This window comes from Polynucleobacter sp. Adler-ghost, assembly GCF_018688495.1.
In the GTDB taxonomy this organism is placed as follows: Bacteria; Pseudomonadota; Gammaproteobacteria; order Burkholderiales; family Burkholderiaceae; genus Polynucleobacter.
On sequence record NZ_CP061320.1, the window covers coordinates 1,975,207 to 2,031,629 of the forward strand.

General features: G+C 46.1%; 58 protein-coding genes, 1 pseudogene and 1 riboswitch (1 of these 60 running past the window's edge). Of the genes and pseudogenes, 20 read left to right on the forward strand and 39 right to left on the reverse strand.

Translation table 11 applies throughout. From position 1 onward, the window contains the following. Positions 1-51 precede the first annotated feature (51 nt). From ICV89_RS10235 to ICV89_RS10245, 3 genes are read right to left on the reverse strand one after another with little or no spacing between them, the layout of a single operon-like run. Positions 52-1,515: an ammonium transporter gene (locus tag ICV89_RS10235; RefSeq protein ID WP_215308541.1), complete on the reverse strand. Its 1,464-nt coding sequence runs from the start codon at positions 1,513-1,515 to the stop codon at positions 52-54. A 13-nt stretch (positions 1,516-1,528) separates the two neighbouring features. Then, positions 1,529-1,867, reverse strand: a complete 339-nt coding sequence (locus tag ICV89_RS10240; RefSeq protein WP_011903792.1) for a P-II family nitrogen regulator — start codon at positions 1,865-1,867, stop codon at positions 1,529-1,531. 25 nt (positions 1,868-1,892) lie between these two features. Further along, complete coding sequence (locus ICV89_RS10245) at positions 1,893-2,795, reverse strand: TorF family putative porin (RefSeq protein WP_215308542.1); 903 nt, start codon at positions 2,793-2,795, stop codon at positions 1,893-1,895. A 260-nt stretch (positions 2,796-3,055) separates the two neighbouring features. Between ICV89_RS10245 and ICV89_RS10250 the strand changes: the two genes are divergently transcribed. Continuing rightward, positions 3,056-3,310 (forward strand): accessory factor UbiK family protein, encoded by a 255-nt coding sequence (locus ICV89_RS10250; protein ID WP_215308543.1) that lies wholly within the window; start codon positions 3,056-3,058, stop codon positions 3,308-3,310. Positions 3,311-3,332: 22 nt separating this feature from the next. On the opposite strand, the gene ICV89_RS10255 is transcribed toward ICV89_RS10250, so the two are convergent. The 7 genes and pseudogenes from ICV89_RS10255 to ICV89_RS10285 form a co-directional block, all read right to left on the reverse strand. Beyond that, entirely contained in the window at positions 3,333-3,908 is a 576-nt protein-coding gene (locus ICV89_RS10255; protein ID WP_215308544.1) for a hypothetical protein, read from the reverse strand. A 4-nt stretch (positions 3,909-3,912) separates the two neighbouring features. Continuing rightward, positions 3,913-4,866 (reverse strand): annotated as a pseudogene (gene lipA, locus ICV89_RS10260) (lipoyl synthase); the annotation flags it as partial. Between the two features lie 62 nt (positions 4,867-4,928). Then, the gene (gene lipB, locus ICV89_RS10265) at positions 4,929-5,573 is read right to left on the reverse strand and encodes a lipoyl(octanoyl) transferase LipB (protein ID WP_215308546.1); all 645 of its coding nucleotides are present in this window, start codon (positions 5,571-5,573) and stop codon (positions 4,929-4,931) included. A 9-nt stretch (positions 5,574-5,582) separates the two neighbouring features. After that, a complete protein-coding gene (locus ICV89_RS10270; protein WP_215305480.1) occupies positions 5,583-5,852 on the reverse strand; it encodes a YbeD family protein in 270 nt (89 codons plus the stop codon). Between the two features lie 24 nt (positions 5,853-5,876). Continuing rightward, complete coding sequence (locus tag ICV89_RS10275; RefSeq protein WP_215308547.1) at positions 5,877-6,593, reverse strand: alpha/beta hydrolase; 717 nt, start codon at positions 6,591-6,593, stop codon at positions 5,877-5,879. 22 nt (positions 6,594-6,615) lie between these two features. Beyond that, entirely contained in the window at positions 6,616-6,924 is a 309-nt protein-coding gene (locus ICV89_RS10280) for a ferredoxin (RefSeq protein WP_215308548.1), read from the reverse strand. A gap of 12 nt (positions 6,925-6,936) precedes the next feature. After that, positions 6,937-8,031 (reverse strand): VanZ family protein, encoded by a 1,095-nt coding sequence (locus ICV89_RS10285; RefSeq protein WP_215308549.1) that lies wholly within the window; start codon positions 8,029-8,031, stop codon positions 6,937-6,939. Between the two features lie 46 nt (positions 8,032-8,077). Between ICV89_RS10285 and ICV89_RS10290 the strand changes: the two genes are divergently transcribed. Then, positions 8,078-8,878: a biotin--[acetyl-CoA-carboxylase] ligase gene (locus tag ICV89_RS10290; protein WP_215308550.1), complete on the forward strand. Its 801-nt coding sequence runs from the start codon at positions 8,078-8,080 to the stop codon at positions 8,876-8,878. Continuing rightward, a complete protein-coding gene (locus ICV89_RS10295) occupies positions 8,875-9,696 on the forward strand; it encodes a type III pantothenate kinase (protein ID WP_215308551.1) in 822 nt (273 codons plus the stop codon). The genes ICV89_RS10290 and ICV89_RS10295 overlap by 4 nt, the downstream gene beginning before the upstream one ends. Before the next feature lie 13 nt (positions 9,697-9,709). Here the strand turns inward: ICV89_RS10295 and rfaE2 are convergent, their stop codons facing one another. Then, positions 9,710-10,201: a D-glycero-beta-D-manno-heptose 1-phosphate adenylyltransferase gene (gene rfaE2, locus ICV89_RS10300; protein WP_215308552.1), complete on the reverse strand. Its 492-nt coding sequence runs from the start codon at positions 10,199-10,201 to the stop codon at positions 9,710-9,712. 103 nt (positions 10,202-10,304) lie between these two features. Between rfaE2 and ICV89_RS10305 the strand changes: the two genes are divergently transcribed. Genes ICV89_RS10305 through ICV89_RS10325 form a run of 5 tightly spaced genes read left to right on the forward strand, consistent with a single transcriptional unit; the run spans position 10,305 to position 15,107 of the window. Further along, a complete protein-coding gene (locus ICV89_RS10305; RefSeq protein WP_251370839.1) occupies positions 10,305-10,868 on the forward strand; it encodes a glutathione peroxidase in 564 nt (187 codons plus the stop codon). Further along, positions 10,868-12,256: an NAD(P)/FAD-dependent oxidoreductase gene (locus ICV89_RS10310; RefSeq protein ID WP_215308553.1), complete on the forward strand. Its 1,389-nt coding sequence runs from the start codon at positions 10,868-10,870 to the stop codon at positions 12,254-12,256. The genes ICV89_RS10305 and ICV89_RS10310 overlap by 1 nt, the downstream gene beginning before the upstream one ends. After that, positions 12,257-13,042 carry a DUF1365 domain-containing protein gene (locus ICV89_RS10315; RefSeq protein ID WP_215308554.1) on the forward strand — a complete coding sequence of 262 codons (786 nt, stop codon included), beginning with the start codon at positions 12,257-12,259 and terminating at the stop codon, positions 13,040-13,042. After that, positions 13,039-14,334 carry a cyclopropane-fatty-acyl-phospholipid synthase family protein gene (locus tag ICV89_RS10320; RefSeq protein WP_215308555.1) on the forward strand — a complete coding sequence of 432 codons (1,296 nt, stop codon included), beginning with the start codon at positions 13,039-13,041 and terminating at the stop codon, positions 14,332-14,334. The genes ICV89_RS10315 and ICV89_RS10320 overlap by 4 nt, the downstream gene beginning before the upstream one ends. Continuing rightward, positions 14,331-15,107 carry an SDR family oxidoreductase gene (locus ICV89_RS10325; RefSeq protein ID WP_215308556.1) on the forward strand — a complete coding sequence of 259 codons (777 nt, stop codon included), beginning with the start codon at positions 14,331-14,333 and terminating at the stop codon, positions 15,105-15,107. The genes ICV89_RS10320 and ICV89_RS10325 overlap by 4 nt, the downstream gene beginning before the upstream one ends. A gap of 9 nt (positions 15,108-15,116) precedes the next feature. On the opposite strand, the gene ICV89_RS10330 is transcribed toward ICV89_RS10325, so the two are convergent. From ICV89_RS10330 to argS, 3 genes are read right to left on the reverse strand one after another with little or no spacing between them, the layout of a single operon-like run. Further along, positions 15,117-15,779: a thiol:disulfide interchange protein DsbA/DsbL gene (locus ICV89_RS10330; RefSeq protein ID WP_215308557.1), complete on the reverse strand. Its 663-nt coding sequence runs from the start codon at positions 15,777-15,779 to the stop codon at positions 15,117-15,119. Beyond that, positions 15,776-16,384 carry an SPOR domain-containing protein gene (locus tag ICV89_RS10335; RefSeq protein ID WP_215308558.1) on the reverse strand — a complete coding sequence of 203 codons (609 nt, stop codon included), beginning with the start codon at positions 16,382-16,384 and terminating at the stop codon, positions 15,776-15,778. The genes ICV89_RS10330 and ICV89_RS10335 overlap by 4 nt, the downstream gene beginning before the upstream one ends. Before the next feature lie 50 nt (positions 16,385-16,434). Next, positions 16,435-18,162: an arginine--tRNA ligase gene (argS, locus tag ICV89_RS10340; protein ID WP_215308559.1), complete on the reverse strand. Its 1,728-nt coding sequence runs from the start codon at positions 18,160-18,162 to the stop codon at positions 16,435-16,437. Between the two features lie 35 nt (positions 18,163-18,197). Here argS and ICV89_RS10345 point away from each other — a divergent pair, with 35 nt between their 5' ends. Continuing rightward, positions 18,198-18,515, forward strand: a complete 318-nt coding sequence (locus tag ICV89_RS10345; RefSeq protein WP_215308560.1) for a DUF1840 domain-containing protein — start codon at positions 18,198-18,200, stop codon at positions 18,513-18,515. 30 nt (positions 18,516-18,545) lie between these two features. On the opposite strand, the gene metH is transcribed toward ICV89_RS10345, so the two are convergent. Further along, on the reverse strand, positions 18,546-21,293 hold the full coding sequence (gene metH / locus ICV89_RS10350; RefSeq protein ID WP_215308561.1) for a methionine synthase: 2,748 nt from the start codon (positions 21,291-21,293) through the stop codon (positions 18,546-18,548). Then, positions 21,290-22,354 (reverse strand): homocysteine S-methyltransferase family protein, encoded by a 1,065-nt coding sequence (locus tag ICV89_RS10355; protein ID WP_215308562.1) that lies wholly within the window; start codon positions 22,352-22,354, stop codon positions 21,290-21,292. Before ICV89_RS10355 ends, metH begins: the two co-directional genes overlap by 4 nt. A gap of 78 nt (positions 22,355-22,432) precedes the next feature. On the opposite strand from ICV89_RS10355, the gene ICV89_RS10360 reads away from it, so the two are divergent. Further along, the gene (locus ICV89_RS10360) at positions 22,433-22,882 is read left to right on the forward strand and encodes a PhaM family polyhydroxyalkanoate granule multifunctional regulatory protein (RefSeq protein ID WP_215308563.1); all 450 of its coding nucleotides are present in this window, start codon (positions 22,433-22,435) and stop codon (positions 22,880-22,882) included. On the opposite strand, the gene ICV89_RS10365 is transcribed toward ICV89_RS10360, so the two are convergent. Continuing rightward, positions 22,794-23,879, reverse strand: a complete 1,086-nt coding sequence (locus ICV89_RS10365; protein WP_215308564.1) for an MBL fold metallo-hydrolase — start codon at positions 23,877-23,879, stop codon at positions 22,794-22,796. The two genes, ICV89_RS10360 and ICV89_RS10365, sit on opposite strands and share 89 nt — an antisense overlap. A gap of 22 nt (positions 23,880-23,901) precedes the next feature. Here ICV89_RS10365 and ICV89_RS10370 point away from each other — a divergent pair, with 22 nt between their 5' ends. After that, positions 23,902-24,078: a DUF1289 domain-containing protein gene (locus ICV89_RS10370; RefSeq protein ID WP_215308565.1), complete on the forward strand. Its 177-nt coding sequence runs from the start codon at positions 23,902-23,904 to the stop codon at positions 24,076-24,078. 21 nt (positions 24,079-24,099) lie between these two features. Here ICV89_RS10370 and ICV89_RS10375 read toward each other — a convergent pair whose 3' ends face one another. Then, the gene (locus tag ICV89_RS10375) at positions 24,100-25,083 is read right to left on the reverse strand and encodes an MDR family oxidoreductase (protein ID WP_215308566.1); all 984 of its coding nucleotides are present in this window, start codon (positions 25,081-25,083) and stop codon (positions 24,100-24,102) included. Positions 25,084-25,170: 87 nt separating this feature from the next. Between ICV89_RS10375 and ICV89_RS10380 the strand changes: the two genes are divergently transcribed. The 3 genes from ICV89_RS10380 to ICV89_RS10390 are packed head-to-tail and all read left to right on the forward strand — an operon-like array spanning position 25,171 to position 26,650. Beyond that, the gene (locus ICV89_RS10380; protein WP_215308567.1) at positions 25,171-25,455 is read left to right on the forward strand and encodes a hypothetical protein; all 285 of its coding nucleotides are present in this window, start codon (positions 25,171-25,173) and stop codon (positions 25,453-25,455) included. Between the two features lie 21 nt (positions 25,456-25,476). Further along, a complete protein-coding gene (locus ICV89_RS10385) occupies positions 25,477-25,965 on the forward strand; it encodes a flavin reductase family protein (RefSeq protein ID WP_215308568.1) in 489 nt (162 codons plus the stop codon). 22 nt (positions 25,966-25,987) lie between these two features. Continuing rightward, positions 25,988-26,650, forward strand: a complete 663-nt coding sequence (locus ICV89_RS10390; protein WP_215308569.1) for a glutathione S-transferase family protein — start codon at positions 25,988-25,990, stop codon at positions 26,648-26,650. A gap of 90 nt (positions 26,651-26,740) precedes the next feature. Here ICV89_RS10390 and ICV89_RS10395 read toward each other — a convergent pair whose 3' ends face one another. From ICV89_RS10395 to ICV89_RS10445, 11 genes are all read right to left on the reverse strand, one after another. Further along, positions 26,741-29,776: an efflux RND transporter permease subunit gene (locus ICV89_RS10395; protein WP_215308570.1), complete on the reverse strand. Its 3,036-nt coding sequence runs from the start codon at positions 29,774-29,776 to the stop codon at positions 26,741-26,743. 7 nt (positions 29,777-29,783) lie between these two features. Further along, a complete protein-coding gene (locus ICV89_RS10400; RefSeq protein WP_215310400.1) occupies positions 29,784-30,923 on the reverse strand; it encodes an efflux RND transporter periplasmic adaptor subunit in 1,140 nt (379 codons plus the stop codon). Between the two features lie 169 nt (positions 30,924-31,092). Continuing rightward, positions 31,093-32,628, reverse strand: a complete 1,536-nt coding sequence (locus ICV89_RS10405) for an efflux transporter outer membrane subunit (protein ID WP_215308571.1) — start codon at positions 32,626-32,628, stop codon at positions 31,093-31,095. Between the two features lie 147 nt (positions 32,629-32,775). Further along, positions 32,776-33,639 (reverse strand): pirin family protein, encoded by an 864-nt coding sequence (locus ICV89_RS10410; RefSeq protein ID WP_215310401.1) that lies wholly within the window; start codon positions 33,637-33,639, stop codon positions 32,776-32,778. 30 nt (positions 33,640-33,669) lie between these two features. Further along, a complete protein-coding gene (locus ICV89_RS10415; protein ID WP_215308572.1) occupies positions 33,670-34,227 on the reverse strand; it encodes a flavodoxin family protein in 558 nt (185 codons plus the stop codon). Between the two features lie 56 nt (positions 34,228-34,283). Further along, positions 34,284-34,700, reverse strand: a complete 417-nt coding sequence (locus ICV89_RS10420) for a MarR family winged helix-turn-helix transcriptional regulator (RefSeq protein WP_215308573.1) — start codon at positions 34,698-34,700, stop codon at positions 34,284-34,286. Positions 34,701-34,801: 101 nt separating this feature from the next. Beyond that, positions 34,802-36,634, reverse strand: coding sequence for a glutamine--fructose-6-phosphate transaminase (isomerizing) (glmS, locus tag ICV89_RS10425; protein ID WP_215308574.1), 1,833 nt, complete (start codon positions 36,632-36,634; stop codon positions 34,802-34,804). Beyond that, positions 36,634-38,094 carry a bifunctional UDP-N-acetylglucosamine diphosphorylase/glucosamine-1-phosphate N-acetyltransferase GlmU gene (gene glmU, locus ICV89_RS10430; RefSeq protein ID WP_215308575.1) on the reverse strand — a complete coding sequence of 487 codons (1,461 nt, stop codon included), beginning with the start codon at positions 38,092-38,094 and terminating at the stop codon, positions 36,634-36,636. The genes glmS and glmU overlap by 1 nt, the downstream gene beginning before the upstream one ends. Beyond that, positions 38,091-38,999 (reverse strand): tRNA 2-thiocytidine(32) synthetase TtcA, encoded by a 909-nt coding sequence (gene ttcA, locus ICV89_RS10435; protein WP_215308576.1) that lies wholly within the window; start codon positions 38,997-38,999, stop codon positions 38,091-38,093. Before ttcA ends, glmU begins: the two co-directional genes overlap by 4 nt. A gap of 28 nt (positions 39,000-39,027) precedes the next feature. Continuing rightward, on the reverse strand, positions 39,028-39,423 hold the full coding sequence (locus ICV89_RS10440) for a dihydroneopterin aldolase (protein WP_215308577.1): 396 nt from the start codon (positions 39,421-39,423) through the stop codon (positions 39,028-39,030). Positions 39,424-39,467: 44 nt separating this feature from the next. Then, entirely contained in the window at positions 39,468-40,283 is an 816-nt protein-coding gene (locus ICV89_RS10445) for an SDR family oxidoreductase (RefSeq protein WP_215308578.1), read from the reverse strand. A gap of 90 nt (positions 40,284-40,373) precedes the next feature. On the opposite strand from ICV89_RS10445, the gene ICV89_RS10450 reads away from it, so the two are divergent. After that, positions 40,374-41,501, forward strand: a complete 1,128-nt coding sequence (locus ICV89_RS10450) for a class I SAM-dependent methyltransferase (protein WP_251370840.1) — start codon at positions 40,374-40,376, stop codon at positions 41,499-41,501. On the opposite strand, the gene ICV89_RS10455 is transcribed toward ICV89_RS10450, so the two are convergent. Genes ICV89_RS10455 through ICV89_RS10465 form a run of 3 tightly spaced genes read right to left on the reverse strand, consistent with a single transcriptional unit; the run spans position 41,498 to position 45,541 of the window. Then, the gene (locus ICV89_RS10455) at positions 41,498-42,646 is read right to left on the reverse strand and encodes a polynucleotide adenylyltransferase (RefSeq protein ID WP_215308580.1); all 1,149 of its coding nucleotides are present in this window, start codon (positions 42,644-42,646) and stop codon (positions 41,498-41,500) included. The genes ICV89_RS10450 and ICV89_RS10455 overlap by 4 nt on opposite strands. Positions 42,647-42,650: 4 nt before the next feature. Continuing rightward, positions 42,651-43,559, reverse strand: a complete 909-nt coding sequence (locus ICV89_RS10460) for a complex I NDUFA9 subunit family protein (protein WP_215308581.1) — start codon at positions 43,557-43,559, stop codon at positions 42,651-42,653. A gap of 23 nt (positions 43,560-43,582) precedes the next feature. Further along, positions 43,583-45,541, reverse strand: coding sequence for a lytic transglycosylase domain-containing protein (locus ICV89_RS10465; protein WP_251370841.1), 1,959 nt, complete (start codon positions 45,539-45,541; stop codon positions 43,583-43,585). Positions 45,542-45,596: 55 nt separating this feature from the next. Here ICV89_RS10465 and ICV89_RS10470 point away from each other — a divergent pair, with 55 nt between their 5' ends. Next, a complete protein-coding gene (locus ICV89_RS10470) occupies positions 45,597-46,220 on the forward strand; it encodes a 5-formyltetrahydrofolate cyclo-ligase (RefSeq protein ID WP_251370842.1) in 624 nt (207 codons plus the stop codon). On the opposite strand, the gene metF is transcribed toward ICV89_RS10470, so the two are convergent. The 3 genes from metF to metK form a co-directional block, all read right to left on the reverse strand. Then, entirely contained in the window at positions 46,210-47,040 is an 831-nt protein-coding gene (gene metF / locus ICV89_RS10475) for a methylenetetrahydrofolate reductase [NAD(P)H] (RefSeq protein WP_215308583.1), read from the reverse strand. The genes ICV89_RS10470 and metF overlap by 11 nt on opposite strands. Before the next feature lie 55 nt (positions 47,041-47,095). After that, on the reverse strand, positions 47,096-48,541 hold the full coding sequence (gene ahcY, locus ICV89_RS10480; protein WP_215308584.1) for an adenosylhomocysteinase: 1,446 nt from the start codon (positions 48,539-48,541) through the stop codon (positions 47,096-47,098). A gap of 61 nt (positions 48,542-48,602) precedes the next feature. Further along, positions 48,603-48,714, reverse strand: a riboswitch (S-adenosyl-L-homocysteine riboswitch). A 79-nt stretch (positions 48,715-48,793) separates the two neighbouring features. Then, positions 48,794-49,960 (reverse strand): methionine adenosyltransferase, encoded by a 1,167-nt coding sequence (metK, locus tag ICV89_RS10485; RefSeq protein WP_215308585.1) that lies wholly within the window; start codon positions 49,958-49,960, stop codon positions 48,794-48,796. Here metK and ICV89_RS10490 point away from each other — a divergent pair. From ICV89_RS10490 to dapF, 3 genes are read left to right on the forward strand one after another with little or no spacing between them, the layout of a single operon-like run. Next, positions 49,954-51,024 (forward strand): lysophospholipid acyltransferase family protein, encoded by a 1,071-nt coding sequence (locus ICV89_RS10490; RefSeq protein WP_215308586.1) that lies wholly within the window; start codon positions 49,954-49,956, stop codon positions 51,022-51,024. The genes metK and ICV89_RS10490 overlap by 7 nt on opposite strands. A gap of 24 nt (positions 51,025-51,048) precedes the next feature. Continuing rightward, positions 51,049-51,948, forward strand: a complete 900-nt coding sequence (locus ICV89_RS10495; RefSeq protein WP_215308587.1) for a lipid A biosynthesis acyltransferase — start codon at positions 51,049-51,051, stop codon at positions 51,946-51,948. 59 nt (positions 51,949-52,007) lie between these two features. Next, a complete protein-coding gene (gene dapF, locus ICV89_RS10500; protein ID WP_215310403.1) occupies positions 52,008-52,862 on the forward strand; it encodes a diaminopimelate epimerase in 855 nt (284 codons plus the stop codon). A gap of 36 nt (positions 52,863-52,898) precedes the next feature. On the opposite strand, the gene pyrE is transcribed toward dapF, so the two are convergent. Next, the gene (gene pyrE / locus ICV89_RS10505; RefSeq protein WP_215308588.1) at positions 52,899-53,567 is read right to left on the reverse strand and encodes an orotate phosphoribosyltransferase; all 669 of its coding nucleotides are present in this window, start codon (positions 53,565-53,567) and stop codon (positions 52,899-52,901) included. An 8-nt stretch (positions 53,568-53,575) separates the two neighbouring features. On the opposite strand from pyrE, the gene ICV89_RS10510 reads away from it, so the two are divergent. Further along, positions 53,576-54,358, forward strand: a complete 783-nt coding sequence (locus ICV89_RS10510) for an exodeoxyribonuclease III (protein WP_215308589.1) — start codon at positions 53,576-53,578, stop codon at positions 54,356-54,358. Here the strand turns inward: ICV89_RS10510 and ICV89_RS10515 are convergent. The 3 genes in view from ICV89_RS10515 to ICV89_RS10525 are tightly spaced (each overlapping or abutting the next) and all read right to left on the reverse strand, a layout consistent with a single transcriptional unit that may run on beyond the window. Then, a complete protein-coding gene (locus tag ICV89_RS10515) occupies positions 54,351-55,685 on the reverse strand; it encodes an MFS transporter (RefSeq protein WP_251370845.1) in 1,335 nt (444 codons plus the stop codon). The two genes, ICV89_RS10510 and ICV89_RS10515, sit on opposite strands and share 8 nt — an antisense overlap. Beyond that, positions 55,678-56,259: a methionine biosynthesis protein MetW gene (gene metW / locus ICV89_RS10520; RefSeq protein WP_215308591.1), complete on the reverse strand. Its 582-nt coding sequence runs from the start codon at positions 56,257-56,259 to the stop codon at positions 55,678-55,680. Before metW ends, ICV89_RS10515 begins: the two co-directional genes overlap by 8 nt. Next, positions 56,256-56,423 carry the 3' end of a homoserine O-acetyltransferase gene (locus ICV89_RS10525; protein ID WP_215308592.1) on the reverse strand. Its footprint extends 972 nt past the window's final position, so 168 of the gene's 1,140 nt are visible here — the last part of the coding sequence; the start codon falls outside the window, past its right edge; the stop codon is at positions 56,256-56,258. Before ICV89_RS10525 ends, metW begins: the two co-directional genes overlap by 4 nt.

Consider the following 56,423-nt stretch of genomic DNA (forward strand, 5'->3'; position numbering starts at 1 on the left):
TAAAAACCGGGCAGCTAACTAAAGCCGCCCAGTGAGGGGTAAAAAAGCTAATTAAGACTCGTAAGCGGACTCACCGTGGGAGCTGATATCCAAACCTTCGCGCTCTTCATCTTCCTTAACGCGCAGGCCAACCACCATATCAACCAATTTGAAGGCGATATAAGAAACTACGCCAGACCAAATTAAGGTCACGATCACGCCTTGGCTCTGAATCCACAATTGGCTAGCGATAGAGTAATCAGGGGCTGCAGCATTCGCTACATAATCCCAAATGCCTGTTCCACCTAAAGCTGGGTCTGCGAACACACCAGTTAACAAAGCGCCCAAGATACCGCCAACGCCGTGCACACCGAATACGTCCAAGCTGTCATCTGAACCCAAAAGCTTCTTGAGACCAGAAACACCCCACAAGCAGATAACGCCAGCAGCCGCACCGATTACGAGCGCACCCATTGGGCCAACGAAACCTGCAGCTGGGGTAATTGCCACTAAACCTGCTACGCAACCAGATGCACCACCCAACATGGAAGGCTTACCTTTGTGAACCCACTCAGCAACTGACCAGCTCAATACTGCTGCAGCGGTTGCCAATAATGTGTTTACGAATGCCAAGGCTGCACTGCCGTTTGCTTCGAGAGCAGAGCCAGCATTGAAACCAAACCAACCGAACCACAATAGTGAAGCACCAATCATCACGAACACTAAGTTGTGTGGCTTCATTGCTTCTTTGCCGTAACCCAAACGTTTACCGATCACGAATGAACCTACCAAACCTGCGATCGCAGCATTGATGTGGACAACGGTACCACCAGCAAAGTCTAGAACACCCTTCTGCCACAGCCAACCAGCACGCGCTGTGATTGCCTCAAGCGATGCAGCATCTTTGATGTCATCAGGACCAGGCCAGAACCAAACCATATGAGCGATTGGTATGTAGCTGAAAGTGAACCAAAGAATGACAAACAACACAATTGCAGAAAACTTTGCGCGCTCGGCAAATGAACCAATGATCAAGCAGCAAGTAATCGTTGCAAATGCAGCTTGGAAGGCCATAAATACATACTCAGGAATCACAATGCCTTTGCTAAATGTTGCGGCAACTGAATCTGGAGTAATACCTTGCAAGAACAAACGATCAAGTCCACCAATGAATGCGCCACCTTCAGTAAATGCAAAGCTGTATCCATAAAGGGACCACAACACTGTGATCAATGCAAATACAAACATACACTGTACGAGTACAGAGAGAATGTTCTTACTGCGTGTCAAGCCGCCATAAAACAAAGCCAAACCAGGCAATGTCATCAAGATTACTAGTGCTGTACACACCAATAACCAAGCTGTATCACCCTTGTTAGGAACTAATGCAGGAGCAGCAGCAACTGCAGCCGCAGCCGCAGCGGCAACTGGCTTAGCCTCATCAGCAAAAGCCGGTGAAGCTACCATCACGCTAGTTGCGCCAATAGCCAAGGCCATTGCGCTTCCAGCTAGGAGTCGTTTCATCCAAGTTAACATTTTGAACCTCTCTTTAAAGTGCTGACGCGCCGGTTTCACCGGTACGAATGCGAATGACGTGTTCAACTGGGGAGACAAAAATCTTACCGTCGCCAATTTTTCCAGTACGAGCAGATTTTTCAATTGCTTCAATCGCTCGCTCCAAGATGCCATCTTCAACAGCAGCTTCAATTTTTACCTTCGGCAAAAAGTCAACTACATACTCAGCACCGCGATACAACTCAGTGTGACCCTTTTGACGACCAAAGCCTTTAACTTCAGTGACTGTGATGCCCGAAACTCCCACTTCCGAGAGAGCTTCGCGCACTTCGTCAAGCTTGAAGGGCTTGATGATTGCGGTAATTAATTTCATATGTTTCTCCGTTCAGAGGAAGGAATTAGAAAGTTTTTGTTAAGGAAATTAAACCGCCAGCTTTTCCAGCATTAGCATTTTGTGGCGTTGCATAAATTGGGGTGCCCGAGATACTTTTGGCATTTGTACCAACATAGGCAATAGCACCAGATAAACCGCCTCCAAAATCTTTAGTTAAACCAAGTTTCCAGTCTGCATAACTAAAATTATAGTTCCCAGAGTTATTCGTAACCTTCTGATAGCCTGCATGGCCGTTTAATGTAATACCATAAAAGCCTGTATCGTGATTAATTGTCAAATCAGGATACATAGAACCTGTGCTGTTATATATTCCAAAAAGTGGTGTTAATGCATACGACAATTTTATAAAACCTGTTGTTGGGCCGAATGTAAAGTTCTGTGCCGCATAAAGTTCTGTAGTGTTTGGATTCACACCAGCAGATTGACGTGATCCTGCGGCACTTAATGTTGCAGTATTTGATGCAGCTGATGCTCTAGCATTCAATCCCATGCCTGGCAATCCAGATGTAGGATAAAAGTACTGCAAGACTCCAACATCGCTTGCAAAGCCTTCGCCGATAAATTCTTTCTTAAAGCCAGCGTAAAAATCCATTTCTACCTGCGAGGAAACTGTAGCTTTGTTAGGATATCCAGAAGCACCATAACCATCACTAATCCAGCTGATAGAACTATTCCAGTTACCAATATAAAAGCCACTCTCATGAGCGTAATCAAATCCACCTTGGATGGCTGGCTTAAAGTTTGACTGAGTTAGACCGCGATAACGGTAGTCATTCACCACTGTTACGTTGGCTGTAATAGGGCTGGCTTCTGGAGCCTCAGCTGCAGGAGCTGTCTGTGCAAATGCTGCTGTTGCGAATAAGCCAGAAGCTGCAAGAGCGATGGCTGACTTTTGAATCGTTTTCATATGAAACTCCTTAGTGGTCATAAAAAAGGGATAGATGCTTTATTGCATGAAGAGATCATGAAGGCTGGGAGGCTAATGGATTTGTCACAATTCACCTAAATAAGGCTTATGCACAATTTTGGTGCTTAGATATGCACTATTTTCGTTCATTTAGGTGCATATGCAGCATTTTTTAGTTGGTTTCGCCTGTTTTTAGCCCAACAACTTAAAATACCCTCTGTATCTTTTAAGCAAATTTCAATAGAACGGCGGTCAGCATTATGCAAAAACCAGGTGAAATCCTAGAACAAATCCAGCGTATTGCTAGCGATATGCAGAACAAGGTTGGTGATGCCATTCGTAATTCACCAGCGCAAGAGATTGAAAAGAATGTGCGCGCCATGATGAATCAAGGTTTTCAGAAAATGGACTTGGTTACTCGCGAAGAGTTTGAGTTGCAATCTAAAGTTTTAGCAAAGACTAGAGAAAAGTTAGAGACTCTCGAGGCTAAGGTAGCTGCCCTAGAAAAGTCTTAATCAGAATTTTTTCATCTGGAAACTATTCCGGATGAAACTCATCAAAGAAACTTGAGTACGCGTCTTCAGAGAAAAACGTTTTGGCATCTACTCGTGCTGGTGCAGTATGCAAAACCGAAATCTGATAAATCCAAGCCCCGTTGTCTGGTGTCACTCTGGTGATCCAACGAACCCGCATTGACTGCTCTACCCTGCCCGAAGATTTAAATTCTAAAAAATAATCTTTAGTGGCGGCACGCTGTTTATTTGCAGTCCGATAAAGCGCATCAACACTAACGGCACTCCCCAGAGTTACATTTGCGCGATTCAATAAGTTACCTTGCACCTGCTCTAATAAATTAGGCGCTAGGCTAGCTTGCTCTTGACTCAAACGAATCGAACTCACCGAATAAATATCATCCTCAATTTTGACTGCTTCCAAGGTTTGTGGAATTTCTTGACTTTGATATGGCAGTCGTCGCTCAATCTTTTCAGGCTTACCAGGAAAGAGAGCACTGTAACCCTCTTGTGGAGACTGCACTGTCCGCCAATCTAATTTAGGACTACAAGCCGAAAGTAGAAATGCAAGCGCCAGCACTACAACAAACTTTTGCAGCATAAGTTTAGACAACACCTGCACTGTGTGCTTGTTGGTCAGCATGGTAGCTAGAGCGCACCATCGCGCCTACGGCAGCATGTGAGAAGCCCATGGCATAAGCCGCTTCCTCAAATTGCTTAAACACATCTGGATGGACATAGCGCTGCACTGGGAGATGGTGACCAGACGGCGCTAGGTACTGACCAATCGTCAGCATATCGATATTGTGCTCACGCATATCACGCATCACCGCCAAGATCTCTTCATCCGTCTCGCCCAACCCCACCATCAAACCACTTTTGGTTGGAATATGTGGAAAGCGCTCCTTAAAGTCTTTCAACAACTTCAATGAATGTGCGTAGTCTGCGCCAGGACGCGCTTGTTTATACAAACGCGGTACGGTTTCTAGATTGTGATTCATGACATCAGGTAGGCCTTTTGGCGCATGCTCAGAAAAAATATCTAAAGCCTTATCTAAGCGGCCACGAAAATCTGGTACCAACACTTCAATACGCGTATTCGGGGAGAGATCGCGTGACTGAGAAATGCAGTCCACATAATGCATCGCGCCACCATCACGTAAATCATCACGATCTACACTAGTAATCACCACATAATTTAATTTTAGAGCAGCAATCGTGCGCGCTAAATTACTCGGCTCTTTTGTATCTAGTGGATCTGGTCTACCATGACCTACATCACAAAATGGGCAGCGACGTGTACATTTATCACCCATGACCATGAAGGTAGCTGTGCCTTTACCAAAGCACTCACCAATATTGGGGCAACTTGCTTCTTCGCAAACGGTGACTAACTCATTTTCTCGAAGAATCTTTTTAATCTCAGAAAAGCGAGAATTTCCAGAAGCAGCTTTTACTCGAATCCAATCGGGCTTTTTGAGCACTTGCTCCAAGGGAATAATCTTGATTGGAATACGTGCAGTCTTCTCGCTCGACTTCTGCTTGCGCGAGGCGTCGTAGTTAAGATCCTGTCGACTATTGCTACTAGTGACAGTGGAATCGAGATCCGGCTTATTGGTGGTCATGATGAAATCAGTTGCTTTTGCAAATGCCCCAAAAGGGTTTGGCTAATAATGTCTATATTGTCCTTGATCCCAAGAGTTTCCATATCGATCGTCTTTAAGCCCTCATAACCACATGGGTGAATTCGGGCAAAAGCAGCTAAATCGGTCGATACATTTAGAGCAAGTCCATGATAAGAGCACCCTTTGGAGACCTTGAGACCTAGGGCGGCAATCTTGGCACCTCGATACCCTGCCTGTATTGAATCCTCCTGAGCAAGATAAATACCAGGTGCGCCAGCATGTCTTTCTGCCTGAATAGCAAAATCTGCCAATGTATCAATTAAAGCCTGCTCAATTCGGTTGACAAGCTCTTTTACAAAAATGCCCAAACGCCTCAGATCGAGCAGTAAATACACCACGATTTGTCCAGGTCCGTGATACGTGATCTCACCGCCACGATCAACCTGCACTAATGGGATTTGATTGCTGGGAGAATGCAAGTTGCTCGCATCTCCCGCTAAACCCAAAGTAAAAACTGGGGGATGCTCAAGAATCCAAATTTCATCTGGGGTATCGCCATCTCGCTGCTGCGTAAAATCTCGCATCGCTTGATAAGTTGACTCGTATTCAGCTATCCCTAAATGTTTTACTAAAAAACTCATGCGGATAATTTAGAGGACAACACTAACCAAGGGATGCGTCGATAAAGTACGGTACAACTCATCTAACTGCTCTCGACTAGTAGCAGTGATTGGCAATGTAATACCTAGGTAATTTCCATCTTTAGAGGGTCGCTGCTCAACCTTGCTCTCATCGAACGTGGGGTCAAATTGGCGGGCAATGTGCAAGATTGCGGGCAAGTATTCTGGATTGGCTTTGCCCATTACCTTAATCGGAAACTCTGATGGGTATTCAATGAGGGATTTTTTATCTTCAGTCATATTCTTTTAACTTTTCTATTAACTCTATTGATTGCGATGATCAGGCATACCCAACCAAGCGCTAGTAATGATGTTACGTATGCAATGTAAACGTCGGTGGAAAAAATGATCGGCACCTGGTACCACTTGTACTGTTAACTCTTGAGGGCGCGCCCAATCTAAGACATCGATCAAAGGAATAGTTTCATCCACCTCACCATGAATCAAAATCGTATCAGCAGGCACAGGCGCTAAGACCCATTTTCCAGCCGCACTACCCACCATGACGAGCCGCTCAGCTGCGCGCCCTAGCTCTGCCAAGCGCTGCACTAAATGGGTTCCAACGAAGCTGCCAAATGAAAATCCAGAAACCAATAAAGGCAAAGTATTGGCAGTCTGTACCCATGCCTGTTGCGCAGTCGCCTCAAATTGATTCCAGCTTGAAGGTGTGCGCATCCAATCAGTGACGTGTAGTAGGTCTTCCATCTCACCAATGCCATCATCATGTACACCGGCAGTAGCCCCTACTCCGCGAAAATTAGGACGCACACTAACGTACCCCAATTGATTAAAAGCACGTGCCATGGTTTGCGCCACTTTGTTATCCATCGTTCCGCCCATCAGTGGGTGTGGATGCGCAACTAACGCTAAACCTCTCACCAAAAAATCGGGATTATTTTTTAATTCATCTGGTAGATCAATCGACATTTCGATTTGACCCACAATGCCATCAATCTGAATTATTTTTGTACGACTGTTCATGAGGAAACTTTCTGAAATCTTTTTAAGCTAACTGCAGACGCTCTACTGGGCGTCCTTGCATTAAGTGTGACTGGATGATTTCCTCCACATCTTCAGTATCAATAAATGTGTACCAAATGCCCTCTGGATAAATGACTGCCACCGGGCCATCGGCACAACGGTCTAAACATCCTGCTTTATTAATGCGAATTTTTCCCGGGCCAGATAAGCCCAACTCTTTGACGCGCTTTTTTGCGTACTCAAAAAGAGCAAAAGCATTATGACGATCGCAACAATCTTCGCCATTACTGCGCTGGTTTAGGCAGAAAAAAACATGGTGCTTAAAACTCATATGTCATCTCAATCAAGGTTTTAGATTAAAGGTGGCTCTATTTCGTATGACCCAAAATAATGCCAATGGCAACCATACTACTGAAACCCATTGCATTAATTCATTAAAGTGTAATAGCCGACCTTGATACCAATGCCGTAATGTCAGAATGAAATACGGGTTGTCTGGCAGGAAATTAATCACCAGGGTGGCAGTAACTAAACAGGCGATTGCAAGCCAAGCTTTACTGGATAAAGAAAATTGGAGAGTCCATCTAAGCAAAAGACTGCCTAGCACCATCCCCCAAATAGCCCCCGCCGTGAGCCACAACAAGCCAAATTCCGCACCGAACTGCAATGCCGTAAAGGCAATCTTCACTAAAACAGTGAAGCAAAGGAGGCTGTTTAAGATTTTCCATTGGGGCGCTTTTTCGCGCATCCCCAATGACAGTAAGAGCCCTGTACCAAGCCAACAGACCGCTGTAATAATCGATTCCTGGATGACATGATTTACCACCATAGTGCCCCAATCAACGGAGGCAAAAATCGCATGCCCCCACACCCCCGTACCTAACCAAGAGCTCTGTGGATAGATCTGAGCCCAGGGGAAAAGTAGAAATAAGGCGCAAGCAGCCCAGTTCAAGCCAAACCATTGGTCAAAGCAGCGACGAACTGCGCTCCCAGAAAGCCACTGAGGACCTAATGGAATGGCTAACAAGCCGCCCATCAAACCGCCCAACACATTGGCCCACCAATCCATTTGGCTCGGAATGCGGGTGGGCAACCAAGTTTGTAGCGACTCAACACTAAAAGCCAATGCAGCACTAAAGCTCAAGGCGACGCTTAAGGCAACAAAATTACGCCAACGTGGGTAGCAGGCAAAGACCAGCAGAAACCCAAGAGGGATATAGGCCAAGACGTTGACTGACACATCAAATAGCGTAATAAAGCGGGGTAAAGGCGCATCCAACCATGCCCATGGGGCGATCCCATTATCAAAACTGAAATCGAAGGGATTCAGGCTGACATAAATGATTAAAAGCGCATAGCTCAAGCTAATAGCCCGAGCCAAAGGCATTGCCTGGAGAGGCCAAACAAACTTGCGAGGACGCTGTTCTTCGTATTGCATTCCCTTATTCTAGGTCAGCCAGCCTAGATCTTTCTACAATAGAAAAATGAGCCCGAATTGCATCCTCGAACGTGTTTCCACCACCAAATCAACTAATGATGATTTATTAGCCCGTTGGCGTGCCGGTGAATTAATTGATCCCGTAGCTCGTATTGCCCACGATCAGACTTCCGGCAAGGGTAGGGCCGGAAGAATTTGGCTTTCCAATCCTGGAGATGCGCTGTGCTTCTCCTTAGCCTACCCATTCAATAAACGCCCCCATGAATTGAGCGGACTGAGTCTAGTCATTGGACTGGCGGTTATTTCAGGCATTGCTGGAGCCTTAGGCATCAATGAAACTACTCTTCATCAACAAGGTCTCAGGCTGAAGTGGCCCAATGATTTACTACTGAACAATGACAAACTTGGCGGCATCCTGATTGAAGGCGGACAAACTAGTCCAAGTTCGCCCACTTGGATGGTGATTGGCCTAGGGCTGAACTTACGTAATGCAGAATTGATTCAACAGAAATCAGAAAATCAAACTGCTTTAGGTGCTGCCGCTTTGGATCAACTCGTATCTCATCATGCACCGATACCAGATACGGAGTTCATTTGGCTAAAGCTGATTGAGTCATTTGAAAGGCATTTAACCCAATTTGAACAACATGGGTTTAGCTATTTTAAAAATTCATGGTCAAATTGGGACGCCTTTAATGGCCAGCCTGTTTGCATATCAGGCGCCGGCCAAGAGCCCATCATTGGTATCGCTTCCGGAGTAGATCACTCTGGCGCTCTTGTTCTTCTTCAGCATGACAAATCTATCGTCATTCATGCGGGCGATGTTTCTTTGCGAGCTCAATCATGAGTCTGTATTTAGTATTTGATCTTGGCAACACTCGGCTCAAGTGGGCCGCAGTCGAATCTACACAAAACATTGCAGACCGCAATAAAAAACTATGGGCATATTCTGGGTCGATCGGCACCAAATCTTTCCAGTCACCCGAACTACGCGCTGAGCTGTCTGCCTATATTTCTAAAACCTTACCTAAACCAGATGCTATTGGCTTTTGTTGCGTAGCAGGTGATGCTGCTATTGAAAATTTACGCAAGCTCTTTCCGCAATGGCAAGATCTTGAGTGGAAACAATTCACAGGCAGCAGTCCGTATCAAGGCTTGCGAACACTCTATCAAGACCCCAGCAAATTGGGAGCAGATCGGTGGGCTGCACTGATTGGCGCAAGAGCTCTCTCCAGCACCAATACGCTGGTGATTAATGCTGGGACGGCCACTACCATTGACTTACTAGGCGGCAATGGCGTCCATTACGGTGGCTGGATCCTGCCAGGCTTAAACCTGATGCAAGAAAGCCTGCAACAAAATACAGCCCAACTTCCATTGGCAGTTCGGGCTAATAAGCCTGAAGCTCAAGCGAGCTTTGGCTTCACTACTGATGAGGCGATTACAGGCGGTTGTGATGCTGCGCAAATGGGGGCAATACTGCGGGCAGCCTACTTAGCCAAAGCGATGCATCATCCCGTTGAGCGAATTTGGCTTGATGGGGGCAATGCCAAAATTTTGGCAAATGAAATTAAACAGTTTCCAGAGCTAGCAGCGCTACCAGTAGAACCCATTGAGGGCTTGGTACTACGCGGGCTTTGGGCTTGGCTCTTGCAAAACCTATAAACCGCCAAACACCTTAACTTGTTCGGATCTTGCCCAATAGCGTTGTTGTAGAGCGCTCATATAAAAATGGGATAGCAACTGCTACACCACCCCAAGTTTTCACGAGGCGAGTCTCCTCCAGGGAGTCGATTTCATAATCTCCTCCCTTAACGTAAATATCAGGATGAATCTTGGCAATCAGATTCACCGGGGTCTGTTCTGTAAATAACACCGCCAAGTCGACACTCTCAAGCGCTGCCAATAAAGCCTGGCGATCAGATTCAGTATTAATAGGCCTGTCATCACCCTTGCCTAGCATTTTGACCGAGGCATCTGAATTCACCCCTACTACAAGGCTAGCGCCCATTGCCCTAGCTTGGGCTAGGTAGCTGGCATGCCCTCGATGCAGGATATCAAAGACGCCATTCGTAAATACCAAGGGTCTCGGAAGCGTCGCAATACGAGCCTCCAACTCAGTCGGAACGCAGACTTTAGATTCAAAAGAAGGTGGGGGTAAAGAACTCATAGCGTCATATTAATGGCATTGGGCTAAATTCAACGATATTTGCCAGAATGTCTTAGACTTGGGGCATCCCCGTCCCACCCAAAGGCTTAAGATGATTCACCCTATGCCGCGTTACTTGCTGGCACTACTTTTCTTGCTTATAGCAATGCCGTTTGCAAAGGCAGCTCCCGCAGCTGGCAGTTGCAGCTCACTTCTATCGCACACCTTCCCAAGATTGCAGGATGAGGCACCTCAAAGCCTTTGCCAATATCAAGGCAAAGTTATTTTGGTTGTTAATACAGCCAGTTTTTGTGGCTTCACGAGCCAATACGAGGGTCTTGAAAAGTTGTATGCCAAATACAAAGACCGCGGCTTAGTTGTACTAGGATTTCCATCAAACGATTTTGGCCAACAAGAGCCGGGTAGCAATAAAGATATCGCAGACTTCTGTAAAAATACCTATGACGTGAAATTCCCTATGTTCGCTAAGAGCTCAGTTAGCGGAAGTAATCCAAATGCACTATTTAAAATGCTGATAGCTAAAACGGGGACAACACCGAAGTGGAATTTTTATAAGTACCTCATTGATCGAAATGGAAATGTAGTCGATTCGTTTGGCAGTATGACAAAACCAACAAGCACCAGTATTACCAGTGAGATAGAGAAACTTCTTGGAGAAAAAATTTAGTGAGTAAGAAAAAAGTTGCCATCATTGGCGCTGGTATCTCTGGCCTAGGATGTGCATACGCATTAAGGCAGCATCCAGATTTGGAGATCACCCTATTTGAAGGTGGCAAGCATATTGGTGGCCATAGTAATACTGTCGATCTCACACTAGAGTCCCCTCACGGCCAGATGACCTATGGAGTCGATACTGGATTTTTAGTATTTAATCGAAAAACCTATCCTCGCTTAGTTCGTCTGTTTGAAGAAATTCAGGTTCCGATTGCGCCATCAGAAATGTCTTTTTCAGTATCTATTGATGCGGGAGTAAAAACAGGACGTAGTAAAAAAATTGAATGGGCTGGTAACGACCTCAACTCCTTCTTTGGCCAAAGGTCTAATTTGTTCTCGCCATCATTCTGGAGAATGGCTTATGACATCTTGCGCTTTAATCGTCTCGCTACTAGACTCGCAGAAGAACAAATTACTGCCAAACTAGAATATTCAGAACCAGATGAGCGCATTAAAGATTTTCTAGATCGCAATCGTTTTAGCACTAGCTTTAGAGAAAATTATTTTTTGCCGATGATTGGCGCTATTTGGTCATGCTCTGTTGAGCAGATGCTAGAGTTTCCGATTCAGACTATGGTCCGCTTCTGTCATAACCATGGTCTTCTCCAAATCCAAAATCGCCCGCAATGGCTTACTGTTAAAGGCGGCTCCCGCGAGTACGTAAAACTTTTGGTAGTGGCACTGGAAAAACATCAAGTTCAATTTGTACGAGAGTCTGTCTCTCGAGTCAATGCGAAAAAAACAGATGACTCTCCAGTCGAAGTGATTACATCCTCTGGGCTGTACCAGTTTGATGAAGTGGTCATGGCATGTCATAGCGATCAGACTTTAGAGTTGGTTCATGGCATTGAACAAGGCGCGCGTAATATTTTGGCATCGGTTCCTTACCAGAAAAATCGCGCAATTTTGCATACAGATGTTAACTTCTTACCCGCTACTAAACGTTGCTGGGCTGCTTGGAATTACACCGCAAAATCTGGAGCAACTCCGACTTCGCAACAACACGTAAGCGTGAATTATTTAATCAACCGCCTACAACCCCTACCCCAAGTATTCGAGGGCACACAAATTATTGTGAGCTTGAACCCATTGACGGATCCCAATCCAAAATTGGTGCATGAAGAAATCCATTACTCACATCCCGTCTTTGATATGCGCGCCGTGCAGGCACAAAAGGAGCTGCCTTTAATTCAGGGTAATGCTTCGATCTGGTATTGCGGAGCATGGACAGGATTTGGTTTTCATGAGGATGGTCTGCGCTCAGGCGAATTGGTAGCAATGGATCTCATGGAGAGCATTTCTCATCGAGCTAAATCAAACTCCATTAAAGATTCTCAGTAAATGAATTTACCAACGATTAATTTTGGAGCTGTAAAGCATCGACGCTTTCGCCCCGCTATTAATGCGTTTGGCTACGGCGTATTTACTGTCTCTATTCCAATGCGTGCACGCAGAAATGATCCAACATTACTCAGTCAGCATGGTCTGAAAGATAAACAATTCGGACTTTTTTCCTTTTTTGACCAAGACCATGGATTAGGCAATGAGAACAGCCTGTCCTGGATCGAATCGATCCTTAAAGAAAATCACATTCATCATGATGATGGTGAGATTTGGCTGCACACTTTTCCGCGAGTGCTCGGCTATGTCTTTAATCCGGTCAGCTTTTGGATCTGCACCCGAACTAATGGGCAAGTTCATGCGGTACTCGCTGAAGTGAATAACACCTTTGGCGAACGGCACTGCTATCTACTTCATCATGACTCTGGCAAAGCCCTGCAATCTGGAGAGACGCTTATTAGCAACAAGGTATTTCATGTCTCGCCTTTTTGTGACGTCCGGGGGGAGTACCACTTCCGTTTTTTGTTTCCCCAAGATAGCAATTCAAAGCGGAATATTGTTTGTCGGATTGAGTTGCACGAGGACGGTGCTCCATTAATTAATACCAGTATTAGCGGTCTAGCTCAGCCATTGACTAAAAGCGCTCTCTATCTTGCCTTTCTGCGCTACCCTCTTATGAGTTTGGGTGTCATTGGTCGAATTCACTGGCAGGCATTGAAATTATGGCTAAAAGGTGTACCCTTTCACTCAAAACCTAAACCACCAGAACTTGAAGTTACTCGATGAATCGCCCCGGTCAAACACTGCTATCTCGCCTCACCTTCTCTCGTCCTGAAAGGCGAAAATCTAAACTGCAGCAAGGTAATACAAGCACAGTGGCCCTACTGGGTCTTTTGGCTCAATTACGCAGCGGGCATTTAGTACTCACCCTTCCCAATAATGAAGTAAGGGAGTTTGGCAATAACTCAGACCAACTTCATGCAGAAATTCAAGTTTTAGATTGGTCTGTATTTAAACAAGTTTTATCTCATGGTGATATCGGCTTTGCCGAAAGCTATATCCGGGGTGAATGGAATACACCCGATCTCAAAGCAGTTCTAGAGCTAGCCATTCGAAATCGCACTATCCTAGAGAAAGCAATTTATGGTAGCTGGCTTGGATCCATAGCCTATCGTCTGAGACATTGGTTTAGAGACAACTCTAAATCCGGAAGCCGTAAAAATATTCATGCGCACTATGACTTGGGTAACGCCTTCTACGCACTCTGGCTAGACCCCACAATGAGCTACTCGAGTGCATGGTTCTCTGAGGGTGATAAGCAATCACTCATGGACGCTCAGCGTGCAAAAATTAAACGTATCTTAGACTCCATCCACGCTAAGGAAGGGGATCAACTCCTAGAGATAGGTTGTGGTTGGGGCGGCTTTATGGAAGAAGCCTTACGCAATGGCAATCAAGTCACGGGTCTGACATTGTCGACTGAACAAAAGGCGTTTGCAGACTCTAGACTTAAAAAAATCTCTGCAGAAATCCCCAATACAAAGCAATTTGAGGTTCGGCTGCAAGACTATCGGGACTGTCAAGAGCAATTTGATGGCATCGCCTCTATTGAAATGTTTGAAGCGGTTGGTGAAAACCATTGGACCGAATACTTTCAAACAGTTGCAAAACGACTCAAAGCAGGTGGTCGGGCTTGCATCCAAACTATCGTAATTGCAGATGATTTATTTGATCGCTATCGCCAAAGTACCGACTTTATTCAGCAGTATGTTTTTCCAGGAGGTATGCTCCCCTCTCCTACTAAATTTAAAGCTGCTGCGGCTAGTGCAGGTTTAGAGCTTGAGGCAGAGTTTGCCTTTGGCGCTGACTATGCCAAAACCTTATGCCTATGGCGTGATAGCTTCAATCACAAGATTGAAGAAATTTATCGCCTTGGTTTCGATGAGGCATTTATTAGGCTCTGGAATTTTTATCTCATGTATTGCGCCGCTGGATTTTCTGAAAAGAATATTGATGTAGTGCAATACACCCTCAAACATAAAGATGTCATTCATTCAAGTGATGCACTACGCCCATGAAACAAAAAGGGATAGATTCATTTGTTAATCAACGAATTTGGGTCATTGGGGCTTCCAGCGGTATTGGCGAGGCCTGCACAAAAGCTTTTATCAAGGCGGGCGCAAAAGTCGCCCTCTCTAGCCGTCGTGCCGAGCGGCTTGATACTCTCGCACAATCTGCTACGCCAGAACAGGCTTTGGCGCTCCCACTAGATGTCACTCACCAAGAGCAGTTGGCCTCTGCCTACCGAAGAATCCTAGAGGCTTGGGGTGGCTTAGATCTACTGTTGTTTGTCTCGGGCGTATACACCCCCTTACGTGCTGATAATTTTGAATTTGATATTGCACAGAAAACAATTGATGCCAATCTGCTCGGCCCCATGCGGGCAGTCAGCATTGTTATGCCTGATATGCTCAAAGCGCATGCTGGTCATATTGCTATCGTTGGTAGCGTCGCGGGATATAGTGGACTACCTAAAGCCTTAGCGTATGGGCCAAGTAAAGCAGGAATTATTAATTTCTGTGAAACCCTGTATTACGACTTACTTCCGCAGGGCGTGAGCGTGCATATGATTTCACCAGGATTTGTTGCAACAGAGGCTACTGCACAGAATGATTTTGAGATGCCAGCGCTCATCACTGCCGATGAGGCCGCTCAAAAAATCCTTGCAGGACTTCAGGCTGGAGAATTTGATATTCACTTCCCTAAGCGGTTTTCAGGATTCTTAAAATTCCTCAGAATCCTGCCCTACCCGCTTTACTTTTGGATTATCCGGCGCTTCGTCAAAATATAAGATCCAGAATTACTTGTACTTATCCTTGCGGATTTTTTGCTCCAAGTGCTCCATTACAGCAATCGCTTTTGCCTTGGTTCCAGCAATAGATGGGGATGTTACATAGCGACCCTGCATCACAATCGTTGGCACGCCATCAATACGATAAGCATCAGCCATCTGTCTTGCAGCACGAGCTTTTGATACAACGGCAAATGAGCGATAAGCAGCTAAGAAAGTATTGCGATCGATACCTTGTGAGGCCACCCAATCGGCGATCTCATTTTCTGTCATGAGGCGCTTATTTTCTTTGTGCATGGCATACATGACTTTGTCATTCATCGCCTCGCCCTTACCCATGGACTCTAAGGCATAGAACAGCTGACTGTGCGGCATGAAATCATCACGGAAAGCAACGGGCACTTTACGGAATGTCACATCCTTTGCTTGGCGCTTAAGCCATGCATTGAGCTCTGGCTCAAAATCATAACAATGCGGGCAACCATACCAAAAGAACTCGATAACCTCGACCTTGCCTTTGGCCTCAACTGGCTGAGGGGTAGGTAAAATACGATAATCAAACCCCTCTTCAATCTTAGGACTTTGTGCAGTAGCAAGGCCTGAAAAAGAAAATGCTAAGCCGAGAATAGTGGCAGATAAAAAGGTTCTTTTAGATTTAGATAATGTAATCATGATTTGCTAGATTTAATGACACTCGGTTTAATGCCCATGCCATTGAGCTTATCACGCACGGGATTGCTTTCGTCAACACTGTTGTATGGGCCAACACGTACACGCCAAAGCGTATTGCCCTCACTATTAATCTCACTTAATTGAGATTGAATACCTTGAATCGCTAAACTCGCTTTTTGTGCATCTGCATCGGCACGCTTATTAAAGGCACCTACCTGTAAGAAATAAATTGCATCCGATTTTGCTGCTGGAGCTGGTTCTGCCGGCTTTTTACCATTAGCCACATCAGCAATTGGATCTGGCGCACTCGCTACGGGTGCAGCTGACTTGCCTTGTAGTGGTTTATTCAAATCTAGAGCCTCTGCTGGAGCAGTCACCTCACCTTCTGCCGGCGCTGATCCCGGCTTAATGATTAAAGGGAGATTGGGGGCTCTGACTCCAGGGCGCTCTTGCGGCGTATTTTTGGAAAGGTAGAAGGCAATCACAAAAGCGACGCCAAGGCCAACACCCAGCCCTAAGATAAAGCCAAGAATAGTACCGCCATACTCCGGGCTCGAAGACTGGGTCTTTGGCGTAAAGCTAGTGTATTGATTATTTTTTTTCATCGTATCCCCATCCTTCTTTTTACTTCTTAAGCGCTGGCAATTACTACAGCTTACATCTTAGCGGGTGCTGATACACCTAATACTTTTAATCCATTTTCAAGCACTTGACGCGTTGCTAGGAGCAATGCAAGGCGCGCCAATTTTAATGCGGGATCATCTACTAAGACGCGATCTGCGTTATAGAAAGTATGAAAGTCTCCTGCTAAATCACGCAAGTAAAAAGCTAAAGCATGTGGCGCTAAATCTGCAGCCGCATCAGTAAGCATTTCTGGATATTCAGCTAAACGACGCAACAAATGATCCGAGGCTTTACTTTGCAACAGGGAGAGGTCTGCGTCTTTTAGGTCTGATACTTTTCCACCCCATTGGGTCAGAATTGAACAAATACGCGCATGGGCATATTGCACATAAAACACGGGATTCTCATCATTCTGCTGTAATGCCAAATCAACATCAAAGACAAACTCTGTATCAGCTTTACGGGAGATAAGGAAGAAACGCACGGCATCTCTTCCACGCTGAATGGCTAGTTCACGCTCATCAGCTGTCATCTCTGGTGTAACACCTCCAGACCACTCAACCAAGTCACGCACAGTCACATAGGAACCGGCACGTTTAGAAATTTTGACTTCTTCGCCGTGCCGCATCACCGTCACCATCTTGTGTAATACGTAGTCAGGGTAGGTTTTCGGAATATTCCAACCACGCTTCTGTGCCACACCCTGTAAGCCCGAGCGAACACGGGCAATAGTGCCGTGGTGATCACTCCCTTGGACGTTAATTACTTTTTTAAAGCCCCGATTCCATTTACTGGTGTGATAGGCAACATCAGGCACAAAGTAGGTAAAGCTACCATCAGACTTACGCATGACGCGATCTTTATCATCGCCATCATCTGTTGTCTTGAGCCAAAGCGCGCCCTCAGACTCATAGGTCTTGCCAATGCTCTGCAGCTCTTCGACAATTTTTGCAACACTGCCATCGGTATATAAGGAGGACTCTAAGTAATAGCAATCAAACTTCACGCCAAATGTTTTTAAGTCAATATCTTGCTCATTGCGTAAATACGCAACAGCAAATTGACGAATGGCTTCAAGATCATCTTGATATTGAGATGAATCCTTAAAAGCAGCCGCAATCTCCGCAATATATTCACCGTTATAAGCACTCTCTGGCCAAGTGGCATCACCTGGTTTAAGTCCGTTTAATCGAGCTTGCACTGAGAGCGCCAAGTTTGCAATCTGGACTCCAGCATCGTTGTAATAAAACTCGCGGTGCACCTTAATACCCTGAGTTGCCAATAGATTTGCTAACGCATCGCCTAGCGCAGCTTGTCGACCATGACCCACATGTAGTGGGCCAGTAGGATTAGCAGATACAAACTCAATCATGGCGCTAGCAACTGGGGCTGACTCTGACGCTAGCTGACCAAACTGAGATCCCGAGGTGAGGACTTCTTGCACCACAACAGTTTTAGCGGCATTGCTGAGGCGAAAATTAATAAAGCCAGGCCCTGCAATTTCGCAGGAGGCAATGAGATCGCTATAGCCAGGCTGCTGCTCTAAACGCTCAAGCAGGGCTTGTGCCAATTCCCTAGGATTTAACTTCCAAGCCTTGGAAAGCTGAAGTGCAATATTGCAAGCGATATCCCCATGGTCTACCGCCTTAGGACGCTCTAAGCGAGGCGCGGGGGTATCGCCCAAACCACGCTCTTGGGCAAGACCCTGAAGAGCCGCACTCAGCATTTCAATTAAACGATTTTTATTAGTTAACAACATAGATAAGTGAGTTTATCAGGTGGTAAGCTATTGAAATGATCTATCAATTTCGCTCCAAAGCGGGTCCTGACGTCATCATGCTGGCTGATCTCACCCAGCGAATCTTTGATATTTTGGGCCGTCCATTAGAGCCCAGAGGAATTTTGACGGTGGAGCAACTACCAACCCTCATCATCGACCTAGAAACTGCTATTCTGAAAGACTTGGAAGAGCGGGCTAAAAGTAATGCAACGGCCCAAGAAAGCACTGAAAAACGAAAGCTTGCCGATAGACTAGGCCAGCGCGCTTACCCCTTTCTAGAGCTTATGAAACAAGCTAAAGCCAAAGGTGAACCGGTGATGTGGGGCGTTTAAAGACTACATCCCACTCCAGCTAAATTCAATTTAGTCTATCGAGCTTGCCAACTGGCGACGAATGTCTTCAACGGGCTCATTACGGCGCTTAGCAAGATCTTCAATCTGATCTGCTGACAACTTACCCACATTGAAATAACGTGCGTCTGGATGCGCCAGATAAAAACCACTGACACTAGAAGCTGGATTCATGGCCATCGATTCGGTCAAGGTCATACCAATATCTTCTGAACCAATGACGCGCAATAGATCTTTTTTCACTTCATGTGCAGGGCAAGCTGGATATCCTGGGGCCGGACGAATGCCGCGATATTCTTCATTAATCATCTGATCGTTCGTCAGAATCTCATCAGTCGCATAAGCCCAAAGATCGGTACGAACACGGTGATGCATCAACTCTGCAAATGCTTCTGCTAGACGATCGGCTAAAGATTGCAACATGATTGCACTGTAGTCATCATGCTTCGCATGGAACTCAGCCACTTTTTTCTCGACCCCGTGGCCAGTTGTCACAGCAAAGCAACCCAGATAATCAGCCACATGTGAATCTTTCGGCGCTACATAGTCTGCTAGGCAGCGATTAGGCCGACGGACTCCATCGATAACTGGTCGCTCAGCCTGCTGACGCAAGTTATGCCAAACAAATAATGGATGCTCGCGCGATTCATCACTGTACAAAACAATATCATCACCTATCGCGTTTGCCGGGTAGAAAGCTACTACAGCATCAGCTTGTAACCACTGACCCTTAATCAACTTATCCAATAGCGCCTGGCCGTCTTCAAATACCTTACGCGCCTCTACACCAACAACTTCATCATCCAAGATTGCCGGGAACTTACCAGCCAAATCCCAAGTCTGAAAAAATGGTGTCCAATCAATGTATTTAGCGATGTCACTCAAAGCGAAATTCTTGAAAACACGACGCCCAATAAACTTAGGCCTCTCAGGCACGTAATGAGTCCAATCAATCAACTCGCGATTCTTACGTGCAGCTTCTAGTGAAATAGTTGGAGATGCCTTCTTATTGGCATGCTGCTCACGAATACGTACGTAGTCATCGCGTAGATCTTGAATAAATTTCTTGGCGCTTTCATCTGATAGAAGGCTTGATGCTACAGACACAGAGCGGGAGGCATCAGGCACATAGACTACCGGTCCATCGTAATGCGGCGCAATCTTGACTGCGGTATGCACACGGGATGTTGTAGCGCCACCAATCATGAGCGGAATTTGACGCTCACGGAAATAGTCATCACGCTGCATCTCTTGAGCAACGTAGGTCATCTCTTCTAGAGATGGCGTGATCAAACCAGACAAGCCAACAATATCTGCTTTTTCCTCTTTGGCCCGCTTCAGAATTTCTGAGCAGGGCACCATCACACCCATATTAGCAACTTCAAAGTTATTACATTGCAGCACCACCGTCACAATGTTTTTACCAATATCGTGCACGTCACCTTTAACAGTCGCCATCACAATCTTGCCTTTAGCTTTTGCTTCGCCGCCAGAGGCAATGTGTAGACGCTTCTCTTCCTCAATATAAGGAATTAGAATTGCAACTGCTTGCTTCATCACGCGTGCGCTCTTAACCACTTGAGGCAAAAACATTTTACCGGCGCCAAATAAGTCTCCAACGACGTTCATACCATCCATCAGGGGGCCTTCAATGACCTCGATTGGACGACCACCTGCACCCATAATTTGCGCGCGCAGCTCTTCAGTGTCACCCTCAATAAAGGTGGTAATTCCATGTACCAAAGCATGGGTTAAACGCTCACGCACCGGAGCTTCACGCCACACCAAATTTTCTACTTGCTTTGCGCCGCCGCCCTTAAATTGGTCAGCGATATCCAACAAGCGCTCAGTTGGGGTCTTACCGTCTTTTTCTTTAAAGCGGTTGAGCACCACATCCTCAACACGCTCACGCAATTCAGGATCCAAGTCAGCATAGACGCCAAGCTGCCCCGCATTAACGATGCCCATATCCATACCAGCTTGAATAGCGTGATACAGGAAGACAGTATGAATAGCTTCACGTACGCGATCGTTACCTCGGAATGAAAAGCTAACATTCGAAACACCGCCACTCACTTTCGCGCCTGGCAGATTTTCTTTTATCCAGCGTGTAGCATTAATAAAATCGACTGCATAGTTATCGTGCTCTTCAATGCCGGTAGCAATTGCAAAGATATTGGGATCAAAAATAATATCTTCTGCTGGAAAGCCGATTTCATTAACTAGAATTTGATAGCAGCGCTGACAAATTTCTGTTTTGCGCTTGAAAGTATCTGCTTGACCTACTTCGTCAAATGCCATCACTACAGATGCTGCGCCGTAACGACGAATCAAGCGTGCTTGTTTTCTAAACGGCTCTTCACCCTCTTTGAGTGAAATCGAGTTCACAATCGGCTTGCCCTGAATGCACTTTAGACCCGCCTCAATGACACTCCATTTAGAGGAGTCAATCATGATCGGTACACGAGCAATATCTGGCTCTGAGGCAATCAAATTCAAAAAGCGTGTCATCGCCGCTTCAGAATCCAACATCGCCTCATCCATATTGATGTCAATCACTTGAGCACCATTTTCAACTTGCTGCCTTGCAACTACCAAAGCCTCATCAAATTGATTATTTAAAATCATGCGCGCAAATGCTTTGGAGCCTGTTACGTTAGTACGCTCGCCAATGTTGACAAAGCGAACATCGGCTGTAACGTTAAAAGGCTCTAGGCCTGAGAGCTTCATTGGTGGCATTACTTTTACAGTCTTACTCATGCTGACAACTCCGTACTCTCGCGATAGAAGGGTCGCGGCTTACGCTGCGCAACTGCATTAGCGATTGCACGAATATGATCTGGCGTAGTTCCACAGCAACCACCTACTAGGTTTACCAAGCCATCTTTTGCAAAACCATCAACTAAGCTAGAAGTAATGTCCGGAGTTTCGTCAAAACCTGTGTCACTCATGGGATTGGGTAAACCGGCATTGGGATAGCAAGATACTGCAACATCGCAGATGCGGGATAGCTCAGCAATGTAAGGGCGCATCAGCGCTGCACCTAAGGCGCAGTTCAAGCCAAAGGTGAGTGGTTTAATGTGGCGCAAGCTATTCCAAAATGCTTCCACTGTTTGACCGGATAAAATTCGACCAGAAGCATCCGTGACCGTACCTGAAATCATCACCGGCAAACGCTCACCCGTTTCTTCAAAGAACTCATCTAAAGCAAACAATGCAGCCTTGGCATTGAGTGTGTCGAAAATAGTTTCGACTAAAAATAAATCAACACCGCCCTCAAAGAGGCCCTCAATCTGCTCTCGATAGGAAGCTCGCAATACGTCAAACGTCACATTACGCGCACCTGGATCATTTACATCCGGAGAAATACTTGCAGTCTTTGGTGTAGGTCCAATTGCACCAGCTGCAAAACGTGGCTTATCTGGCGTAGAGTATTTTTCACAAGCAGCGCGAGCCAATTGAGCGGAGATCACATTCATCTCACGAGCCAAATCAGCCATCTTGTAATCCTCTTGCGCAACTGAAGTAGCGCCAAAGGTATTGGTCTCAATAATATCTGCACCGGCATCTAAATACTGCTCATGAATCTTGCTAATAATTTGAGCTTGAGTGAGCACCAAGAGTTCATTATTGCCCTTAATGTCACCTGGATGACTCTCAAAGCGTTTGCTAGCAGGCAATCCGCGGTAATCCGCCTCACTCAGCTTGTATTGCTGAATCATGGTGCCCATAGCGCCATCCAAAATCAGAATGCGCTGCTTTAGTAGCTCAGGAAGTGCCTGACCACGGGTATAAGGCTGGGATAAACCATTAGATTGCATTGCGTAACCGGGAATAATCTCTAGAATCCTCTATTGTATTGGCAATAAGCCACTTTTATCTGACCCGGAGCCACCCCTATGTTTGGAACTATCCCAGAATTCAATCAAAGCCTTGAAATGATGAAAACCATGTGGGGTCAGGGAGTGGGAGGGCAAACGCCAGGGCAATTTCCCTTTACCACGGACGCCTCAAAGGCTGCTGGGGGGTTTGGCTCAGCATTTCCAGGACTTGATACCGACGAACTTGAAAAGCGCATCAAAGATTTGAAAAGCGTTGAAAACTGGCTTAACCTCAACCTCAATATTTTAAAGTCCACCATTCAGGGGCTAGAAGTGCAGCATGCCACCATGATGGCACTCAAATCCTTTGGGGATGCCGTTTCAGCAAGCGCCACTGCTGCCACTGGTGAAGCCCCTAAAGATTCCGAAACAAAAGCTTCTAAACCACGCAAAACCGCAACACGCCGTCGTCGGAAAGCTGGCGACTCAACTTTCCTCGACGAAGTAGGTAATTCAGATGGGCAATAGCCTCGCCCATAGCAAATGTCATTTGGTGAATATCTAGTTCACGCCTAAATAAAACCGGCACTATCTCACGAGCAGTTGCCGGTTTTTCACATGCTCCAAGAGTTTCTGCCAAGCGCTCATCGTGATGCGCTTTCAACTGATCAATCCGCGGCTTCATTCCTGTAAAGGGCTTGCCATGAGATGGCAGCACTAGAGTGTCGTCGGGCAGAGGTAGATATCGATCCAAGGAGCTCAAATACAGACCCAAGGGATCCGCATCTGGATCTGCATCGTAAACGCTGACATTAGTAGAAATGCGCGGCAACAGCATGTCTCCAGAAATCAATACTCCCAAATCTTTACAAAATAATGAGGCATGCTCAGGTGCATGACCAAATCCCATGATCACTTGCCACTCATGTCCGCCAATCAAAATCATTTCACCATCAATGATGCGGCGATATTGCCGTGGCACACCCGGAACCATATTGCTGTAGTAATTCGAGCGAGCACGAATTTTTTCTAGATCTTCTGTTGCAATGAGTCCATGCTTTTGAAAGTGGTCTGCAGAGCCCCCACCGCCAGCGCGTGCACCAACCGCAGCTCCACCTTCTTTATGGCTAAGCCATTGCGCAGTTAAATAGTCTGTCATAGAGATCCAGAGTGGTGCTTGCCACTTCTCACAAAGCCATTGAGAGAGTCCGATATGGTCTGGGTGCATATGGGTCACAATCACCCTCAACACTGGCAAGCCTTCTAGTTGAGTAGTAAAGATCTGATCCCAGGCTGCTCTTGTCTCATCATTAGCAATGCCACAATCCACGATAGTCCAGCCTTGAACGCCTTCAAACTCATCCCGTAGCAACCATAGGTTGATGTGATCCAAAGCAAACGGCAAGCGCATCCGCAGCCAGCGCACACCAGGTGCAAGCTCTATAGAGCTGCCCGCTTCCGGTAAAGCATCTGCTAGGGGATAATGAATAGAGCTCAGATCGCTGGATTGGTTTTTAGTATTCATCTATTTTTATTTTAGGTTTTTTTTGATAACAGTTCCATCACCTTGCATCAACTGGTGTGACATCAACCCCGACAATGGTTTTTGCCGTGGTTGCTATCGCACGCTCCCTGAGATTGCCGACTGGTCTGAACTTTCTAACTCAAATAAGCTTGAGGTTTTAGAAAAACTTAAAGCACGAAAACCTCAAGCTCCACAATAAGCACTGTTCATTCCGAAATGCTTATTTGTTTACATCCACAATTAAACGGCCGCGCACATTGCCAGCCATCAGCTCTGCAGCATACTTTATAGAATCTTCTAAATGAATTTCGTGAGAGATCTCTTCTAAAGTTTTGAGATCTACCAACTTACTTAACTGCTCGTAAGCCGCAATACGCTTTGCTTTTGCTACTGTCACACTATTAATGCCATACAAAGTTACGCCACGCAAAATGAATGGCGCAACAGTCGATGGAAAATCCATGCCTTGAGCAAGACCGCAAGCGGCAACTGCGCCATCGCTCTTGGTTTGAGCGCAGGCGTTAGCTAATGTATGACTACCAACGCTATCCACCACTGCCGCCCAACGCTCTTTTGCTAAAGGCTTGCCAGGAGCCGACAGTGCAGCACGATCAATCACTTCACTAGCGCCCAATTTCTTCAAATAATCAGCCTCAGAGATACGTCCGGTACTGGCAACCACGGTAAAGCCCAACTTACTCAAAAGAGTAATGGCAAAACTACCGACCCCACCTGCAGCGCCAGTCACCAATACCTCGCCATCACTGGGCTTCAAGCCATGCTTTTGTAAAGCCATCACGCACAGCATTGCGGTGTAACCAGCAGTACCAATAGCCAAAGCTTGCTTAGCAGTGAAGCCCTTGGGTAAGGGAATGAGCCACTCTGACTTCACACGTGCTTGCTGCGCTAAGCCACCCCAATGACCTTCGCCAACGCCCCAGCCATTGAGCAGCACCATGTCGCCAACTTTAAATTCTGGGCTAGCGCTCTCTAAAACCTCTCCCGCAAAATCAATCCCGGGCACCATCGGAAAGCTACGCACTACCGGGCCTTTACCAGTAATTGCCAAGCCATCTTTGTAGTTCAGCGTGGAGTAGAGCACCTTAACCTTGACATCGCCCTCAGGCAAGCTAAGCTCATCGACTTGAGCAAGCTCAGCCCGATAACCTTGATCATCTTTATTTACCAAAATAGCCTTAAACATGTCTCTTCCTTTTAAAAGCGCTGCATTCTCCACAGCAAATACATAATAGGTTTATCCTAACGAGCATTGCTGATTATGGAGGTTTCCATGAAAAAAATTCTACTATTAACTATAACTTGTGGTCTAGCGCTCATTGGCTGCTCATCGAGCCAAATTAATATGTCTATGGGTAATATGCGTCTAATCACTTCCAGCGCAACGCCACAAGATGTGATGGATTTTGCCAGCACAACTTGTAGGAATGACTTTTACCAAGGCGCCAGCTTCCTCTCTAAGGCCGGTAAGGAATATCGCTTTAAATGCGTAAAAGCTGAAGAGAACGAAATTCTCATCCCGATTCCAGGCACTACCATTCCGGCTGCAACGAAGTAAGCCACCAAACAAATAAGCAAGATGACCCCATTTAACTCCCAAGAGCTCCGCAAGGGCTTCTCCTCCTTTGCAACCGGGGTCACAGTGATTACCTGCCTAGATGCGAACCAGCATGCTCATGGCATCACCATCAGCTCTTTCAATACGGTTTCCTTGGAGCCACCACTGATTTTGTGGAGCCTTAAGAAGCATTCAAACTTGATGCCCAATTTTGAAGTGGGTCACAAACAATTAATTCATGTACTAGAACGCTCGCAAGAAGCCATGGCGATGCACTTTGCTACCGTGAAAGAAAATCAATTTGTTAATATCCCTCACAAAATTGCAGCAAGCGGGCTTACTCAAATTGAAGGATGCTGCGCTTACTTTGAATGTGAGACCGTATCAGTGCATACCGGAGGCGACCATAACATCATTGTTGCCAAAGTCCTCAACCTAAAGCACTCTCCAGCAAGTCATCCACTCATATTTGCACACAGCAAATTTATGGGTTTAGATTCATCACTTTAAAAATACTCAAATAGGAATTGAAATGATGCGCTTATGGGGAAGAAAAAGTTCTATTAATGTACAAAAAGTATTGTGGTGCCTTGCAGAGCTGGGGCTAGAAGAAGGTAAAGATTTTGAACGCATTGATGCTGGCCTTCATTTTGGGAAAAATCGTACACCTGAATTTCTAGCACTTAATCCAAATGGCTTGGTACCAACCTTAGAAGACGGTAACCTTGTGCTTTGGGAATCCAACACGATCTTGCGATACCTAGTTCGTCAGTATGATCAATCGAGGCGCCTAAGCAGCGATATTGCCTCTCAATATCAGTCTGAGAAATGGATGGACTGGCAACTCGGAACGATGTGGCCAGCCTTACGCATCGCCTTTTTGGGGCTAACTCGTACGCCTGAAAATGAGCGAAACAAGGAAGCAATTCTTAAGGCTTATCAAGATAGCAATGCACTATTCACCCTGTTGGATCAACAGTTAGCAAGCCAGCACTATTGCTCTGGAAACACATTCAGTATTGGGGATATTCCGCTAGCACTTTGCGTAAGCCGTTGGATTTTATTGAATCAAACCTTTCCAGATCAAACTGGTCCTCGCCCCACTTTACACAATATTGATACATGGATGCAGCGCATAGAAGCAGAAACTAAGTACAGCGTGGTTGCAGAAAAAGAACTTAATATTGTGAAATAAGGCAAAGCCCTCAGAGCATAAGTATTGAGAGTCTCCAATGGAAAAGGGTGAAGCAAGTTCACCCTTTCTTTTTTTGCTGCTACTAATAGCTTATTGTTGCTTGAATTTTTTCTGATGGTGATCGGCGCCAATAAATAAGTACATCGCAGGCACTACAAAAAGTGTAAACAGCGTACCAATTGATAAACCAGTAAAGATCACGATACCCATCGATTGACGGCCAGCGGCTCCCGCTCCAGAGGCAATCACTAGAGGTACTACGCCTAATACCATTGCGGCAGTCGTCATTAATATCGGACGTAAACGTACACTACTAGCTTCTACGATGGCGTCCAACTTACTGCGACCAGCCTCTTGCAGCTCATTAGCAAATTCCACAATCAAAATACCGTGCTTACTAATCAGCCCCATCAACGTAACCAGTCCAACTTGTGTATACACATTTAAGGTTGTGAACCCCAAATTAATAAAAATCAGCGCGCCAAATAAAGCGAGTGGTACTGAAACTAAAATGACGATGGGGTCACGGAAACTTTCAAACTGCGCAGCCAAGACCAAGAACACAATTAAGATTGCAAAGAACATCGTCACCAAGAAACCACCCGACTCTGCCATGAACTGCCGGGACGGGCCAGCGTAATCCATGGTGTAACCGTTGGGCGCAACCTCTTTCAAAGTTTGACGCATAAACTCTAGTAAATCTGCTTGAGAAATAAATGGGGTGCTCACGCCAAATATCGTCGCCGAGTTGAGCTGCTGAAAGTGATTAATTGACTGCGGTACCACTCTTTGCTTAATTGTTGCGATGGTACGAGCCTGAATCATCTGTCCACTCGGGGTACGTATGTAGTAGTCAAGGATTTGGTCCGGGTTTAAGCGGTCCACTTGCTTTACTTGTGGAATGACGCGATAAGAGCGTCCAGCAACAGAGAAGTAATTAACATAGCCACCACCCAATGCAGCAGATAGCGCACTACCTACTTGCTGCTGAGTCATACCGAGTGCAGCTACTTTTTCACGATCGATTTCCAAAACATCCTGTGGTTTATCAATCTTCAAATCAGAGTCAACGAAAAAGAAGTTGCCGCTACGACGTGCCTTATCTAAAACTGCTTGGGATACCTCATTTAACAATTCGTAAGACTCGGTGGTATTAATCACTACTTGCACAGGTAAACCCTGTGCGCCAGGCAACGCCGGAAACTGGAAAGCGGCAACGCGAGCACCGGCGATCGAATTCCACTTACTCTGCATATCTTCCTGGAACTTAGTGGCATTGCGACTGCGCTGATCCCAATCTTTAAGCAAGACACCGCCAAAGCTACTCGTTGGACTGGTGATCTGGAACATCTGCTCATACTCAGGTTCCGCTGCTGATATTTGATAAATCTGATCAGCGTAAGTCTGCATCTGATTGACTGTACTGTTAGGCGGGCCCGAAGCCTGCATCAACACAATACCCTGGTCTTCTGTTGGCGCTAATTCAGAACGCGCGGTGGAGTAAAGATAAGCCACCCCACCTAGCAAAATCACACCCATCACAATAATGACCTGCCAAGTGCTCAAAAGCTCGCGCAAAGTAGTTTGATAACTGTGGTGAACTTTTTCAAAAATACGGTCAATCTTTTGAACAAACGGTGAGGCCTCTTGTTCTTCAGTAAAGATACGTGAACACATCATCGGAGAAAGCGTCAAGGCAATCAATCCAGATACTGCCACCGCACTTGCTAAGGTAAAGGCAAACTCGGTAAAAAGTGCGCCAGTTAAACCACCCTGAAATCCAATCGGAATATACACTGCGATGAGCACAATGGTCATGGCCAAAATGGGCCCGCCCAACTCACGCGCAGCAATTAAAGAAGCCTCCAATGGAGACTTGCCTTCCTTCATATGGCGGTCCACGTTCTCGACCACAATAATGGCGTCGTCGACCACTAAGCCAATTGCTAATACCAGAGCAAGTAGCGTCAGTAAATTAATAGAGTAACCCAAGACCTGCATTAGGAAGAATGTACCAATCAAAGAAAGTGGCATCGCAATTACCGGTACTGCAACTGCGCGAGCACTACCTAAGAATAGATAAATCACTACTGTCACAATTAATAGCGCTTCTAATAATGTGGCTACAACTTCATCAATCGAGGTAGTAATGAACTTAGTAGAGTCGTACACCACCTTTCCAGACATGCCAGTTGGCAACTGCTTCTGAATATCAGGCACTGCGGCACGAACCCGCGCAGCTACATCGAGTAAGTTCGCCTGCGGTGCCACCTTAATCGCAATAAATACAGACCTCTTGCCGCTAAATGCGACGTTGGTGTTGTAATCCTCGGAGCCCATAGTCACGCTGGCCACTTGATCCAAATAGACAATATTGATGCCATCTTTTTTGATAACCAACTTGCGGAACTCATCAAGTGTATGCAGATCAGTGCCGGCCACTAAATCCACTGCAACCATATCGCCTTTAGTGCTACCGACTGCAGATAAGTAGTTATTGGCTGCCATAGCGCTGTAGACATCATCTGCGCCCACACCAAGCCCAGCCATCTTCTCGCGATCGAGCCAAGCGCGCAAAGCAAACTTTCTGCCACCAGTAATTTCAGCGTTCTGGACACCGTCTATCGAATCCAGCTTTGGTTTCACTACCCGCAACAAGTAATCGGTAATCGCGTTGTTTGGAATATCGTCACTATAAAAACCCATGTACATGGCGGCAGTCGATTGACCAATCTGTACAGTCAGCACAGGTTGCTGGGCTTGTGGTGGCAGTTGATTCTTGACAGAGCTAATTTGGGTCTGGATCTGCGTCAATGCCGCATTCGAATCGTAGTTCAGCTTGAGAGTAGCGGTAATGGTTGAGAGGCCACTCACGCTCATGGATGATAAATAATCAATGCCCTGAGACTGAGCAATCGCTGTCTCTAAGGGCTGAGTAATAAATCCTGCAATAGTCTCTGGATCAGCCCCATAGTAGGCCGTCGTAATCGTAACAATGGCATTTTGGGTTTGCGGGTATTGATTCACCGGCAAGGATCCCACTGCCTTCAAACCAAATACCAGCACGAGTGCACTCACTACCAGTGAGAGCACTGGTCTACGAATAAATATATCAGTCCAATTCATCTAGGACTTATTCCTGTGGCTGTGGGTTTGGTGAATTGGCTGGTAACACCTTGTTATTTACGATCAGGGGTGTACCGTTTTTGAGCTTCAGCTGGCCGCTAGTGACCACTGTCGCACCCTCATCAATTCCTTTCAGAATCGCCACCTGATCTCCACGCGTTGGTCCAGTAGTGACAAAAACTTGTTGAGCCTCAAGTGCTGGCTTGCCCTGTTTATCTTTTTTACCAGTTGGCTTGGCAATAAAAACTGTTGAGCCATAAGGGTTATAGGTCACAGCCGTTTGTGGCAAGGTCAGCATTTTCAACTGATCGCCTAACTTGATATTCACATTAGCAAACATGCCCGGTAAGATCTTTTTATCTGGGTTAGCTAACTGAGCCTCTATCTGAATATTGCGTGTATTTGAATCGACCTTCGGGCTGACAGCAGTAATCTTGCCAGTGAAGCTTGCACCCTTGAATGCATCGGTCGTCACCACAATTTCTTGTCCAACCTGTATCTGTTCAGCGTTACTTTGCGGGAGATTGAAGTCCACGAAAATCGGATCCAAGGTTTGAAGGGTAAGCAACTTATCACCTGGGTTCACAAACTGACCCGGGTTGATCATCACAATACCAACGCGCCCACTAAAAGGGGCTTTTAAATTTTTCTTAGCCACTAAAGCCGTTTGCTGCTCTACCTGAGCCTGCTTAGACTTTGCATCCGCTTTGCTAGTATCGAATACGTTCTTACTGATCGCCTGAATCTCTAACTGCTGTCTATCACGCTCATTAATTACTTGAGCCAAATCTGCCATTGCTTTTAAAGAATTCAGTTGAGCAACATCAGATGCATCATTTAACTTAATCAGTAACTCGCCCTCTTTGACATCCATGCCCGATCTGATTGAAACATGTTGTACAAGGCCGCCAACTTCAGTGCTGAGCTCGACACCACGAAATGCACGCACATTACCAACACTAGATAACTTGGGTTGCCATGCTGAAGTTTCCACAACCATCGTAGAAACTGTTGCTGGTGGTAAGCCCATGCCAGCAATGAAATACTTAATCATGAAGGTCTTGAGTTGATTGAATCCAAATATCAAGCCCAATAACAAAAATACACCGCACAACATAATGGTCATGCGTCGACCCAAGGGGGTCATAGACTGCAGTTTTGCATTGATCTTGCTACGTATGAACCGTTCGCGCAAGCGTAGCCAAAATCCTTTTATTTTTTCCCAAAGAGCAATGAGTCTCTCGCGAAGTTTCCACTCGATCGCCTTCGCAAGTATCCAAGCCCATAAGGCAACTGCAATAGCAGTGACTTTGGTTTTAATTGTTTCCAGAAGTTTCATTTTGATCTTTGTTCGCTATGGCTTTTGGTTGAAAGGCTGGGCCGGTACGATTCCACCAACCGCCGCCCAATGCTGCAAATAATGCTGCCGTGTCAGAGAATCGGGTTGCTTGCGCAGAAACGGATTTGACCTTAGCAATTTGATATTGATTTTGGTAATAGAGGACAGCCAAATAGCTGGCAGTACCCAGCTTGTATTGCTGCTGTACCAAATCTAAAGTTTCATAAGCGTAGCGTTCAGCATCTGATGCAGACTTTAATGCTTGAGCACCAGTTTCTAAAGCACGCAAGGAGTCAGCCACTTCTTGAAAAGCCTTGAGCACAGTAGCTTGATATTGAAAAACTGCCTGTTCGTAATTAGCCATTGCACCACGGCGTTGCGCCAATAACTGTCCGCCCTGAAAGAGTGGCTGGAAGATGCCACCAGCAATAGACCATAGAGTGGCATTCGGCCCAAACAAGGCTGAGCTTGTTAATGCTGCGGAACCTATAGCGCCAGTGATATTAAATTGTGGCAATAAATTGGCGGTAGCAACACCTACCAAAGCATTGGTGGCCTTGAGTTGCGCCTCTGCTGCACGCACGTCTGGACGCTGACGCACCAAGCTCGATGGCACCGAGAGTGGCAGCTTCTCTGGCAAATGCAAAGATTTCAAGTCAAACTTGGTGATGTTGGCATTACTAGGTAAGTCGCCCACCAATACTGCCAGCTGATTACGCGCAAACGAAAGATTGCGTTCATAGGTAAATAAATCGACTTGCGAGTTAGATACTAAAGTTCTTTGTGAGGTCACATCCACTCGAGAAACCGTACCAATTGCCAATTGCTTTTCTGTTACCTCAGCTAAATTCGTTTGTGCCTTCAAAATTTCTTCGGTTGCCTGCATTTGTGCACGCAAAGCAGCTTCTCGCACTGCGCCGGTAACGATATTGGCGGTCAAAGAAAGGTAGGCACCTTCTAACTGAAACTGCGCAATTTCCTCTTTTGCTCTAGCACTTTCAACTGCACGGCGTGCGCCACCAAAGACATCTAACTTATAAGTGACATTTACAGAAGCGTTATAGAGGTTGTAAGTGTCGGATCCAAAAGGTAAGCCATAAATTGCAGCAGGCTGTAATTGCCGTGTGGCACCGCCATTTAAACCAATGGCTGGGAAATACTGCCCACCAATTTGTGCATTCACATTTTCTTGGCTCGCACGTAGTGCAGCATCTGCAGCACCTAAGTTTGGATTTTGCTGCAAAGCTTTTTTAATCAATACATCAAGCTCTGGAGACTTGAATAACTCCCACCACTGAGCCTCAATATCTGCGCCTTCAATAAACTCTTGGTCAGTTCCGCCAGGTACCCCAGGTGCAGTAGCTAATTTCTGAGGGATTGTAGTTTCGGTATATCTAGATGTATTAGGAGCATCTGGCTGCTTGAAGTCTGGACCTACCGCACAGGCAGAAAGAAGCCCCGCAGATAGTAGCGAAAGCAAACGCAAAGTATAAAAATCTTTTGAGTCAAACATGAAGTGGGACAAATATCCTTTTCTACAACAGATATTTGAACACACTTTTCTAAACCAGTCTGTGTAACACCTTGATTTAAATAATGAATTTTTGTACACAGCTAAACATAGAAGTCAAACGGATTTTTTTACAGCTCAAGCATCTTCTTAGTGGGCAATTCTTCCAAAGCCCCCACTATTAAAATCTTGCATTGCCTGAGCTATCTCTTGTTTGGTATTCATGACAAAGGGGCCATAACCAACAATGGGTTCATCAATGGGCTCCCCACTCAGTAGCAAGGCAATAGAGTCTTCGAGCACATTAACTTGAATGTCCTGACCTTGATTGCTAAACATCAACATCTGTGCATCCTTGGCCACCACTCCCTCACCTGCTTCAATGGCGCCCTTAAGTACGACTAGAGATGCATTCCAACCCTCAGATACAGGGATACTGATTGAACCCTTTTTTAGCTTCAGGTCAATCACACTCATCGGTGTAAAGGTATGCGCAGGTCCTTGATAACCATCTAGCTCTCCAGCGATGATGCGGGCTTGCCCCGATCCCTCCTTCAAATCAACTCTAGGGATTTGTTTATCCAGAATGGCCTGATAAGCTGGCTTGGTCATTTTGAGTTTGGCCGGCAAATTGACCCACAATTGCACCATGTTTAGAGTTCCACCACGTTTGGCAAACCCTTCAGAATGAAACTCTTCATGCAAGATGCCAGAGCCAGCCGTCATCCACTGCACATCACCAGGACTAATAATGCCGCCCTGACCAGTAGAATCCTTGTGCGCTACTTCTCCATCATAAACAATCGTGACCGTTTCAAAACCGCGATGGGGGTGCGAGCCTACGCCCTTACGTTCAGCTGTCTGGGGAAACTCCGCGGGACCCGCATAGTCCAGCATCAAGAATGGGCTCATCTGCTTTCCTAAGTCTTGATAGAAGAACAAAGTGCGCACAGGAAAGCCATCGCCAACCCAGTGACCTTGATCATTACCTTGTATACCAATGAGCTGCTTCATCATTTCCCCAATTTTTTCGATTACTAATTTTTACTTTGCTTTTAGTTGGCCAGCAATCTTGGTAATACGCTCGCCATAGAGGCGTGCCGTTTCTAAATCGCCCACATTCACCTCATCTGCACTTGCATCTGAAGGTGTTTGCATCATTGCACCAGCGGACGAACCTACATAGTTCACATCATCACGCTTCGCAGCTTTGGAGTTTGAAGGCATTAAACCAGTGCCCACCCAAATGCCAGAATGTTGCATAGCGAGAGTGAAGAAGTAATGCAAGGTGGAATGCTTATCACCATTCATCGTGGCAGAGTTAGTGAAGCCACCGAAAACCTTATCTTTCCACTGCTGTGAAAACCATTGCTTAGAACTTGCATCTGCAAATTTCTTGAACTGCCAACTCACTGTACCCATGTAGGTTGGTGATCCAAATACGATGGCATCAGCAGTATTTAAGGTTTCCCACTGTGCATCAGTAATGTTACCTTCAGCATCAATAGCTACTAATGTGCCATTAGCACCCTTAGCGAGGGCTTCAGCCTGTTTGACAGTGTGGCCATAACCACTATGAAATACAACAGCTACTTTAGTCATGATGTTTTCCTTTAAAAAATAAAATTTTTTGTGATGCTGGTAGGTGAAATCTTTATTTAGTTAAATATTGCTTTAACTTCTTTTAAAACTGTTACCGCTTGTTCTAATTCTTGCTTGCTGAGCTTTCTGAAAGCTTTGCCGAGATGCTCAACATGCTCCGGAAATACCTTCTTAAATAATTTGTCACCTGTTTTTGAGAGGCCAATCTTGTAGCTACGGCCATCTTCGTCATTCATCAATTTTTCGATGAGCCCTTTAGCCTCAAGTCTTTCCAGGACACCCGTCATGGTTCCTTTAGAAATCAGTGTCTTTTCACCCAACTCCTTACAGGTCATCGGTGGCTGATTACCTAGGGTCGCAACAATATCGAACTGAGTCATGGTTAAACCCATCTCCTTGATATGTGCAGCCGAATGCGCCTCAAATGCCTGGTATGCCTGAACCAACTCCTTAACAAGCGATAGATGATTCATAGGTTTACCTCAATTTAGTCTGTATGCGTACCATTTTAGTACTAGTTCGTACTAATTGCAATAACTCATTAAATGGAGGAAGCACTACCCACCGTAATAAATTACTCGACCGTAACGCTCTTTGCGAGGTTGCGTGGCTTATCGACATCGGTATCCAAGGCGCAAGCCGTGTGATAAGCCAGGAGCTGAAGGGGAACTACATGCAAGATTGGCGAAAGATTGCCGTAGTGTTCAGGCAAACGAATCACATTGATGCCTTCACTACTAGTGATCTCGGAATCCTGGTCAGCAAAAACATAAAGCTTTCCACCGCGGGCTTTAACCTCTTGCATATTGGATTTGAGCTTTTCCAAGAGATCATCTTTAGGTGCTACAGTGACCACCGGCATCTTGTCAGTAACCAGCGCTAAGGGTCCGTGCTTTAACTCACCTGCTGGGTAGGCTTCGGCATGAATATATGAAATCTCCTTTAGCTTGAGAGCGCCCTCAAGAGCAATCGGATAGTGCATGCCGCGCCCCAGGAATAAAGCGTTTTCGCACTTAGCAAATGCTGTGCTCCAAGCAATGATCTGAGGCTCAAGAGCTAACACGGCATGCAAAGCTTTTGGCAAATGGCGTAAGTCACGCAAGAGCTCTTTCTCACGTTCGGGGCTTACTTTTCCTGCGCGCTTAGCCAATGAAACAGCCAATAGATAAAGGGCGACTAACTGAGTTGTAAATGCTTTGGTAGAAGCCACGCCAATCTCAATACCGGCCTTGGTCAAGAAATTCCAATTCGTTTCGCGAACCATGGCACTACTCGCTACATTACAAATCGCCAGGGTGTATTGATGCCCCAAAGACTGTGCGTGGCGCAAAGCTGCCAAAGTATCTGCAGTCTCACCGGATTGGGAGACCACCACAATTAATGTGTTGGGATTGGGGACGGTTGTGCGATAGCGATATTCACTAGCGATCTCCACCTGCGTCGGAATGCCGGCTAAATCTTCTAACCAGTATTTAGCAACACATGCAGAGTAGTAACTAGTACCACAGGCCAAGATCAAAATTTGATCAAACTTTTTCCACTGCTCTGGATCAGCATTAAATAGTTCCGGACCAAAGCTAGCAATATTGGCAAGCGTGTCACCAATTGCTCTGGGTTGCTCAAAAATTTCTTTTTGCATGTAGTGCTGATATGGCCCCAGGTCTACTGAATCAGCCTGAGCAGGCATGGGTTTTTGCTCTCGCTGCGCAGTCTTTCCTGCATGATCAATGATCTCAACACCCTCTGCCTTGAGAACAGCAACATCGCCCTCCTCTAAATACATCATGGAGTGTGCTCGACCAGCAAGCGCTAAGGCGTCAGACGCGAGGAAGTTCTCATTTTCGCCAAGCGCTACAACCAAGGGCGAACCTACTCGCGCGCCTACCAACAGATTTGGGCGATCTTGTGCAATCACGCCAATCGCATAAGCGCCATGCAGTCTTGGCAACACAGAACGGACTGAAGCGACTAAATCTTGTTGTTTGCTAGATATATAAGCTTGATGAATTAAATGCGCAATCACCTCGGTATCCGTTTCTGAGGTAAATACATAACCTGCCGATTTAAGCTCAGCGCGGAGTGATTCGTAGTTTTCAATAATGCCGTTATGGACTACGGCAATCAATCCACCAGAAATATGGGGATGTGCATTTTGTGTATCAGGCTTACCGTGCGTTGCCCAACGGGTATGCGCAATCCCTAAGGTGCCATGAAATTCTTTACCCTGCTCTGCTAACTCAGAGACACGAGCAGTAGTGCGTGCACGTTCAATCGGATGCTTGGCATCATCACCATTCATGACGGCAAAGCCACAAGAATCATAGCCACGGTACTCAAGACGACGTAAGCCTTCAATTAAAACTTCAACAATGTTCTTACGCGATGCTGCGCCAACAATTCCGCACATTATTTTTTAGCCTTAACGGATTTTTTGGTGCTTACCTTCTTGGTGACTACTTTCTTTTCTTTCTTTACCGGGCGCTGCCACTGTAAAGAGATTTGCTTGGCTCGTGATACCGTGAGCTGATTGGGTGGAGCATCTTTGGTCAGGGTCGTGCCTGCCCCTAAAGTAGCGCCGCGGCCAACACGCACTGGGGCAACCAGCTGCGTATCAGAGCCAATGAAGACATCGTCCTCAATAATGGTTTGGTGTTTATTCACACCATCGTAATTGCAAGTAATTGTGCCTGCACCGATATTGACTCTGGAGCCCACGATGGAGTCACCCACATAAGCCAAGTGATTTGCTTTACTGCTTGCAGCGATCTTACTGTTCTTGACTTCGACAAAGTTGCCAATATGTACATCGTGAGATAAATCTGCGCCAGGGCGCAAACGCGCATAAGGGCCGATCAGTGAATTTGCACCAACTTGCGCACCATCAATATGACTGTATGGGTGAATGATGACGCCCTTACCAATTACGCTATTGCGAATAATGCAGTACGGGCCTACTTTTGTTCCTGCAGCCAAAGTGACGCAACCCTCAAATACACAACCGACATCAATAAAGACATCTGTACCGCACTCTAGAGTTCCGCGAACATCAATCCGCGCTGGATCCGCCAAAGAAACACCGGCATCCATTAATACATGTGCTTGATTGAGTTGATGTACTCGCTCTAATGCAGCCAACTGATCGCGACTATTAACACCAACAGTCTCATATTCGTTATCAGCTTGTGCAGTGCGAATAGGAACACCATCCTTGACTGCCATTGCAATCACATCAGTTAAATAATATTCACCTTGGGCATTACTTACACGCAAAGACTTTAACCATTTCTTGAGTGAATTGGTTGGCAGTACCATGATGCCGGTATTGATTTCTTGAATACGCTTTTGCTCAAGCGACGCATCTTTTTCTTCAACAATCTCTTTTACAGACCCGTCGATATCACGCACGATACGGCCATAGCCTGCTGGATTGTTGAGGTTTTGAGTTAGAAGCGCTAATGCAGAATCTTCACCGCGCACACCATCAGCCAATTTTTCTAATTTAGAGAGCGTCTTCTTACTTGTTAGGGGAACGTCACCATACAGAACCAAAGTAGGTTCATTCACATCCAACTTGGGCAAGGCTTGCAATAAAGCGTGGCCCGTTCCTTTTTGCTCCGCCTGCAATACTGTACCCACTTTGCCAAAGCGAGAATCTTGCATGCTGGCGATATGAAGAAATTCTTTAACATCCGCGGCGCCATGACCAACTACAACAATCGGAGCAGTTTTAGCGCTTTTGCCTTGAAGTTCTAATGCTGTATTGAGGACATGCTGGAGAAGGGGTTTCCCAGCCAAGGTTTGAAGAACCTTGGGTAGTGCGGACTTCATCCGCTTTCCCTGCCCAGCAGCCAAAATAACGATGTTCATAATGAAGGATTATAAGACCCCTGCATGAGTGTTCCACAGGCTATTTCATCGATTTCTGTCTCGTCAATTGCCTTATCGCCAGCAGATCTTGCGGCAATACCCGATAGTTCCGTAGAAATCCCGAGATTCTTAAAATCAAAGGCCTCACCATCCATTAAATGGGATGGCACGATGTGATGCATTGAGCGAAAGAGATTCTCTACGCGCCCTGGATGTTTTTTCTCCCACTCGCGCAACATCTCTTTCATGGCACCACGCTGAAGATTGGGCTGACTGCCACACAGATTACACGGAATAATTGGGAAGTTCATGTCTACTGCATAACGCTCCAGTAACTTTTCAGGAACGTAAGCTAGAGGGCGAATGACGATGTGCTTACCATCATCAGATCGCAACTTCGGTGGCATGCCCTTAAGCTTGCCAGCAAAGAACATATTAAGCATTAATGTCTCTAAGATGTCATCACGATGGTGGCCCAAGGCAATCTTAGTAGCGCCCAACTCATCTGCTACACGATACAAAATACCACGACGTAATCGAGAGCAAAGTCCGCACGTAGTTTTTCCCTCTGGAATGACACGCTTAACGATGCTATAGGTATCTTGATTTTCAATATGGTACTCAACACCCAAAGCTTTTAAATAATTCGGCAAAATCTCCGCCGGAAAGCCTGGCTGCTTTTGATCTAAGTTGACAGCAACAATTTCAAAATCAATTGGGGCACGCTCGCGCAACTTCAACAGAATATCGAGCATGGCATAACTATCTTTACCGCCAGATAAACACACCATCACTTTATCGCCATCTTCGATCATGCCAAAGTCGCCAATCGCTTGACCAACTAAACGGCACAGCTTTTTCTCAAGCTTGTTTTCTTCTAAGACGACTTTGCGAATATCACTCATAGCTACTAAATTCTTTTCTGGAGTTTCTTTAAGCCTGCTTCATCCGAAACACCTCAACACCAACAGAGTGGCAATCAGGGTAAACATCGGGCTTGGCCGTACTGACGCGAGCAGCAATGACCTTAGGATGCAATAACATTGCATTGACGATGTCATCGCAAAAGGTTTCTTGTAGATGGATATGGCCTTGGGAAGACCGTGCCTTAATGGTTTCACGCATAAAGTCATAATCAACTACTTCTTCCAATAAATCTTTAGAAGGGGTATTCATATTCAGAGGAATATAGAGATCTACATTGAGAATGACGCGCTGTTCAGCTTTTTTCTCAAAATCATGGACACCAATATTGATATAGATTTCATAGTCACGCAGAAATAAGCGGCGGCAATCAGCAAGTGCTGGATAAGAAAGAATGGCTTGCATAATTTTTATTTACTCTTTTTAACTTTTTATTCTGTATTAATTTCTTAGCTTGTTTTAAACATCACATCGCGCGATGATGGCAGCAGATGTTGTCCACCATCTACATATAAAGTTGTGCCTGTGATCGCATGCGAGCTGGCTAAAAATACAGCTGCTTTTGCAATATCACTAGGTGTTGATGATTTTCCTAAAGGCGTCATCTGGTGCGCCTTCGTGAAACCTGCGTCGGTTTGATCACCAGAAGTGAGCGTGATACCGGGAGCCAAACCAATCACTCGCAAGTGTGGAGCAAAATCTACCGCCAGCATCTCAACCGAAGTGAGGAGTGCAGCCTTGGATAATGTGTAGGACAAATAATCAGGATTTAGATTAATTAATTTTTGATCAAGCAACTGAATTACTGAAGGGATCGATAAATCACGCTCACTTACTTTCTTTGACTGTCCCTTTTGATAGTCAAACATCAACCGCGATAGCAATATGGGCGCAGCTAAATTGACCTGCATGTGGTCTTGTAAAGTTTTGCTACTGAGTGGAGCATCCGAACTAGCACGATCATATTCAAAGATCGAGGCATTATTAATCAGGCATTGCAAATTATTGAACTTGGCAGCAACTGCGGCAAATAATGAGTTCACTTGTGCTTCGCTGGCAAGGTCTGCTTTAAACGCGATGGCTTTACACCCTAGCCGGTGGATTTGGGCTACGGTAGCTTGAGCCTCGGATTCCGACTGGCTATAGTGGACGGCTACATCCCAGCCTTGACAAGCAAACTCCAAGGCAATTTCTCGACCGAGACGCTTAGCAGCGCCAGTCACTAAAACTGCTTTGTTTTCTTGGGGTTGTGGGTTTGAACTCAAGTTACCTAAATTCTCTTAGACTAGCGAGCTATGGATATTACCTTGACCAGCCTTGAAACGGCTCATACCGAGCTTCTAAGCCAGAAAATAATGGCGGAAATCACCACACACGGCGGCTGGATACCCTTTTCAAGATATATGGAAATGGCTCTCTATGAGCCTGGAATGGGCTATTACAGCGCTGGGGCCCATAAATTGGGTGCTGGTGGTGATTTCACGACCGCGCCTGAGCTCTCCCCCCTATTTGGCGCTGCCATTGTGGAGACGCTTCTACCTATTTTGGAGGGTCTTCAGAATCAAGGGCTCCCCACCCAGATTCTGGAGTTTGGCGCCGGTACAGGCAAGTTAGCCGAATCCATTCTGAGCCGACTTCACGAACTTGATTTCACCTTGGATCACTACGACATTATCGAGATCTCACCCGACCTAGCCCAAAGGCAAGAAGAGCGACTTCAACATCTCTCCAAGGAACTCAATTTATCCACCCAATACCGTTGGCTCAGCTCCTTACCCAGCAACATCAAAGGTATTATTTTGGCCAACGAAGTTATTGACGCCATTCCTTGTGATGCCATCATTTTTCAGAATGGCTTCTGGTATTGGCAGGGTGTTTCCGTTGTTGATGGCAGACTTACTTGGTCAATAGGAGGGCCCGTTGAACAAGCCCTACTTCCAGAAACCTTGGTGAATGGAAGTTTTTCTGAAGGCTACGTTTCCGAACTCCACGCACCAGCTAATGCTTGGATGCGCCAAGTAGCCAATCACCTAGATACTGGCCTCTTCCTCACATTTGATTATGGGTTTCCAGAGAGTGAGTACTATCACCCTCAACGTCTCGAGGGCACCTTAATGGCACACCATCGCCATCATGCAATTCAGGATCCATTTTATCTTCCGGGGCTATGTGATGTGACTACCCACGTGGAGTGGTCACAAATTGCGCGCAATGCGCTAGAGGAAGAAGTTGATGATGTCTATCTCAGCAATCAAGCAAGTTACTTGCTTGATGCGGGTATTGGCGATATCGCATTAGAGATTGGCGACCCCAGCAATCCAGAAACTTTTTTACCCATTTCAAACTCTCTACAAAAACTGTTGTCCGAAGCGGAGATGGGTGAGCTCTTTAAGGTCTTCGCATTCTCAAAGAAACTATCTGACATATTGCCAGACCATTCATTAGAAGACTTGCCTGGCCTTCGAGGCAGAAACCGGCTTTAAGTTAATCCAATAGTGAATGCTGCAGTAATGGCTGAGAGTCTTGCGACATCTACTGCATGGCGAATACTTTCACCATTGGATCGTTCTTCTGCAGGAATCCCTTCAATAATTTCGGCTGTATTAATTACCTGAGTATTTTGCATTGCCAAAATTAAAGTGTCGACATTCAGGCCGATGCGTTTAGCTAAATTCAGTAAAGTCTGGCCACGATCAGGCTTGCGCCAAACATCCGCACGATTAAACCAAGTCAACATATCGGCAGGCTGAAATGCGCCATTTTTAGACTTTGCCCTACTCTCAATTAACAAATAGAGCTCACTAAATATTTCACTGAAGTCACGCACTTCATTTGGCATTTTGACTGAGGCTGCCCATGACCGAATTTCACTAGCAGACAAGTTCATGAGCGTAACAGCGCAGCGATCTTCAAGGCGGTTATCTGCTGCATGCAAGTGTGCGATGAGTTGCTCGCGAAATTCTTCTTTAGCTAAATTATTTGCTAGCTTCGTCGGCAGCAGCACTCTAGCTGCGTCTGCATCTAACAAAACTTGGAACATTCGCATTGGCTTACTGGCAGCAAAACCTCTAGCTAGCTCCTGCCAAATTCTTTCAGCCGAGAGTGCTGATAATTCATTAGACCGAACTATGACCTGCAAAGCATCCATGGTTTCTGGCGCGACCATGAACTCCGGAAAGCGGGCAGCGAAACGAGCGATACGCAATAGACGCAAAGGGTCTTCTGCAAACGCATCAGATACATGGCGGAAAATTTTTGATGCCAAATCGTCCTGACCGTTGTAGGGATCTAGAATAGGCCCCACCCACTTGCCATCAGATCCCACCTCTTGGGCCATTGCATTAATCGTCAGATCACGCCGCTCTAAGTCTTGTTCTAGAGTGACAGTCGGGTCGGCATAAAACAAAAAGCCTTTATAGCCCTTGCCCGTCTTACGCTCCGTACGAGCCAAGGCATATTCAGCTTGAGTCTCAGGATGCAGAAAGACTGGGAAATCTTTGCCTACAGGACGATATCCCTGAGCAATCATCTCTTCTACGCTAGAACCCACTACGACGTAATCAATGTCGTGCACCGGCAAACCCATGAGGGTATCCCGAATAGCGCCACCGACTGCATAGATCTTCATCGATTTATTTCATGCCTTCTAGTGTGCGACGACTCATGCCAAAAACTTTACTCAGGGCATCTACCCTATTTAGCGGCAGGATATTGGGCAACTGCATGGAGGCAATATTGTCGCGTGACATTAAGGTCGGAACCGGTAAAAACTCAAATGCCAAAGCCTGAAGATAACCAACAAAATCCGGTACGGGAATGATCACGCATTTTGTATCGACTTTACGCGCAGCAAATTCCACAATCTCTTTCATGGTGTAGACCGTGGGCCCTACTAAATCATAAGACTGACGAATCGTCGATGGCATTTTTAAAGCCCTTGTGAATGCAGTGGCCACATCATCCACACTCACCGGCTGAAACTGCGCTGCTGAGTTTGCCAAAGGCATCACCGGAAATAATTTCGTTAACTTGGCAAACAAATTAATAAATTGATCCTGCGCACCAAAAATGACTGAGGGTCTAAAAATAGTCCAGTCGAGATTACTAGCTTTTAATGCGGCCTCTCCATCGCCCTTACTGCGCTGATACATTGATGGGCCATTTGAATCCGCACCCAATGCACTCATGTGCAGGTAGCGCTTAAGACCATGTAACTGCATGGCGGTCATAATATTTTTAGGGAGCTCCACATGAGCTGCTTTAAATACTTTTCCGTATGGCTCAGCGGGCTTGTCATGCAGGACGCCAACCAAATTGATCACTGCACCACCAGGTTTAATGCGTGAGCAAAGCACTTGTAAAGAATCAAACTCATGCACATCAGCATCTTCTAAATATATCTTTGGCAACATGCGTAATTCACGAGCGGATGCCAAGTGCCTAGTGGGTAGCAATACTGAATAGCCCTCTGCCTGCAATTGGGCAGCCAAGACTCTGCCTACAAAACCGTTACCACCAATTAACAGAATGTCATATTTCATAAAAATCCCATCTCGTTAAACTATTAGGGCAACTCAGAGGCGTTTGCCGCCTTAGGTGTGATCACCCCCAAACGCTGTTTTAAAGATTGTGTCTGACCATGCATTACCGATGAATAGTATGTTGCATTAGCCAACACGTTTTTTACATAAGTTCGGGTTTCATTGAACGGAATCGTTTCAGCAAAAATTGCACCCTCTGTTGGGCTAGTCAGCTTTTCCCGCCAAGTTTTTGAGCGCGATGGGCCAGCGTTATAAGCAGCAGAAGCCAAAACCCAAGAGCCATCCAGATCTACCAAGACCATATTCAAGTAATTGCTACCCAAGGTGAGATTGGTGTTGGTATCAGCAAGCTTGTCATTGGTATAAGAGTTCATGCCAATCTTCTTTGCCACATACTTTGCTGTATTCGGCATCACCTGCATCAATCCTGATGCGCCCACAGAAGAGGAGGCATTCATAATGAAGCGTGATTCTTGACGAATCAACCCATAGGTCCAAGCCAAGTTCAAATCAATTTGCTTTGCAATCGGCGATAGCTCATCACGATAGGGTGTAGGGTAACGCAAACTGAAGTCATGCTCTTGCTTAGTGCGGTCTGCAGTATTGACAACACGGTCATATAGACTAATACGCTTGGCGTACTCAGCAGATGCCAGCAATTGCTTATCAGTCATATTACGCAATTCCCAGTTCCACTCACGATTGCCTTCAAAACGCAAATTCATGGCATAGAAACGCTCGCCCCTGATAAAGCCTTTACGCTGAGACATCGCTTCGATTTCTGCATCACTAACCTTAGTGCGTGCAGGCACATGATTTGATTTACCTAAATCCTCTCGTGCAAGCTGTCCATAAAAATTATATTGATCGGCAACGAGTTCAAGGTTCTCGCGTGCCTTTTCATTTTGTCCATCCACCTTCAATGCACGCGCATACCAATAAGTCCAAGCGGGATCTTTACTGCGAACCGCAGGATTCATACCTTCAATCGCATTCTTTACTAGCGTCCAATCCTTAGCGCGCAAGCCTGCACGGACCTTCCATTCCTGACCTTCAGCAGAGAGCAGCTCGTTATAACCTAACTCTTGTTGAAAACGATAGGCATCATCTGCATTAGGATCTAATTTCTTTGCAAGGAACTGACCAATGACACCCCAAGCTATAGCCTGATTCTCTTTACTATAGCGAGATGCATTTTGTGAAAAATCTTTAAATGCTTTTGCGGGATCGGCTTTAGCAGTCTTCACAATCTCGGCAATCGGATCTTCCCCACCTAAGCGACGTGACATAGTGTCAAAACCCATCTCACTGGCAGCGCGACCAATTGCTTTTGCTTCGCTCGGCGTCATACCTCCTGCACCAGCCAAGGCAGGCACCAATTCTTGGCAAGCCTGACCGAAATAGCGTGGATCCAATAATATTGCGCGTGCATCAATTGCTACTTTGGTTGGGTTCTCACCTTGAGCCAGTTTTGACTGTAGTGAATAGCACTTCACCTGAGTGTCATCATCTAGGACAAACTTGGGGTATTCAGCATCAAAACGTGGCCAATCTTTTCGCTTACCCAAAACGAGCAGCCAATCATTACGCATCCGATCGGCCAGAGCCGAACCTTGATATTGATTTAAAAAAGCCGCCACCTGAGAATCCGCATTACTATCGGCGCGCGCGGCACCAGCACTATCAAATAGCTGGGGCTTAATACGAAAATAGGCTACGTAGTCGTCATAGGGATAATTGGAGAGGCTGGCTGCTAATGTCTGTGCTCGAGCAACATCATTTCGTTTGGCTGCCTCGCGTAACTCAATAAAAGTGCGGTCGCCTTCAGTGATTTCAAATGCTGAAATTCTGCTTTCTTTGGCTGGGCTTGTTTTCTTAACCTTCTCTGCAGAAATGCTAGGCGTAGAAATGAGCAGGACCAAAAATAAAATTCCGCCCAGAGTATTTTTCCAGCCACCAAGAACATCAACCCTCTTTTTCACTATCTTGCCTTATCGATTTACTATATCTCTTAATTTTCGCCTGATAATGGATGATATGCACGGCAATTCTCCAAAATCGTTACGGCAGCGCTTACTAGCCCAAAGAAAACAATTTGTGGGTAGCGCAGGCTATGCCAAAGTACAAGAAGCTATTGTGACCAGTCTTACCCATTTACTGGCCAAGTATGATGCCCAGATTCAATCTGTTGCCTTATATTGCCCCATACAAGATGAGCTTGACCTCAGACCGGCTCTTTTAGCTTGGGCGGACAGTAAGACAGACAAAGTGCTAGCGCTCCCTTTTGCGCGCCCCGATAAGCATTTAGATTTTTATGTCTGGCAAGAGGGCGATCTACTTATTCCAAGTCGCCACGGCGTACTAGAGCCTGACCCTAATAACCCCCGCAGACCTCAAATCATTCCAGACTGTATTTTGATTCCCTGCGTTGGCTGGTCACAGTCTAAGGCAGGAGATAAAAACCATCATTGGCGACTGGGGTATGGGGGCGGCTACTTTGATCGCACTTTGGCACAATTGCGTAAAGCTAAGCCAAACCTACTGTGTATAGGAATTGGCTTTGATTGGCAAAAGTTAGATGATGCACAGTGGCAAGCTCAAACGCATGATGAGCCTTTAGATGCCATGCTGACAGAGTCAGGCTTAGTAACTACTGATTGAGGCTTAAATTATCTGCAATGGCTAAAACGGCATCAGCCTGATTTAGCGAATAGAAATGCAGTCCAGGCGCTCCTGCAACTAGAAGCTGGTCGCAAAGATCAGTAACCACCTCTTCACCAAAAGCACGAATAGAGGCAGTGTCATCACCATAAGACTGCAAACGCAAACGAATCCAACGCGGGATCTCTGCGCCGCAGGCATCAGAAAAACGTAGCAACTGAGTGCTATTGGTAATCGGCATGATTCCGGCAATAACCGGCTGAGTAACGCCCAATTCATATGCCTCATCTACAAAACGAAAATAGGCATCGCTGTTATAAAAATATTGTGTGACTGCGGAGTTTGCTCCAGCCTTCATCTTCTGCACAAAAAAATCCACATCGGTTGCCGGTGACTTAGCCTGAGGATGACATTCCGGATATGCAGCGACATCAATGTGAAACCAGTCACCGGTTTCTGTACGAATGAATTCAACCAATTCATTGGCATGATGGAACTCACCATATTGACCCATACCAGATGGTAGGTCGCCACGCAAAGCTACGATACGCTTAATACCTAAAGCTTGGTATTGCTTCAACATCTCGCGCACGCTCTCACGTGAGCTTCCAACACAAGATAAGTGGGGAGCAACCGCTGCACCTGCAGCATGAATGTCGCTCACCACTTTTAATGTGCCAGATTGAGTAGAGCCACCAGCACCAAAAGTCACGGAATAAAAAGCAGGCTTGAGCATTTCACTAAAACGCTCGCGCACGAGATGTAACTTATTCTCACCTTCAGGTGTTTTTGGAGGGAAGAATTCAACGCTTAATTCCATGATCTTGGGCCTGTGTCTCTATTTCTCTATTGAACAATATCTAGCAAGGAGCTGATTAATAACGGTAGTGATCGGTCTTATAAGGACCTTCCTTAGTCACACCAATGTAAGACGCCTGCTGATCTGACAATACAGTTAACTGAGCATTCAATGTCTTGAGCTGCAAACGCGCAACCTTCTCATCCAAATGCTTAGGCAAGGTATACACACCAACTGGATATTTATCTGTACCAACGGCATTCCACAATTCGATCTGCGCAATTACTTGGTTCGCAAATGAAGAGCTCATGACATAAGATGGGTGACCTGTACCGCAACCCAAATTAACTAAGCGGCCCTTGGCCAAGATAATGATGCGCTTCTCAGGATTGCCATTGATTGCCGGGAAAATCACGTGATCTACTTGTGGCTTGATTTCTTCCCATTTGTATTTCTCGATACCAGCAACATCAATCTCGTTATCAAAGTGGCCAATGTTACAAACGATGGCTTGATTCTTCATCTTGACCATATGGTCGTGTGTAATCACATGGTAGTTACCAGTTGCTGAAACAAAGATATCCGCCTTATCTGCAGCGTAATCCATTGTGACAACACGGTAACCTTCCATTGCTGCCTGCAAGGCACAGATGGGATCAACTTCAGTCACCCAAACTTGAGCAGACAAAGCGCGCAAAGCTTGCGCCGAGCCCTTGCCTACGTCGCCATAACCACAAACAACGGCAACCTTACCGGCAACCATGACATCGGTAGCACGCTTGATCGCATCCACTAAAGACTCACGGCAACCATAGAGGTTATCGAACTTGCTCTTGGTAACAGAGTCATTTACGTTAATAGCCGGGAACTTTAATTCACCCTTAGCAAACATCTGATAGAGGCGATGTACACCAGTAGTAGTTTCTTCCGTAACGCCTTTAACTTTTTCCAAACGAGTGGAATACCAAGTTGGATCTTGCGCCAATTTCTTTTTAATGGCTGCAAACAAAATGGTTTCTTCTTCGCTCGTTGGGTGATTCAAGCAAGCCTGATCTTTTTCAGCACGTGCCCCTAGGTGCAATAATAAAGTCGCATCGCCACCGTCATCCAAAATCATATTGGTGAAGCCGCCATCAGCCCACTCAAAAATACGGTGGGTGTAATCCCAGTATTGCTCAAGCGTTTCGCCCTTGATCGCAAACACCGGTGTGCCGTTAGCGGCAATCGCTGCAGCAGCGTGGTCTTGTGTAGAGAAAATATTGCAAGATGCCCACTGCACTTCAGCGCCAAGCGCCTCAAGCGTCTCGATCAAAACTGCAGTTTGAATGGTCATATGCAATGAGCCGGTGATGCGCGCACCACGCAATGGCTGTTGCGCTGCAAACTCATCTCGAATCGCAATCAGGCCTGGCATTTCAGTTTCAGCAATGGCGATTTCTTTACGGCCAAAGTCAGCCAAAGAAATGTCGGCAATAGCGCAACGGGTTGCTACAAAGTTATTTAAATCGGAAACGGTACTCATGAATGCTCCAGCTAAATACGATCCAATGCTGGAGTAGAAACTCGCTAGCCATTGAATCATGGGTTAGCGAGCGCAGTTGCAATTAGCAAACTCTGGGATTACCTAGGAGTCCACTCCCTTCAAGCCTGGGGAAATACTGGTTCTCAGCATTCCTTGCAACGCTCCTTGAAGGTATGGCGAAATTGTAATCAATTTCGCCATATTTCGCCTTAATACAAGTACATACTGCAAATTTGCTACTTAGGAGGCAGATTACAAGCCAGCGGCTGCACGCAATGCAGGCGCCTTATCGCACTGCTCCCAAGTAAATTCTGGCTCTTCACGACCAAAGTGCCCATAAGCAGCGGTCTTACGATAAATCGGGCGCAGGAGATTCAACATCTTGACGATACCCTTTGGACGCAAGTCAAAGTGTTCCGATACTAGTTTCGCAATCTTCTCGTCAGAAATCTTGCCAGTGCCGAAGGTGCTTACCATCACTGAAGTTGGTTTTGCCACACCAATTGCGTAAGAGATCTGAATTAAACACTTGCTTGCCAAACCTGCAGCAACTACGTTCTTTGCCACGTAACGACCAGCGTAGGCAGCAGAACGGTCAACCTTGGAAGGATCCTTACCAGAGAATGCGCCGCCACCGTGAGGAGCCGCACCACCATAAGTATCCACGATGATCTTACGACCAGTCAGACCACAATCGCCTTGCGGACCACCAATAACAAATCGACCTGTTGGATTCACCAAGAAATTAATAGCGCCTTTAATCAAATGCTTAGGCAATACAGGCTTGATGATTTCTTCGATCACTGCTTCACGCAACTTCTCGAGAGAAATATCTTCATCATGTTGTGTTGAAAGAACTACGGTATCGATTGAATCAGGCTTGCCATCCACATAACGCAAGGTCACTTGAGACTTGGCATCTGGGCGCAACCAGTTCAAACGGCCATCACGGCGTAATTGAGATTGACGCTCCACTAAACGATGCGACAAATGAATTGGTAGAGGCATGAGCTCTGTAGTTTCATCGCAGGCATAACCAAACATCAAGCCTTGATCACCAGCACCTTGGTCTAGACCATCGTCATGCGCCTTATCTACACCCTGAGCAATGTCGGGGCTTTGCTTGTCATAAGCGACCAATACGGCACAACCTTTGTAATCGATGCCGTAGTCAGTGTTGTCGTAACCAATTTCACGCAAAGTATTACGAGCAACTTGGATGTAATCCACATTGGCGTTTGTAGTGATCTCACCAGCCAAAACTACTAGCCCGGTATTACACAGAGTTTCCGCAGCAACACGCGCAGTTGGGTCCTGAGCCAGGATCGAATCCAAGATGGCATCAGAGATTTGGTCTGCTACTTTATCGGGGTGACCTTCAGAGACGGATTCTGAGGTAAAGAAGTAATCATTTGCCATTGCATATTCCTTTAAAAATTAACACGATCTTTGGGACAACTCGACGTGCCAGGAACTACAACGGCGACGCTTTAGCAGTATTTATGAATCGCCCTGCAAGTTGCCTTAACTCAGCGATAGTCCAATTCTATCCGAAAAACGCCTTATTCATCAAGCATCGCTGGAAATTTGGCCCTAGCGCTGGCATTGAATATCATTGGAGGGTGCGCAAACTCCTTCTCAAGCTAACCCTCGCAGCAATTGCAGTTTTGCCCTTATTCCTGGTTCAGGTAATTGGGGCTGTTTTGGGAATTTTGGCTTATTTAGGATCGGGGCAATATCGAACACTGTTTCGCCCTCAATATGAGTCCGTTGTTAAAAGCCATCATTTACCACTCCAACTCTGGAGTGCCGTGGCAGCCTCAGGACAACTCTTTTCAGATAGCCTGTGGATTTGGCGAAATCCCCAAAAAGCACTTTCCCTGGTTGAAATACAAGACTGGGATCTAGTTGAGGCAGCCATCAATGAAGGTCATGGCCTGGTCATGCTCACACCGCATCTGGGTGGCTTTGAAATCATCCCCAGGGTATTGGCTCAGCATTTCCCAGCCACCATCCTCTATCGCCCCTCCCGTCAAGAATGGCTCAATGAAGTAGTGGAAGAGGGTCGGGCCTACCCTAATATGCACTTCGTACCGACCAATCTGAACGGCGTTCGTCAAATGACGCGCGCCCTCACTCGTGGAGAAGCGATTGGCATTCTCCCAGATCAAGTTCCGAGTGGCGGTGAGGGCGTATGGGTGCCTTTCTTTGGGCGCTTAGCGTATACAACTCCGCTGCCAGCACGCTTAGCGAATCGTAACAACACACCAGTTGTCATGTTTACCGCCAAACGTAAAGGGCTGGGTAAAGGCTGGCTCATGCAAGCCAAGAGATTAGAGCCGCTTTCTGAAGACTCCACACTAGCAGCGGCTGAACTCAATCTTGCCATTGAGAATGCAATCCTTGTCGCACCAAATCAATTCATCTGGGCCTATAACCGCTACAAACATCCGAGCGGAGCAGAGCTACCACCAAGCAATTAGTTAATAAATTTATAATTTATTCTCATGACCTGCTTACAAAATGTTTTCAATTTTCTAGCGCTGAGCTTACTACGCCTGTTTGCATTTTTACCTTATGGTCTCACTATTCAGACTGGCTATGCTCTCGGCTGGCTAGCAGCACACATACCTAATGAGCGTGCCAAGGTTGTCACAACTAACTTAAGTCTGTGCTTTCCCAATCTGAGCAAAGATGAAATAGATGCACTTGCGCTAGAGCACTGGAAGTTATTTGGGCGTAGCGTAATCGAGAGAAGTCGTATTTGGCTTGGTAGTGGCAAACAAATTACTGATATCGTCACGATCAACTCTGCTATTACTTTAGGTGATCGCAAGCCACGACTCCTTATTAATCCCCACTTTGTTGGACTTGAAGGTGGCTTTATGGCTCTCTCCGTTTTAGCAAGTGAGCATGACTGGCCACGTGGTACTGGTCTCTATCAAAACATGAAGAACCCCTTCTTCAATCAAAAAATGATTGAATGGAGAAATCGTTTCGGGGGCAAATCGATTGAGAGACAAAGCCGCCTTCGTGATTTAATTCGAGAGATTCAAACGGGGAACTTTATTTTTATTGCGCCCGATATTGATCTTGGTCCACGCGACTCTGTTTTTGTACCCTTTTTTGGCATTCAAACCAATACGATTACTTCAGTCTCGCGCTTAGCTAGACTCAGTGGCGCAGAAGTCTGCCTCATGACCACCACTTTGGGTCCTGATCGTAAAGCCTATATCTGCAATATCAGCGCACCACTTCCCAACTTCCCAACAGATAATGTGGAAGCTGATACTGTACGCCTGAATAAATACATTGAAGACCTTGTTCGAGAAAGGCCGGCAGAGTACTATTGGGTACATAAACGCTTTAAGCATCGGCCGTCCGGCGAGCCAAGCCTTTATAACTAATTGGAATTCTTTTGAGCACGAATGTAAATAAGTCCGCGCGCACATTACGCTTCACCAAAATGCATGGTGCTGGCAATGATTTCATTGTGCTCAATGGGATTGATCAAGACCTTGGCAATATCACGCGCGAGCAATGGCAAAAATTAGCTCATCGTCAGCTTGGCATTGGTGCTGATCAAATATTGCTCGTTGAAAAAGCCACGCGCCCTGATGCTGACTTTCGTTATCGCATTTTTAATTCTGATGGTGGTGAAGTTGAGCAATGCGGTAATGGCTCACGTTGCTTTGTACGCTTTGTGCTCGACCAAGGCCTATCCACGAAGAATCCCTTACGCGTTGAAGTAGCACATACCGTACTAACACTTCAATCTCATGAGGATGGTCAGGTGGAAGTGGATATGGGTGCGCCAATTTTTGAACATAGCAAGATTCCATTCGATGCGGGTGTCTTAGCCAGCAAACAAGAGTTTCATGAAATACTCTACGCGCTACCTATTAAAACCCCTGCCGCACACGACAGTTGGATCGGCGTCGTGTCGATGGGCAATCCTCACGCAGTTCAAGTAGTGGGCGATGTCGATAGCGCACCCGTACTCGAAGAGGGTCCATCAATTGAGAAGGATGCTGCATTTCCCAAACGAGTGAATGCAGGTTATATGCAAATTCTCAATCGCAATCAAATCAAATTGCGCGTCTATGAACGTGGTGCTGGTGAGACCCTCTCTTGTGGCACAGGTGCCTGCGCGGCAGTGGTCTCAGGCATTCGTCGTGGCTTGTTAGACTCCCCGGTCAAGGTGCACACCCGTGGTGGCGACTTACAAATTGCTTGGAGTGGTGTCATCAATGAAGTGGTCCAACCCGTCATCATGACAGGACCAGCAATCACTGTGTTCGAAGGCGGAGTAAAAATCTAAGAACGGAGCTATGTAGCTCCAGCAACTACTAATGAATTAAATACCGTATTTTTCGCGGTAGGCTTTTACTGCTGGCAGATAACTAGTGAGCTCCGCGTTGCTTGAGACGGTTAAGAAGGCCATCAAGTCTCTTAAGTTCGCGATTGCCACCACTGGCAAGCCAAATTCTTGCTCCACTGCTTGGACTGCTGACTTATCACCAATTTCAGTAGCAGTACCCGACTTTTCCATGCGGTCCAAGGCAATTAATACTGCTGCTGGCTCTGCGCCCGCATCACGGATGAGTTTCACAGACTCTCGAACAGACGTACCAGCAGAAATCACATCATCAATAATTACTACCTTACCTTTTACGGGAGCGCCTACCAATGAACCGCCCTCGCCATGATCTTTCGCTTCTTTGCGATTGTAGGCATAAGGTACATTGCGACCCATATCAGCTAAAGCGATCGCAGTAGCTGCGGCCAACGTAATTCCTTTATAGGCAGGTCCATAGAGCATATCGAACTGGATACTAGACGCTTGCAAGGCTTTGGCGTAATAGCGGCCTAGTGCACTTAAGCGGGCACCATCGTTGAACCCACCGGCATTAAAGAAATAAGGTGAAAGGCGTCCAGCTTTAGTTTTAAACTCCCCAAACGACAAAACATTTGCCTCAAGGGCAAATTGAATAAAGTTATCTTGATTAGAATTTTTTGAGCTCATAGGCCTATATGTTACGCATCATTTCTGCCAACCTCAACGGTATCCGCTCAGCGGTCAAAAAAGGCTTCCTGCCTTGGGTTGTAAAGCAAAAGGCGGACTTTGTCTGCATGCAGGAGCTCAAGGCTCAGCAGGATGATCTGGAAGATGCCATCCTTAATCCAGATGGCCTGCACGGCTTTTTTCATCATGCTGAGAAAAAGGGCTATAGCGGTTGTGGCATCTACACCCCACATAAGCCAGATGAGGTGCTCTATGGCTATGGCAATGCGGAGTTTGATGCGGAAGGTCGCTATGTCGAAGCTCGATTCAAAAAGCTTTCAGTCATTTCCGTATACATGCCATCAGGCTCAAGCTCACCAGAGAGGCAGGAAGCTAAGTATCGCTATCTCGATTCTTTCTTACCGCACCTAGTAGAACTCAAGAAATCAGGGCGTGAGATTGTGCTGTGCGGCGACGTCAATATTGCCCACAACGAGATTGACCTCAAGAACTGGAAAGGCAATCTAAAGAATTCGGGCTTTTTACCGGAAGAGCGTGCTTGGTTAACAAACCTCTTTAGCAAAGTTGGCTACGTGGATGTCTACCGAAAGCTAGAGCCTGAAGCGACTAATGCCTGCTATACCTGGTGGAGCAACCGCGGTCAAGCGTATGCAAAGAACGTAGGCTGGCGCATCGACTATCACCTCACAACCCCGGGTATTGCAGCTAGCGCTAAACGTACGGCTATCTATAAAGATGAGCGCTTCTCAGATCATGCGCCACTCACAGTAGATTATGACTGGTTTATTTAGCGATCTGTGAATCGTGCTTTTTAAACTCGACTACTTTGAAGTGAATGGCGAGCCAAATCAGAATTAAAACTGGCGCACCAATAATCGCAGTACTTATAAAAAAGCTTGCGTAGCCAAAGTGATTTACAAAGACGCCCGAAAAACCAGCAAGCCACTTTGGCAATAAGAGCATCATCGAACTAAACAATGCGTACTGCGTTGCAGAATACTGAATATTCGTCAAAGCTGATAAGAACGCAATAAATGCTGCCGTTGCAATTCCGGAACTCAGATTATCGGCAGAGATGACCCAGATCAATCCATGCAAGTCATGGCCTTGAGTGGCAAGCCAAGCAAATAACAAATTGCTGACGGCCGATAAAATCGCGCCCAGAAATAAAATACGCATCACGCCAAAACGCAAGGTCAGAACTCCACCAACAAAGGCACCGACCAAGGTCATCACTACACCAAAGACCTTGCTAACTGCCGCAACTTCATCTTTGGTGTAGCCCATATCAACATAGAACGGGTTTGCCATAATCCCCATCACCACATCACTAATACGATAGATGGCAATTAATGACAAAATCAAAATCGCGTGCCACCCATAGCGCCGAATAAAATCTGCAAATGGCTCAATCAAAGTTTGATGTAGCCATGCCTTTGCATTACGGGCTTTGGCAAGCTCAATACGAATAGGCTCCTTGCTAAACAAGGTAGTGATCACCCCCACACCAATCGAGAGTGCCATACAAAGATAGGCAAATTGCCAGGCAGTTGGATCATAGCCAGTAGCGCCTGACTCAGCGCGAGCAGCCAACCAAAGAACGCCAGCCCCAGCCCAAATTAAAGCGAGTCGATAGCCTGTTTGATACGTAGCGGCTAATGCTGCTTGATGATCGCTATCGGCAGACTCAATCCGAAAAGCATCTAAAGCAATATCTTGCGTGGCAGAGCCAAAGGCAACCAAGAGTGCGCACCACACAATCGGCGTAAGTTGAACCTTAGGGTCAATGCTGGCCATACCAACTAAGCCAAGAACAATTAGCAACTGCGCAAAAAGTAGCCAGCTACGCCTTCTACCAAAAAATGTAGATAGCAAAGGAATGGATAGCCGGTCCACTAAAGGAGCCCACATCCACTTAAACACGTAGATCAAACCAACCCAAGTGAGGTAACCAATCGTACTGCGATCTATGCCAGCCTCTCTAAGCCAGAAACTCAGCGTTCCTAAAATCAGTAGCAGCGGTAAGCCTGCAGAAAAGCCCAAGAAGAGCATTCGGAGACAAGGCCATTCGAGATAAACCCGAAAATCTTTCAGCCAGGACTCAATCGTACTAAGCACGTCGAACGCGGAACAGCGCTAGGCTTCCAAAAAGATTAGGCATCAAAGTAACTTGTCGCCCTTCATGCAAGATGCATTGATCCAAAATCTGCAAGCCCAAGCTCGAGGCCAGCTTTTCAAAATCAGCCACTGTGAGAACGCGCACGTTAGGCGTGTTGTACCACTGGTATGGCAAGCTCTTAGAAACGGGCATACGGCCAAAGCCAACCGCTAGGCGATGTGACCAATGGCCAAAATTCGGGAAAGAAACAATTGATTCCTTACCAACCCTGACCACTTCACGCAAAATCTTTTCAGTTTCATGAATCGTTTGCAAGGTCTGTGAGAGCACAACTGTGTCAAAGCTATTGTTCTCAAACAAGGCTAGGCCACCCTCTAAGTTTTGCTGAATCACATTCAAACTTTTTTGTATGCAAGAAAGTACGCGCGCATCATCAATCTCAACCCCATAGGCATGAACTGGTTTTTGCTTTTGCAAATACTCTAAGAAACTGCCGTCACCACAACCGAGATCAAGCACTTCACTATTGGGCTCAATCCAGTTCGCTATTGCAGCAAAGTCAGCGCGCTTCATGATTTTGCCTCTAGCATTTGTTCGAAATAAGCACGAATTAGATTGTGATAACGAGGATCATCTAACAAGAAAGCATCGTGCCCATGCGGGGCATCAATTTCTACATAACTAACTTCACTCTTATTGCTAAGTAAAGACTCCACAATCTCACGACTGCGATTAGG

Coding starts and splice junctions, on each gene's coding strand:
- ICV89_RS10235 (WP_215308541.1), bottom strand. CDS start 1,515: ATGTTAACTTGGATGAAACGACTCCTAGCTGGAAGCGCAATGGCCTTG.
- ICV89_RS10240 (WP_011903792.1), bottom strand. CDS start 1,867: ATGAAATTAATTACCGCAATCATCAAGCCCTTCAAGCTTGACGAAGTG.
- ICV89_RS10245 (WP_215308542.1), bottom strand. CDS start 2,795: ATGAAAACGATTCAAAAGTCAGCCATCGCTCTTGCAGCTTCTGGCTTA.
- ICV89_RS10250 (WP_215308543.1), top strand. CDS start 3,056: ATGCAAAAACCAGGTGAAATCCTAGAACAAATCCAGCGTATTGCTAGC.
- ICV89_RS10255 (WP_215308544.1), bottom strand. CDS start 3,908: ATGCTGCAAAAGTTTGTTGTAGTGCTGGCGCTTGCATTTCTACTTTCG.
- lipB (WP_215308546.1), bottom strand. CDS start 5,573: ATGAGTTTTTTAGTAAAACATTTAGGGATAGCTGAATACGAGTCAACT.
- ICV89_RS10270 (WP_215305480.1), bottom strand. CDS start 5,852: ATGACTGAAGATAAAAAATCCCTCATTGAATACCCATCAGAGTTTCCG.
- ICV89_RS10275 (WP_215308547.1), bottom strand. CDS start 6,593: ATGAACAGTCGTACAAAAATAATTCAGATTGATGGCATTGTGGGTCAA.
- ICV89_RS10280 (WP_215308548.1), bottom strand. CDS start 6,924: ATGAGTTTTAAGCACCATGTTTTTTTCTGCCTAAACCAGCGCAGTAAT.
- ICV89_RS10285 (WP_215308549.1), bottom strand. CDS start 8,031: ATGCAATACGAAGAACAGCGTCCTCGCAAGTTTGTTTGGCCTCTCCAG.
- ICV89_RS10290 (WP_215308550.1), top strand. CDS start 8,078: ATGAGCCCGAATTGCATCCTCGAACGTGTTTCCACCACCAAATCAACT.
- ICV89_RS10295 (WP_215308551.1), top strand. CDS start 8,875: ATGAGTCTGTATTTAGTATTTGATCTTGGCAACACTCGGCTCAAGTGG.
- rfaE2 (WP_215308552.1), bottom strand. CDS start 10,201: ATGAGTTCTTTACCCCCACCTTCTTTTGAATCTAAAGTCTGCGTTCCG.
- ICV89_RS10305 (WP_251370839.1), top strand. CDS start 10,305: ATGCCGCGTTACTTGCTGGCACTACTTTTCTTGCTTATAGCAATGCCG.
- ICV89_RS10315 (WP_215308554.1), top strand. CDS start 12,257: ATGAATTTACCAACGATTAATTTTGGAGCTGTAAAGCATCGACGCTTT.
- ICV89_RS10320 (WP_215308555.1), top strand. CDS start 13,039: ATGAATCGCCCCGGTCAAACACTGCTATCTCGCCTCACCTTCTCTCGT.
- ICV89_RS10325 (WP_215308556.1), top strand. CDS start 14,331: ATGAAACAAAAAGGGATAGATTCATTTGTTAATCAACGAATTTGGGTC.
- ICV89_RS10330 (WP_215308557.1), bottom strand. CDS start 15,779: ATGATTACATTATCTAAATCTAAAAGAACCTTTTTATCTGCCACTATT.
- ICV89_RS10335 (WP_215308558.1), bottom strand. CDS start 16,384: ATGAAAAAAAATAATCAATACACTAGCTTTACGCCAAAGACCCAGTCT.
- argS (WP_215308559.1), bottom strand. CDS start 18,162: ATGTTGTTAACTAATAAAAATCGTTTAATTGAAATGCTGAGTGCGGCT.
- ICV89_RS10345 (WP_215308560.1), top strand. CDS start 18,198: ATGATCTATCAATTTCGCTCCAAAGCGGGTCCTGACGTCATCATGCTG.
- metH (WP_215308561.1), bottom strand. CDS start 21,293: ATGAGTAAGACTGTAAAAGTAATGCCACCAATGAAGCTCTCAGGCCTA.
- ICV89_RS10355 (WP_215308562.1), bottom strand. CDS start 22,354: ATGCAATCTAATGGTTTATCCCAGCCTTATACCCGTGGTCAGGCACTT.
- ICV89_RS10360 (WP_215308563.1), top strand. CDS start 22,433: ATGTTTGGAACTATCCCAGAATTCAATCAAAGCCTTGAAATGATGAAA.
- ICV89_RS10365 (WP_215308564.1), bottom strand. CDS start 23,879: ATGAATACTAAAAACCAATCCAGCGATCTGAGCTCTATTCATTATCCC.
- ICV89_RS10375 (WP_215308566.1), bottom strand. CDS start 25,083: ATGTTTAAGGCTATTTTGGTAAATAAAGATGATCAAGGTTATCGGGCT.
- ICV89_RS10380 (WP_215308567.1), top strand. CDS start 25,171: ATGAAAAAAATTCTACTATTAACTATAACTTGTGGTCTAGCGCTCATT.
- ICV89_RS10385 (WP_215308568.1), top strand. CDS start 25,477: ATGACCCCATTTAACTCCCAAGAGCTCCGCAAGGGCTTCTCCTCCTTT.
- ICV89_RS10390 (WP_215308569.1), top strand. CDS start 25,988: ATGATGCGCTTATGGGGAAGAAAAAGTTCTATTAATGTACAAAAAGTA.
- ICV89_RS10395 (WP_215308570.1), bottom strand. CDS start 29,776: ATGAATTGGACTGATATATTTATTCGTAGACCAGTGCTCTCACTGGTA.
- ICV89_RS10400 (WP_215310400.1), bottom strand. CDS start 30,923: ATGACCCCCTTGGGTCGACGCATGACCATTATGTTGTGCGGTGTATTT.
- ICV89_RS10405 (WP_215308571.1), bottom strand. CDS start 32,628: ATGTTTGACTCAAAAGATTTTTATACTTTGCGTTTGCTTTCGCTACTA.
- ICV89_RS10410 (WP_215310401.1), bottom strand. CDS start 33,639: ATGAAGCAGCTCATTGGTATACAAGGTAATGATCAAGGTCACTGGGTT.
- ICV89_RS10415 (WP_215308572.1), bottom strand. CDS start 34,227: ATGACTAAAGTAGCTGTTGTATTTCATAGTGGTTATGGCCACACTGTC.
- ICV89_RS10420 (WP_215308573.1), bottom strand. CDS start 34,700: ATGAATCATCTATCGCTTGTTAAGGAGTTGGTTCAGGCATACCAGGCA.
- glmS (WP_215308574.1), bottom strand. CDS start 36,634: ATGTGCGGAATTGTTGGCGCAGCATCGCGTAAGAACATTGTTGAAGTT.
- glmU (WP_215308575.1), bottom strand. CDS start 38,094: ATGAACATCGTTATTTTGGCTGCTGGGCAGGGAAAGCGGATGAAGTCC.
- ttcA (WP_215308576.1), bottom strand. CDS start 38,999: ATGAGTGATATTCGCAAAGTCGTCTTAGAAGAAAACAAGCTTGAGAAA.
- ICV89_RS10440 (WP_215308577.1), bottom strand. CDS start 39,423: ATGCAAGCCATTCTTTCTTATCCAGCACTTGCTGATTGCCGCCGCTTA.
- ICV89_RS10450 (WP_251370840.1), top strand. CDS start 40,374: ATGGCGGAAATCACCACACACGGCGGCTGGATACCCTTTTCAAGATAT.
- ICV89_RS10455 (WP_215308580.1), bottom strand. CDS start 42,646: ATGAAGATCTATGCAGTCGGTGGCGCTATTCGGGATACCCTCATGGGT.
- ICV89_RS10460 (WP_215308581.1), bottom strand. CDS start 43,559: ATGAAATATGACATTCTGTTAATTGGTGGTAACGGTTTTGTAGGCAGA.
- ICV89_RS10470 (WP_251370842.1), top strand. CDS start 45,597: ATGCACGGCAATTCTCCAAAATCGTTACGGCAGCGCTTACTAGCCCAA.
- metF (WP_215308583.1), bottom strand. CDS start 47,040: ATGGAATTAAGCGTTGAATTCTTCCCTCCAAAAACACCTGAAGGTGAG.
- ahcY (WP_215308584.1), bottom strand. CDS start 48,541: ATGAGTACCGTTTCCGATTTAAATAACTTTGTAGCAACCCGTTGCGCT.
- metK (WP_215308585.1), bottom strand. CDS start 49,960: ATGGCAAATGATTACTTCTTTACCTCAGAATCCGTCTCTGAAGGTCAC.
- ICV89_RS10495 (WP_215308587.1), top strand. CDS start 51,049: ATGACCTGCTTACAAAATGTTTTCAATTTTCTAGCGCTGAGCTTACTA.
- dapF (WP_215310403.1), top strand. CDS start 52,008: ATGCATGGTGCTGGCAATGATTTCATTGTGCTCAATGGGATTGATCAA.
- pyrE (WP_215308588.1), bottom strand. CDS start 53,567: ATGAGCTCAAAAAATTCTAATCAAGATAACTTTATTCAATTTGCCCTT.
- ICV89_RS10510 (WP_215308589.1), top strand. CDS start 53,576: ATGTTACGCATCATTTCTGCCAACCTCAACGGTATCCGCTCAGCGGTC.
- metW (WP_215308591.1), bottom strand. CDS start 56,259: ATGAAGCGCGCTGACTTTGCTGCAATAGCGAACTGGATTGAGCCCAAT.